Annotated in this window: 60 protein-coding genes, 1 tRNA gene and 1 other RNA gene; 34 read left to right on the top strand and 28 right to left on the bottom strand. The window is 66.8% G+C overall.

What is annotated here, in order from left to right; all coding sequences use genetic code 11:
* Nucleotides 1-272: 272 nt before the first annotated feature.
* Both RN629_RS06965 and RN629_RS06970 read left to right on the top strand, forming a co-directional pair.
* Entirely contained in the window at nt 273-596 is a 324-nt protein-coding gene (locus tag RN629_RS06965; protein ID WP_407034552.1) for a hypothetical protein, read from the top strand.
* Between the two features lie 72 nt (nt 597-668).
* Nucleotides 669-2,681, top strand: coding sequence for a TonB-dependent receptor (locus RN629_RS06970; RefSeq protein ID WP_407034553.1), 2,013 nt, complete (start codon nt 669-671; stop codon nt 2,679-2,681).
* 54 nt (nt 2,682-2,735) lie between these two features.
* Here the strand turns inward: RN629_RS06970 and RN629_RS06975 are convergent, their stop codons facing one another.
* On the bottom strand, nt 2,736-3,137 hold the full coding sequence (locus RN629_RS06975) for a DUF3597 domain-containing protein (protein WP_407034554.1): 402 nt from the start codon (nt 3,135-3,137) through the stop codon (nt 2,736-2,738).
* A 134-nt stretch (nt 3,138-3,271) separates the two neighbouring features.
* Here RN629_RS06975 and RN629_RS06980 point away from each other — a divergent pair, with 134 nt between their 5' ends.
* On the top strand, nt 3,272-3,838 hold the full coding sequence (locus tag RN629_RS06980) for a DUF4142 domain-containing protein (protein WP_407034555.1): 567 nt from the start codon (nt 3,272-3,274) through the stop codon (nt 3,836-3,838).
* Between the two features lie 57 nt (nt 3,839-3,895).
* Here RN629_RS06980 and RN629_RS06985 read toward each other — a convergent pair whose 3' ends face one another.
* The 6 genes from RN629_RS06985 to RN629_RS07010 form a co-directional block, all read right to left on the bottom strand.
* Nucleotides 3,896-4,318 carry a DUF2721 domain-containing protein gene (locus tag RN629_RS06985; RefSeq protein ID WP_407034556.1) on the bottom strand — a complete coding sequence of 141 codons (423 nt, stop codon included), beginning with the start codon at nt 4,316-4,318 and terminating at the stop codon, nt 3,896-3,898.
* On the bottom strand, nt 4,315-4,854 hold the full coding sequence (locus tag RN629_RS06990; protein WP_407034557.1) for a GNAT family N-acetyltransferase: 540 nt from the start codon (nt 4,852-4,854) through the stop codon (nt 4,315-4,317). The genes RN629_RS06985 and RN629_RS06990 overlap by 4 nt, the downstream gene beginning before the upstream one ends.
* Nucleotides 4,842-5,426 (bottom strand): 4'-phosphopantetheinyl transferase family protein, encoded by a 585-nt coding sequence (locus RN629_RS06995; protein ID WP_407034558.1) that lies wholly within the window; start codon nt 5,424-5,426, stop codon nt 4,842-4,844. Before RN629_RS06995 ends, RN629_RS06990 begins: the two co-directional genes overlap by 13 nt.
* Nucleotides 5,423-9,445 carry a Pls/PosA family non-ribosomal peptide synthetase gene (locus RN629_RS07000; protein WP_407034559.1) on the bottom strand — a complete coding sequence of 1,341 codons (4,023 nt, stop codon included), beginning with the start codon at nt 9,443-9,445 and terminating at the stop codon, nt 5,423-5,425. The genes RN629_RS06995 and RN629_RS07000 overlap by 4 nt, the downstream gene beginning before the upstream one ends.
* Before the next feature lie 171 nt (nt 9,446-9,616).
* Nucleotides 9,617-10,627 (bottom strand): pyridoxamine 5'-phosphate oxidase family protein, encoded by a 1,011-nt coding sequence (locus RN629_RS07005; RefSeq protein WP_407034560.1) that lies wholly within the window; start codon nt 10,625-10,627, stop codon nt 9,617-9,619.
* The gene (locus RN629_RS07010; RefSeq protein ID WP_407034561.1) at nt 10,624-11,019 is read right to left on the bottom strand and encodes a hypothetical protein; all 396 of its coding nucleotides are present in this window, start codon (nt 11,017-11,019) and stop codon (nt 10,624-10,626) included. Before RN629_RS07010 ends, RN629_RS07005 begins: the two co-directional genes overlap by 4 nt.
* A gap of 245 nt (nt 11,020-11,264) precedes the next feature.
* On the opposite strand from RN629_RS07010, the gene RN629_RS07015 reads away from it, so the two are divergent.
* The 6 genes from RN629_RS07015 to RN629_RS07040 all read left to right on the top strand — a co-directional run bounded on the left by RN629_RS07015 (nt 11,265) and on the right by RN629_RS07040 (nt 19,584).
* The gene (locus RN629_RS07015; RefSeq protein WP_407034562.1) at nt 11,265-14,030 is read left to right on the top strand and encodes a TonB-dependent receptor domain-containing protein; all 2,766 of its coding nucleotides are present in this window, start codon (nt 11,265-11,267) and stop codon (nt 14,028-14,030) included.
* Between the two features lie 25 nt (nt 14,031-14,055).
* A complete protein-coding gene (locus tag RN629_RS07020) occupies nt 14,056-16,137 on the top strand; it encodes a glycoside hydrolase domain-containing protein (protein ID WP_407034563.1) in 2,082 nt (693 codons plus the stop codon).
* Nucleotides 16,134-17,519: a metallophosphoesterase gene (locus RN629_RS07025; RefSeq protein WP_407034564.1), complete on the top strand. Its 1,386-nt coding sequence runs from the start codon at nt 16,134-16,136 to the stop codon at nt 17,517-17,519. Before RN629_RS07020 ends, RN629_RS07025 begins: the two co-directional genes overlap by 4 nt.
* Before the next feature lie 212 nt (nt 17,520-17,731).
* Nucleotides 17,732-18,211: an RNA polymerase sigma factor gene (locus RN629_RS07030; protein WP_407034565.1), complete on the top strand. Its 480-nt coding sequence runs from the start codon at nt 17,732-17,734 to the stop codon at nt 18,209-18,211.
* 35 nt (nt 18,212-18,246) lie between these two features.
* Nucleotides 18,247-19,206, top strand: coding sequence for a FecR family protein (locus tag RN629_RS07035; RefSeq protein WP_407034566.1), 960 nt, complete (start codon nt 18,247-18,249; stop codon nt 19,204-19,206).
* Nucleotides 19,207-19,239: 33 nt separating this feature from the next.
* Complete coding sequence (locus RN629_RS07040) at nt 19,240-19,584, top strand: hypothetical protein (protein ID WP_407034567.1); 345 nt, start codon at nt 19,240-19,242, stop codon at nt 19,582-19,584.
* Nucleotides 19,585-19,663: 79 nt separating this feature from the next.
* Here the strand turns inward: RN629_RS07040 and RN629_RS07045 are convergent.
* From RN629_RS07045 to RN629_RS07055, 3 genes are all read right to left on the bottom strand, one after another.
* A tRNA-Leu gene (locus RN629_RS07045) sits at nt 19,664-19,748 on the bottom strand.
* 59 nt (nt 19,749-19,807) lie between these two features.
* Complete coding sequence (locus RN629_RS07050; RefSeq protein WP_407034568.1) at nt 19,808-20,071, bottom strand: hypothetical protein; 264 nt, start codon at nt 20,069-20,071, stop codon at nt 19,808-19,810.
* Nucleotides 20,072-20,148: 77 nt separating this feature from the next.
* Nucleotides 20,149-21,657, bottom strand: a complete 1,509-nt coding sequence (locus RN629_RS07055) for a YifB family Mg chelatase-like AAA ATPase (protein WP_407034569.1) — start codon at nt 21,655-21,657, stop codon at nt 20,149-20,151.
* 202 nt (nt 21,658-21,859) lie between these two features.
* Between RN629_RS07055 and rpmH the strand changes: the two genes are divergently transcribed.
* The 7 genes from rpmH (at nt 21,860) to dapE (ending at nt 27,116) form a co-directional block, all read left to right on the top strand.
* Nucleotides 21,860-21,994: a 50S ribosomal protein L34 gene (gene rpmH / locus RN629_RS07060; protein ID WP_007404632.1), complete on the top strand. Its 135-nt coding sequence runs from the start codon at nt 21,860-21,862 to the stop codon at nt 21,992-21,994.
* Nucleotides 21,995-22,002: 8 nt separating this feature from the next.
* Nucleotides 22,003-22,458: a ribonuclease P protein component gene (rnpA, locus tag RN629_RS07065; RefSeq protein ID WP_407034659.1), complete on the top strand. Its 456-nt coding sequence runs from the start codon at nt 22,003-22,005 to the stop codon at nt 22,456-22,458.
* Complete coding sequence (yidD, locus tag RN629_RS07070) at nt 22,455-22,667, top strand: membrane protein insertion efficiency factor YidD (protein ID WP_407034570.1); 213 nt, start codon at nt 22,455-22,457, stop codon at nt 22,665-22,667. The genes rnpA and yidD overlap by 4 nt, the downstream gene beginning before the upstream one ends.
* A gap of 30 nt (nt 22,668-22,697) precedes the next feature.
* Entirely contained in the window at nt 22,698-24,395 is a 1,698-nt protein-coding gene (gene yidC / locus RN629_RS07075) for a membrane protein insertase YidC (RefSeq protein WP_407034571.1), read from the top strand.
* A gap of 77 nt (nt 24,396-24,472) precedes the next feature.
* The gene (yihA, locus tag RN629_RS07080) at nt 24,473-25,090 is read left to right on the top strand and encodes a ribosome biogenesis GTP-binding protein YihA/YsxC (RefSeq protein WP_407034660.1); all 618 of its coding nucleotides are present in this window, start codon (nt 24,473-24,475) and stop codon (nt 25,088-25,090) included.
* A 151-nt stretch (nt 25,091-25,241) separates the two neighbouring features.
* On the top strand, nt 25,242-25,904 hold the full coding sequence (locus RN629_RS07085) for a glutathione S-transferase family protein (protein WP_407034572.1): 663 nt from the start codon (nt 25,242-25,244) through the stop codon (nt 25,902-25,904).
* Nucleotides 25,905-25,997: 93 nt separating this feature from the next.
* Nucleotides 25,998-27,116, top strand: coding sequence for a succinyl-diaminopimelate desuccinylase (gene dapE, locus RN629_RS07090; RefSeq protein WP_407034573.1), 1,119 nt, complete (start codon nt 25,998-26,000; stop codon nt 27,114-27,116).
* Here dapE and RN629_RS07095 read toward each other — a convergent pair.
* From RN629_RS07095 to RN629_RS07105, 3 genes are read right to left on the bottom strand one after another with little or no spacing between them, the layout of a single operon-like run.
* A complete protein-coding gene (locus tag RN629_RS07095; RefSeq protein WP_407034661.1) occupies nt 27,094-27,621 on the bottom strand; it encodes a Smr/MutS family protein in 528 nt (175 codons plus the stop codon). The genes dapE and RN629_RS07095 overlap by 23 nt on opposite strands.
* A 25-nt stretch (nt 27,622-27,646) precedes the next feature.
* A complete protein-coding gene (gene mltA / locus RN629_RS07100; RefSeq protein WP_407034574.1) occupies nt 27,647-28,984 on the bottom strand; it encodes a murein transglycosylase A in 1,338 nt (445 codons plus the stop codon).
* 8 nt (nt 28,985-28,992) lie between these two features.
* A complete protein-coding gene (locus RN629_RS07105; protein WP_407034662.1) occupies nt 28,993-29,613 on the bottom strand; it encodes a Tim44/TimA family putative adaptor protein in 621 nt (206 codons plus the stop codon).
* A gap of 229 nt (nt 29,614-29,842) precedes the next feature.
* On the opposite strand from RN629_RS07105, the gene secB reads away from it, so the two are divergent.
* From secB to RN629_RS07125, 4 genes are read left to right on the top strand one after another with little or no spacing between them, the layout of a single operon-like run.
* Nucleotides 29,843-30,352: a protein-export chaperone SecB gene (gene secB / locus RN629_RS07110; RefSeq protein ID WP_407034575.1), complete on the top strand. Its 510-nt coding sequence runs from the start codon at nt 29,843-29,845 to the stop codon at nt 30,350-30,352.
* Between the two features lie 13 nt (nt 30,353-30,365).
* On the top strand, nt 30,366-31,952 hold the full coding sequence (murJ, locus tag RN629_RS07115; RefSeq protein ID WP_407034576.1) for a murein biosynthesis integral membrane protein MurJ: 1,587 nt from the start codon (nt 30,366-30,368) through the stop codon (nt 31,950-31,952).
* A gap of 8 nt (nt 31,953-31,960) precedes the next feature.
* Nucleotides 31,961-32,968, top strand: a complete 1,008-nt coding sequence (trpS, locus tag RN629_RS07120) for a tryptophan--tRNA ligase (protein ID WP_407034577.1) — start codon at nt 31,961-31,963, stop codon at nt 32,966-32,968.
* Entirely contained in the window at nt 32,968-33,543 is a 576-nt protein-coding gene (locus RN629_RS07125) for a P-loop NTPase family protein (protein ID WP_407034578.1), read from the top strand. The genes trpS and RN629_RS07125 overlap by 1 nt, the downstream gene beginning before the upstream one ends.
* A 112-nt stretch (nt 33,544-33,655) precedes the next feature.
* On the opposite strand, the gene RN629_RS07130 is transcribed toward RN629_RS07125, so the two are convergent.
* Together RN629_RS07130 and pspF are read right to left on the bottom strand one after the other, a co-directional pair.
* Entirely contained in the window at nt 33,656-34,267 is a 612-nt protein-coding gene (locus tag RN629_RS07130; protein WP_407034579.1) for a superoxide dismutase, read from the bottom strand.
* Nucleotides 34,268-34,333: 66 nt separating this feature from the next.
* On the bottom strand, nt 34,334-35,371 hold the full coding sequence (gene pspF / locus RN629_RS07135) for a phage shock protein operon transcriptional activator (protein ID WP_407034663.1): 1,038 nt from the start codon (nt 35,369-35,371) through the stop codon (nt 34,334-34,336).
* 174 nt (nt 35,372-35,545) lie between these two features.
* On the opposite strand from pspF, the gene RN629_RS07140 reads away from it, so the two are divergent.
* The 8 genes from RN629_RS07140 to RN629_RS07175 all read left to right on the top strand — a co-directional run bounded on the left by RN629_RS07140 (nt 35,546) and on the right by RN629_RS07175 (nt 38,486).
* Nucleotides 35,546-35,692: a hypothetical protein gene (locus tag RN629_RS07140; protein WP_407034580.1), complete on the top strand. Its 147-nt coding sequence runs from the start codon at nt 35,546-35,548 to the stop codon at nt 35,690-35,692.
* Nucleotides 35,693-35,723: 31 nt separating this feature from the next.
* Nucleotides 35,724-36,392 carry a phage shock protein PspA gene (gene pspA / locus RN629_RS07145; protein WP_407034581.1) on the top strand — a complete coding sequence of 223 codons (669 nt, stop codon included), beginning with the start codon at nt 35,724-35,726 and terminating at the stop codon, nt 36,390-36,392.
* Between the two features lies 1 nt (nt 36,393).
* The gene (gene pspB, locus RN629_RS07150; RefSeq protein WP_407034582.1) at nt 36,394-36,687 is read left to right on the top strand and encodes an envelope stress response membrane protein PspB; all 294 of its coding nucleotides are present in this window, start codon (nt 36,394-36,396) and stop codon (nt 36,685-36,687) included.
* A gap of 1 nt (nt 36,688) precedes the next feature.
* On the top strand, nt 36,689-37,072 hold the full coding sequence (gene pspC, locus RN629_RS07155; RefSeq protein ID WP_407034583.1) for an envelope stress response membrane protein PspC: 384 nt from the start codon (nt 36,689-36,691) through the stop codon (nt 37,070-37,072).
* 39 nt (nt 37,073-37,111) lie between these two features.
* Nucleotides 37,112-37,408 carry a hypothetical protein gene (locus tag RN629_RS07160; protein ID WP_407034584.1) on the top strand — a complete coding sequence of 99 codons (297 nt, stop codon included), beginning with the start codon at nt 37,112-37,114 and terminating at the stop codon, nt 37,406-37,408.
* Nucleotides 37,409-37,483: 75 nt separating this feature from the next.
* Entirely contained in the window at nt 37,484-37,723 is a 240-nt protein-coding gene (locus RN629_RS07165; protein WP_407034585.1) for a hypothetical protein, read from the top strand.
* A 21-nt stretch (nt 37,724-37,744) separates the two neighbouring features.
* Nucleotides 37,745-37,984: a hypothetical protein gene (locus RN629_RS07170; protein ID WP_407034586.1), complete on the top strand. Its 240-nt coding sequence runs from the start codon at nt 37,745-37,747 to the stop codon at nt 37,982-37,984.
* A 100-nt stretch (nt 37,985-38,084) separates the two neighbouring features.
* Nucleotides 38,085-38,486 carry a SufE family protein gene (locus RN629_RS07175; RefSeq protein WP_407034587.1) on the top strand — a complete coding sequence of 134 codons (402 nt, stop codon included), beginning with the start codon at nt 38,085-38,087 and terminating at the stop codon, nt 38,484-38,486.
* A 45-nt stretch (nt 38,487-38,531) separates the two neighbouring features.
* Here the strand turns inward: RN629_RS07175 and RN629_RS07180 are convergent, their stop codons facing one another.
* The 12 genes from RN629_RS07180 to RN629_RS07235 form a co-directional block, all read right to left on the bottom strand.
* A complete protein-coding gene (locus RN629_RS07180) occupies nt 38,532-38,840 on the bottom strand; it encodes a (2Fe-2S) ferredoxin domain-containing protein (RefSeq protein WP_407034588.1) in 309 nt (102 codons plus the stop codon).
* Nucleotides 38,837-39,415, bottom strand: coding sequence for a J domain-containing protein (locus RN629_RS07185; protein ID WP_407034589.1), 579 nt, complete (start codon nt 39,413-39,415; stop codon nt 38,837-38,839). The genes RN629_RS07180 and RN629_RS07185 overlap by 4 nt, the downstream gene beginning before the upstream one ends.
* A 224-nt stretch (nt 39,416-39,639) precedes the next feature.
* Nucleotides 39,640-41,619, bottom strand: coding sequence for an energy transducer TonB (locus tag RN629_RS07190; RefSeq protein WP_407034590.1), 1,980 nt, complete (start codon nt 41,617-41,619; stop codon nt 39,640-39,642).
* A gap of 58 nt (nt 41,620-41,677) precedes the next feature.
* Nucleotides 41,678-42,059, bottom strand: an RNA gene (gene rnpB / locus RN629_RS07195) — RNase P RNA component class A.
* 71 nt (nt 42,060-42,130) lie between these two features.
* Nucleotides 42,131-42,820: an N-acetylmuramoyl-L-alanine amidase gene (locus RN629_RS07200; protein WP_407034591.1), complete on the bottom strand. Its 690-nt coding sequence runs from the start codon at nt 42,818-42,820 to the stop codon at nt 42,131-42,133.
* A gap of 75 nt (nt 42,821-42,895) precedes the next feature.
* A complete protein-coding gene (locus RN629_RS07205) occupies nt 42,896-43,807 on the bottom strand; it encodes a CheR family methyltransferase (protein WP_407034592.1) in 912 nt (303 codons plus the stop codon).
* The gene (gene cheB / locus RN629_RS07210) at nt 43,804-44,877 is read right to left on the bottom strand and encodes a chemotaxis-specific protein-glutamate methyltransferase CheB (protein WP_407034593.1); all 1,074 of its coding nucleotides are present in this window, start codon (nt 44,875-44,877) and stop codon (nt 43,804-43,806) included. Before cheB ends, RN629_RS07205 begins: the two co-directional genes overlap by 4 nt.
* 32 nt (nt 44,878-44,909) lie before the next feature.
* The gene (locus tag RN629_RS07215) at nt 44,910-45,275 is read right to left on the bottom strand and encodes a response regulator (RefSeq protein WP_407034594.1); all 366 of its coding nucleotides are present in this window, start codon (nt 45,273-45,275) and stop codon (nt 44,910-44,912) included.
* Nucleotides 45,276-45,356: 81 nt separating this feature from the next.
* Nucleotides 45,357-45,785: a chemotaxis protein CheW gene (locus RN629_RS07220; protein ID WP_407034595.1), complete on the bottom strand. Its 429-nt coding sequence runs from the start codon at nt 45,783-45,785 to the stop codon at nt 45,357-45,359.
* On the bottom strand, nt 45,785-48,115 hold the full coding sequence (locus RN629_RS07225) for a chemotaxis protein CheA (RefSeq protein ID WP_407034596.1): 2,331 nt from the start codon (nt 48,113-48,115) through the stop codon (nt 45,785-45,787). The genes RN629_RS07220 and RN629_RS07225 overlap by 1 nt, the downstream gene beginning before the upstream one ends.
* 61 nt (nt 48,116-48,176) lie before the next feature.
* On the bottom strand, nt 48,177-48,821 hold the full coding sequence (locus RN629_RS07230) for a histidine phosphotransferase family protein (protein ID WP_407034597.1): 645 nt from the start codon (nt 48,819-48,821) through the stop codon (nt 48,177-48,179).
* Nucleotides 48,818-49,270 carry a M67 family metallopeptidase gene (locus RN629_RS07235; protein ID WP_407034598.1) on the bottom strand — a complete coding sequence of 151 codons (453 nt, stop codon included), beginning with the start codon at nt 49,268-49,270 and terminating at the stop codon, nt 48,818-48,820. Before RN629_RS07235 ends, RN629_RS07230 begins: the two co-directional genes overlap by 4 nt.
* Nucleotides 49,271-49,289: 19 nt before the next feature.
* Between RN629_RS07235 and RN629_RS07240 the strand changes: the two genes are divergently transcribed.
* From RN629_RS07240 to RN629_RS07250, 3 genes are all read left to right on the top strand, one after another.
* Nucleotides 49,290-50,237 (top strand): RluA family pseudouridine synthase, encoded by a 948-nt coding sequence (locus RN629_RS07240; RefSeq protein WP_407034599.1) that lies wholly within the window; start codon nt 49,290-49,292, stop codon nt 50,235-50,237.
* 67 nt (nt 50,238-50,304) lie between these two features.
* A complete protein-coding gene (gene rpoH, locus RN629_RS07245) occupies nt 50,305-51,210 on the top strand; it encodes an RNA polymerase sigma factor RpoH (protein ID WP_058717786.1) in 906 nt (301 codons plus the stop codon).
* A 90-nt stretch (nt 51,211-51,300) separates the two neighbouring features.
* Complete coding sequence (locus tag RN629_RS07250; RefSeq protein ID WP_407034600.1) at nt 51,301-51,996, top strand: aspartate/glutamate racemase family protein; 696 nt, start codon at nt 51,301-51,303, stop codon at nt 51,994-51,996.
* Between the two features lie 67 nt (nt 51,997-52,063).
* Here the strand turns inward: RN629_RS07250 and RN629_RS07255 are convergent, their stop codons facing one another.
* The gene (locus tag RN629_RS07255) at nt 52,064-52,720 is read right to left on the bottom strand and encodes an alpha/beta hydrolase (protein ID WP_407034601.1); all 657 of its coding nucleotides are present in this window, start codon (nt 52,718-52,720) and stop codon (nt 52,064-52,066) included.
* Between the two features lie 161 nt (nt 52,721-52,881).
* Between RN629_RS07255 and RN629_RS07260 the strand changes: the two genes are divergently transcribed.
* The 3 genes from RN629_RS07260 to RN629_RS07270 are packed head-to-tail and all read left to right on the top strand — an operon-like array spanning nt 52,882 to nt 55,279.
* The gene (locus RN629_RS07260; RefSeq protein ID WP_407034602.1) at nt 52,882-53,895 is read left to right on the top strand and encodes a cysteine desulfurase family protein; all 1,014 of its coding nucleotides are present in this window, start codon (nt 52,882-52,884) and stop codon (nt 53,893-53,895) included.
* Nucleotides 53,892-54,977: a cysteine desulfurase family protein gene (locus RN629_RS07265; protein WP_407034603.1), complete on the top strand. Its 1,086-nt coding sequence runs from the start codon at nt 53,892-53,894 to the stop codon at nt 54,975-54,977. Before RN629_RS07260 ends, RN629_RS07265 begins: the two co-directional genes overlap by 4 nt.
* Nucleotides 54,974-55,279 carry a 2Fe-2S iron-sulfur cluster-binding protein gene (locus RN629_RS07270; RefSeq protein ID WP_407034604.1) on the top strand — a complete coding sequence of 102 codons (306 nt, stop codon included), beginning with the start codon at nt 54,974-54,976 and terminating at the stop codon, nt 55,277-55,279. Before RN629_RS07265 ends, RN629_RS07270 begins: the two co-directional genes overlap by 4 nt.
* Nucleotides 55,280-55,426 lie beyond the last annotated feature (147 nt).

Raw genomic sequence — 55,426 nt, forward strand, 5'->3', positions numbered from 1 at the left:
CACATCGCGCAGCGATGTCGCCCACAGCTCCAGTGTCGTCTCGATCGATGCGCCCGCCATCCACGGCCTCCTTACCATGGAGACCTATTGATTCAGAATTCCGATCAATATGCAACTGTAATGCTAGAAGAATATTCTCGACACCGGACAACATGACTCGAAACTGCGATATGATAACATATCGTTCATTCAGCTTGGAGAAAGGCGCGAACGGGTTGGAAGGGGCCGTGGAAGGGGGATTTCACATAGCCTGTCGCCTACGACCCGGTCTGTTGCTCATGAGCCTGCTGGCGCTGTTCGCGCTCGTCTATGACGGCATCGTCGTGGGCGCGCATCGGCATGCCCTGCAAGGCCCCGCCATTCATGCGGGCGATCCCCCACGGTCCATGTCGGTGACCACGACCGACGAACCCTGCCTGTTGTGCCAGGCGGCAGCCGCGGCCGAGCCCTATCTGCCCACCACATGGGACAGCCTGGCAGAGCCGCTCCCCGTCGCCACGGCGATCGCGCTGGCGGCATTCATCGCCTCGGTCCTGCGGTCCCGCGCGCATATCTGGCGCAGCCGCGCCCCACCGGAACCCGTCTTGCTCCACTGAACGACACGCCCCGTTGTCATCGCCCAGAACCGGCGAAGCGGGCCTCTTTTGCAAGACCTTTCGGAGTATATCATGCGTCCCATCCTTCTGGCCGGCGCGGCGATCGCCGCCCTCCTCCCCGCCTGCGCCTTCGCCCAGCAGGCCAACCCTGCCCCTTCCGCGAACGATCCCGGCACGAATCGCGACATCGTCGTCACCGCTTCGCCCATCGCGCATGATCGCGACGACACGCCCGCCATCGTCGCCAAGGTCGATGCCGAGGACATCCGGATGCAAGGCGGTGCGAGCATCGCGGACGCACTGGCCAAGATTCCGGGCATCTCCACCACCGGCTTCGCCACCGGTGCCAGCCGCCCGATCATCCGCGGCATGGACGCCACCCGCGTCCGCATCCTGGAGGACGGTACCAGCGCGTCCGACGTGTCCGACATCGGCCCCGACCACGGCATTCCCGTCGATCCGCTCGCCGCGCGCAGCATCGAGGTGGTGCGCGGCGCGGGCACGCTGCGCTATGGCAGCCAGGCGATCGGCGGCGTCGTCAACGTGCTGAACAACCGCGTGCCGACCAGCCTGTCCGACAAGCCGCTATCGGCGGAACTGGACGGCACCTATGGCACTGTGTCCGACCTGTATCAGGGGGCCGGGCTGGTCGATGCCCGGATGGGCGATTTCGCGTTGCACGCCGATGCCTTTGGCCGCCATGAGGGGAATTACGACACGCCGCTGGGCACGCAGCAGAATTCCTTCTTCCGCGGCTATGGCGGGTCGGTCGGCGGCTCCTATTTCTTCGGCGCCAAGAATGGCAGCCATATCGGCGCCGCGGTCACCCAATATGACGCCAAATACGGCATCCCCAGCGACACGACCTATATCGACATGCGCCAGACCAAGATCATGACGCGGTCGTCCTTCGCGCTTGGCAGCGGCCTGCTCCAGCGGTTCAACCTGGACGGCAGCTACGCGCATTATTCGCATGACGAGAAGGAGCCGGACGGCACGATCGACACGACCTTCCGCAACAAGGAATACAATGCCCGCGCCGAACTGCTGTTCAACCGCATCGGCTTCATCGACAATTCGGCGCTCGGCTTCGAATATCAGCACCGCGATTTCTCGGCGGTCGGAGAGGACAGCAGCTATCTCTTCCCGGCGACCATGGAGAGCTTTGCGGGCTATCTGTTCACCGACACCCGCATCGGCGACCGCCTGCATCTGGAGGCGAGCGGCCGTGTCGAGCATGTCCGGCTTCAGGGCACGCCCGCCGCGGGCAATTTCGTCTCGCCCAGCTATACGCCGCTCAGCGGCGCGATCGGCGCGCTGTACGAGGTCACGCCGGGTCTGAAGTTCGGCGCGACCTTCTCCAGCACCGGCCGCGCGCCCGCTCTGACCGAGTTGTTCGCCCGTGGCGGGCATGACGGCCCCAATACGTTCGAGACCGGCGACCCCAACCTGAAAATCGAGCGCGCCAACTCGCTGGAGGGCACGATGCGCGTCCGTTCGGGCGGCTTCCGCTTCGACGGCAGCATCTACAGCAGCTGGTTCACCAACTATATCTATGGCGACCTGACCGGGCGGACCTGCGACGATGCCGGCATTTGTTCGGTCGGCGGAACGGGCGATCTGCGCGAGTTGAACTATCGCCAGCAAGGGGCGCATTTCCGCGGCGTCGAGGGCGAGGCCAGCTATGACCTGGTCCACACGCCCAGCGGAGTCTATCGTTTCAACGTCCTGGCCGATTATACCCGCGCCACGCTGGACAATGGCGGCAACGTGCCCCGCATCCCGCCCTATCGGCTGGGCGCGGGCCTGAACTGGATGGGCGACCGAATGGATGCCGGGTTCAACCTGATCTATGCAGGCAAGCAGGACAAATATGGCGCGTTCGACACGCCGACACCGTCCTATGTCTCGCTCGACGGCAAGCTGGCGATGCGGCCGTTCGCGAGCCATCCGAACATGGAACTGGCGCTGGTCGGGCAGAATCTGACGAACGACGTGCAGCGCCTGGCGACCGCGCTCAACAAGGATCAGGTGGTGATGCCGGGCCGCCGCCTGATGGTCACGTTGCGCATCGCGACCAACTGACGCAATTGGGGGGCGGGTCGGCCCCGCCCCCCTTCGATACGCGTACCGTTACGCTTACTGGCGCAGGCTGTCGGGCACGACCCCGCCATTTTCGGCCAGCTTGGCCATCACCGCCTTGTGCAGTGCGATATTCTGTTCGGCGGAGCCGTCTTCGCCAGCATGGACGTTCAGCTCATTGGCCAGTTCCTTGCGGGCGGCCAGGCTGGAATCCAGGTCGAGCAGCTTGAGCAGATCGACGATCGAGCTCTGATAATTGCCGCCGCCATTCTTCATCGACGCCATTTCGGACAGCACCGCGCCGACATCGACCGGCTGCGCGGGGGTGGGTGCGGCCACCAGCACCGGAGCCTCGGTCTCTGGCGCGGGCGTCGGCTCCGACTGGGTCGGCGCAGGCGTGGCCGGCGCCGCCTGCTTGTGGTGGAAGATCTTACCCATGATATTGCCGAAGATGCTCATCTCAACCTTCCTTCGTCGCGGTGGTTCGGGGGTTGAACGACGCCCGGCCCGATTGGCTCCGTCCGACTTGAGGGAACGTCCCGAAGGCTGATGCGCTTATGGCCGGAGGGACGCAATTTCAGGGAATTTCCGCCATGACCTTCCGAGCCACCATCCTCGCCGCCTCCGCGCTTCTGGCCCTTTCGGCCTGCGGGCGCAACAAGGACGCCGCGCAGACCAACATGACCAATGACACGGTCTCCGCCAGCCTGCCGGACGCCGTGGCGCCGACCCCGAGCGCGGCGCAGAGCTTCGCCGACACCGTGGCGGCCAGCGACGCGTTCGAAATCGAAACCTCGCGCCTCGCCCTGACGAACGGCGCATCGGCGCAGGTCAAGGCCTATGCGCGCAAGATGATCGAGGCGCATACCGCCTCGACCGCCAAGCTGAAGGCCACGACCGCCGGCATGGCCCCGGTCGTCACCCCCAGCGCGACGCTGAACGCCGAACAACAGCAGAAGCTCGACCATCTCAAGACGCTGAACGGCACCGCGTTCGACAAGGCCTATATCGCCGAGCAGACTGCGGGCCATCAGCAGATTCTCGACGTGCTGAAGGCCTATACCGCGACCGGCGATGCTCCGGCACTGAAGAGCTTTGCGACCGGCCTGACCCCGACGGTCGCCGCGCATCTGAACATGGCCAAGGGCCTCAAGGCCTGAGCCATCCCGATCCCGCCCGGTCCGATATGCGGGCCGGGCGGGACGCCCCCTCCCCTGTCACCCGGCTGGATCGCTCTCGTCATCGCGCAGGATGCGTCCGGCGAGGATGATTTCCGACACGAAACAGCTCAGCCCGCCGACCGCGCAGACCAGTCCGCCGCCGAAGAACAGAAACAGGATCGCGGAATGGCCGGAGTCGCGCAGCACCCCGAAAAACAGCGTGATCGCCGCGCAGCAGGTCATCACCCCGGCAGCGGCGGCCAGTGTCACCGCGACATCCAGGATGCGCGAGCGGACGCGTAGCCGCTGCATCTCCAGCGATGCGACACGCCCCTCTTTCTTCAGCAGATGAATGCGATCGCTGATCCGGCCCAGCCGCGTCGCGAAGACATTGAGCAGCGCCCCGACCGCGGTCAGCAGAAAAATCGGAGTGAGCGCCAGTTGGATGACATGCGCCGCCGCGCTTAAGGGTTCGTTCATCGGGTCTTTCTTTGCACAGCCGCCCGGGCAGTCGAGAGCGCCGCATCGCGCCGCGCCTCCAGTTCGGCCAGCGACACGCGCGACAGGTCGAAGCGCAGCTCATGCATGGTCATGCCCGAGCGATAGCCCTCCGGCCAGACCGCCGTCTGCTCGAACCCGCAGCGCCGGAAGAAGGGGGCGATCATCGGCGAGGTGTCGACGGTGACATAGCGCGTCGCGGGCCGCGCCGCCGACGCGACATGCAACAGCCTTTCCTCCAACAGCAGGCGACCGAGCCCCAGGCCATGACAATCGCGCGCGGCCATGCCCCAATAGAGCAAGGCCTTGTTATAATGCTCCCACAGCTCATAGCCGCCAAATGCCGCCGGCCGGCCGTCGATCGCGACGATAAACGCCGGGCCATCCGGCGCATCCAGCGTCTCCTCCAGCCATTCGCGATCGCCGCTGCCGAAGAATTCGGGCAGGTTGCTGTCGAGGATCGCCAGCACCGCCGCCCGGTCGGCCGGACCATAGGGACGGACGATCAGTTCGGGCATCGTGCACGCTCCCACCAGACCAGGGTTTCGATCGCGTCGCCACGATCCTCGCTCCATCCAAGCGCCTCGCCCTCGCCCCACGCCATCGCCCGATTCCGGTCGATCAACCGGGTATCGATCGCCTCGGGGGCGATCCGGCGCGGTTCGCCGACCAGCTTGGCATAGGCTTCCTTGATCGTCCAACGCCGGACCCATTCGCGCGGCCAGTCCAGCGCCGGCCGGGCACGGATCGCGCGCGCCTCGTCCCGCGTCACCATGTCCCAGAGCGGGGGATCGGCCTCGACCAGTTCCCGGTCCACGCCGACCGGCTGCCGCGCCGCCGCGATCAGGGCATGGCCGCCGCGCCCCGACAGCGAGACATGCCAGCCCGAGGGATACGCGACCCAGGGCTGTCCGGTGGCGTGGCGCGCCAGCCGGATATCGGCCTCCGCCATCCCGGCGAGATGCGCGATCAGCGCGACGACGGCCGGATGACGCCGCCCTGCCCCGGCATCCGCGACCCGCCATAGGACGGGCACCGCGCCGTCGGCATCCAGCCGCGCCAGCGGCCCGTGATGCCAGATCGGCCTCACGCCTCGACCACGATCCGCGCCGGGCTGCCTTCCCAACTGGTGCCGTCGGGCAGCGTCTCTCCCTTCATCACCACCGACAGGTCGCCCAACTGGGCATCGGCACCGATCTCCGCATCGTACAGCACGATCGCCAGCGACCCGATGGTCGCCCGGTCGCCGACCCGGATCGCGCCGACCTTCATCACCCGATCCTCGAACAAATGGGTCTGGAGCCCGGCATAGTCGTTGAGCGCGACATCGTCGCCGATCGTCACCAGATCATGCTCGGTCAGGTCGGTGGTATCGATGTAGCAGCGCTTGCCGACCTTTGCCCCCATCAGCCGCAGATACCAGCCGATCCACGGCGTCCCCCGCAGCGGTTCGAGCAGATTGGCGACCGCCAGATTCTCATAGGTCGCGGTGACCAGTTCGGTCCGCCAGACGAACGTGCTCCATAGCGGCGCGGTCATCACCCTGTAGCGCCCGACGACCGCCCATTTGAGCGCCAGCACGAACCCGCCACAGGCCAGGCAGAACGCGATATAGAGGAAGGGGAAACTCGTCGCGATGACCAGTCCGCCGCGCTCCAGATCGTCCAGGTCGCCGACAACCGACAGCAACAGGCTGAAGAACACCAGGAACATGGTCAGCGACAGGGTGGTGCGGATCGCCTCGATCGACAGGCGGGTGGCGATCAGGCCGCGCGACGGATTGAACCGCGCACCCTCGTCGAACATCGTCGCCACCTGCCGCACCGGCAGCTTGATCGCGGGCGACCCGAACCAGGTGCTGCCCGGCTCGGTCGCCAGCACCGGATCTTCGGGCGGCTTGGACAATACGCCGATCAACACCTCGTCGCCGATCTGCGCGCCGCTGGGCAGCAGCGCCGAGTTGCCGATGAAGCTGCGGCGACCGATCCGGGTATGCGCCAGCTCGATCGTGCCATGCCCGATCCGGGCCGCGCCGAAGATGACCGAGTCCGCGATGAAGCTTTCCTGCCCGATCTCCACCAGATCGGGGACGATCGCGCTGGCCGTCGAGATTTCCGCGCGCCGCCCGACCTTCACGCCGAGCGCCCGGTACCAGGGGATGACATAGAGCGTGGCGAAGATCGGGTGCAGCAGCCGCAGCGCCAGATCGTTGATCTGCTTGACCATCCAGTAACGGACATAGAACCAGCTGTTGAGCGCATAGGTGCCCGGCGCTACGCGTCCCATGATCAGCCGCTTGGCCAGCACGGTCAGGACGCACATCATGACGATATAGGTCGTCGCCAGCAGCGGGGAGACGAGGACATAGCTGTATCCCGTCGTCTCCCAATCGAGTTCGATCAGCGCGATCAGGCCCGGCGCGATCGGCAGGATGGCGATGATCGGCAGGAGCAGCGCGCCGAGCAGCAGGCCCAGCGCCGGGCCGAACGCACCATGCCGCGGCCGCGCCACGCCGCATTCGACCTTGCGATCAAAGGCGGCGGGCGATCCCGTCCACCGCTCGCCCGCCGGGATCGCCTTCCCGGTCTGCAGCGCCGACATGTCGTCAAGCACCGCATCCTCGCCCAGCGACGCGTCGCGCCCCACCACCGCCTGCGACCCGACAAAGGATCGCGCGCCCAGCGTCACGGGGCCCAGCCGCAACAGACCCCGCTCGACCGAACTGGTCGCGATCACCGCCAGATCGCTGACGATCGCGTCATCCCCGGCGGTGAACAGGTCGGCGGTGTCGATGATCCCGCTGCCCAGATAGGCACGCCGGCCGATCTTCGCCCCCAGCATCCGGTAATAGCCCCGGATCATCGGCGTGCCCGCGATATAGGGCGTCGCCGTGACCGCGATGATCCGCCGCACCAGCCACCAGCGGAAATAATAGCTGCCCCAGAGCGGATAGTCGCCCGCCTTGAACCGACCGACGACCACCCATTTGACCGCGATCGAGAACAGCATCGAGGCAACGGGAATGATGGTGAAGAACAACGCGCTGAGGATCAGCGCATCGATCCGGTTCATCCGCGCCGCCAGATGGGTATAGGCGATATAGGGCGAGAACCATTGCAGCCCTGCCAGGCCATAAATGGGAATCAGCGCCAGCGTCTGCGCCACGACACACATCCAGCGCTTCCAGGCGGGAACGCGGTGGAAATCGGCCTCCGTCGCGACCGCCACCGGTGCCTGCCCGCCAATGCGCAGCGCCAGCGCGCGGATGGTCGGCGCAGCGTACAGGTCTTCGAGCGAGAGCCCCTCAAGCCCGGGCACCTTGCGCGCCGCGGAGACCAGTCGCGCGGCCTTCAGCGAATGGCCGCCCAGATCCTCGAACAGATCGTCCAGCACCGATACCGGCTGCGGCGCGAAGGCCTCGGCCCAGATCGGATGGAGCTTTTCCTCCATCGGCGTCGTGGGCGGCTCTATCGCGCGGCCGGTGTCGACGACGATCTCCGGCTTTACCAGTGCCTTGCGATCGACTTTGCCCGACGCGGGCAAGGTCGGCAGCGCGGACAGAAGTTGATAGGCGGCCGGGCGCATATAATTGGGCAGCCGCTCGGCGACCCGCGCCCTCAACCCCGCCACGTCCACCGTCTCGCCGGTCCGCGCCACGATGAAGGCCGCCAGAAATTCGGCGCCATCGGCGTCGTTGAACAATTGCACCACGGCCTGGGCGACACCGGGCGCTTCGCCGATCACCGCCTCGATCTCCGCCAGTTCGACCCGGAAGCCGCGGATCTTCACCTGCGTGTCGATACGCCCGACAAAGTCGATGTCGCCGGCCGGATCGAGCCGCACCAGATCGCCTGACCGATAGATGCGCTCACGCCCGCCCGACACGGTATCGAACGGCGTCAGGGTGAATTTCTCGGCCGTCAAATCCGGTCGGTTGACATAGCCCGCGCCGACGCCGGGACCGCCGATCACCAGTTCGCCCTCCTGCCCGGCCTCGACCGGCTGCAACGCCTCATCGACGATCCATGCGGTATAGCCGGGCAAGGGCTTGCCGATCGTGATGCGCTTGCCCGGCTGCACCTCGGTCCAGGTGGCGGTGACCGTCGTTTCGGTCGGACCATAGGTGTTGAGCAACCGCAGGCCCGGCCGCGCCAGGCGACGCGGCAGGTCGGGCGGGCACGCCTCGCCCCCCATGTTGATGAGGCGCAAGCTGGGCACCGGATGCTCGACCAGCGCGATCAGCGAGGGCACGACATGCCAGACCGTCGTTCCCTGCTGCGCCAGCGCGATCGCGACATCGGGGCCGCTGCTCGCCAGGGCCTCGGTCGCGACCAGCAGCCGGGCGCCCGCGAAAAACGCGCTCCACATCGTCTCGACCGACATGTCGAAGGCCAGGCTGAACCCGCCGAACACGATATCGCTGGGCGCCAGTGCCAAGATCGCGCTTTCGCTGCGCACCAGATGACACGCATTGGCATGGGTGATCATGACGCCCTTGGGCCGCCCGGTCGTACCCGAGGTGTAGATGATATAGGCCAGGTCCTGCGGGTCCGCCCCCGTCACCGCGCGGTCCAGCGGCGCATCGGGCTCGGCCGCCAGATCGCCCAGCGCGGCATCGATCGCCAGCGTCCGGCCCGGTATCTCCCCCGCCCGGCTGCTGTTGGTCAGGGTCAGCGATGCGCCGCTATCCTCGACGATGAAGGCGATGCGGTCCTGCGGATAGCCCCAGTCGACCGGGACATAGGCCGCCCCGGTGCGCAGCACACCCAATATGGCCATATATTGGTCGAGCCCGCGCGGCAGGCACAGGACCACCCGGTCGCCCTTGCCGATACCGAGCGCGCGCAGGCGATGCGCCAGTGACAGGCTGCGCCGCGCCAGCATGGCATAGGTCCACGCGGTGACCCGTCCATATTCCTCATCGGCGCCGATCAGTTGGACCGCGACCGCACCGCCATGATCGCCCACCGTCGCATCGAACAGTTCGTGCAGCAACTCGTCGCGGGCATAGGGCTCGCCAGGGCGTAGCGCCGATGCCGGAGCGATCGATGCGTGGATGCTGAGCCCAATGGAATCCGAGTCACGGGGCGGCATCGATTCGACGGGCATGGACAAGCTTTCTCACGCAACAGCAACAACGAAAACGGCTCAAAGCCGCCCGACGATCCCCGGCCAAGACCCGGACTCTCACAGGAATGATAGATGGATATGGCGTGCCACGCCACTACCGCATCCTCGCGACCGTCGTGCCGCCCGTGCCGTCCTTTGACGCGGCCGACATCAATACAGATTGTCGCGATAGTCCTTGTCGAGGCCCTTTTTGAACAGCCCCTGTACCCCCGGAACCGCGAGCGCCGCGCTGGCGAGCCTGGCTCCGAGACCGGCATTGCGATTGAGCCTGATATGCTCGACGAACAGCTTGGACGGGTCGATGTCGGTCGCGCCGGGATGGACCGGCCAGAGCGCCGCGCGTCGCAGCGCGGGACTGGTCCGCAGGTCGATCCGCTCGATCCGGACCGCGATCGCCAGCAACGGCGTCTTGCCCTGCACCTCGAACCTGGCGCGCGCATCGGCGTCGGTGGTGAGACGCGCAGCCCCCCGCACGATCGCCACGGCGTCGGCACCGGGAACCAGCAAGGCAAGCGCGACACGCGGCTGGTCGAGGATGTTCCGGAAACTATCGACGCGGCGGTTGCCGGGGCGGTCGGCGAACCACAGCGTGCCCCCGTCCAGCCGGGCCATGCAACCGGCCGGGTCGCCCTTCGGACTGAGGTCCGCGCGCGCCGCCTCGCCAAAGGACGCCAAGGCCAGGAAACGGCTTGCAGCGACGAAGGTCGCGGGATCGTCCGGCGCATCGACCGGAGCGGCCGACCACAGGCCGGACCGGATAAGCGCCTTGGCGCAATGGCCGTAGCATTCCTCGACCGCGATCCGGATGCTATCGGGACCGATGGCGATCACCCGGCCGTTGACGCGCAGCGTTTCGCCGATCCCGGGAATGAGAAACAGGGACCCGAATGCGGCGCCGGGCCGCATCACGGCGGGATCGTCCAACGCCGCGATCGGCAGGTGCAACGCCCCCGTTTCGGCATCGACGAAGCCCGGTGCGCCGGTACCGAGCGTCACATCCATGCCCGTAGCGTCACCGACACCGGCGACCATGAACGGCGTGGCGCCGATCCAGCGTAGCGCGCCGGCGTCGAGATGGTCGATCACCTTGAGGTGCATCGCACCCGGGGTCCTGCCGATCACACCCTCCAGCGCCTCGACGGTGTCGATCACCCCGCTCATTGGACCGCCGTCGGAGATCCCAGCGTCATGGCCAGCATGATCCGCGTCGAGCACAACGCACAATCGAGCGTCCGCCCCGCATCGCGTCCACAATCGAGGCAGGCGCGGGGGCGTGAGCCGTCGACCAGCCCGACCAGCTGGTCCTCATCCTCGGATCGCGTCCGCGCGTTCCCCACCGCCATCCGCCGGCCAAGCGCGGACTCGTAGAACAGATAGAGACTATCGAGCACCGGCGCCAACATCGCGCAGCCATGGTCCGTCAGGATGCGCGCGAGGCGGGGCTGGATCGGCTCGCCCTCATCGCAAGCATCCCGCCAGCACCGCGCGGCCGCAACCAGGATCTCGGCCGGCGCGATCGTGTCGGTGGAGGGGGAAGGAAACTGGACGGTCATCGATACTACTCTCTGCTTGCCCCCTCATTTCGACGCTTATTGCGAGTCGTTCGTAACTGGATAGCCGGTGTCGGCCACGGGGACAAGGCATGTTCGTGCCGCCATTCCTCCATCGCGCCCGCAGCGCGTGGGAAGGCTGGCCGGTCGAAAGATTTTCGTCAGATTCATCGAACGCGAACGTTTCGCTCTCGGACCACGGACGCACCGGTTCTGCGTCCGCCACTGCACCCGGGGGGAAGCACATCATGAACGTTCGCGACCTGACGATTCTTGCGACCTGCACAGCCGTCGCTATCGGGGCGGTTGCTCCCGCATCCGCACAAAGCCTGACCCAGTTCTCGATCGGCGCGGGGCCGCTCGAACCGGCCTTGCGGGCATTCTCGCGTCAGACCGGGGTTCCGGTGCTGGCGGACTCAAAGCTGCTGCGCGGGCGCAACACCGCAGGCGTCGCGGGCAAACGCAGTGCGGAAAACGGTCTGCAACAATTGCTGCGGGGGACGGGACTGGCATTTCGCCGCGGCAGCGATGGCTTTATCGTAATGGCAGCCGCATCCCCACAGAATGTCAGGCCGCCCGCCGCCGCACCCGCGCCGCAGCGCATTGCGCGGAATACGCCCCGTCAGGCGCATCCTGAGACGACCGTCGACCTGAACGACATCATCGTGACCGGTTCGAACCGCGCGCAGGTGCAGTTCGACGCGTCCTATGCGATCACGTCGTTCGACTCTGACGCCATTCGCAAGCTGGCCCCGGTCAATCTGTCCGATCTGATGTCGCGTGCGCCCGGCATCTATTCCGAATCGAACGCCGGTGAAGTCCAGAATGTCTACCGCGTGCGGGGTATTCCGAACGAAGGCAGCTTCGTCGCCATCCTGGAAGATGGCATGCCGCTCTATCCCGACTCCGGCGGCATCGGCTTCTTCAAGGGCGACGCGATGACCCGCACCGACCTGATGACCCGCCGGGCGGAAATCGTCCGCGGCGGCCCCTCCGCCGTGTTCGGATCGAACGCCATCGCACTGATCGACGTCCAGACCCGACGCGGCACCGAAAAGCCCGAGGGCGCGGCCGAACTCACGCTCGGCGATGTCGGTCTCTATCGTCTGGACGGCTATTATTCCGGCCCGATCGCCCCCGGACTGACCGTCGCGGCGGGCGGCTTCTATCGATACAATGAAGGCTATCGCGACATGGGCTTCCGCGCGGACCAAGGGGGCCAGTTCCATGCCAACGTCACGAAGGCGATCGACGGCGGCCAGATCACGCTTGGGTTCAGGTATATGAACGACAAGAACGGTCTCTATATGCCGGTGCCGCTGGCCGATCCGCGCGACCCCTCGGTCTCGCTCGCAAAGCTGATCGATCCGTTCACCGGCATGCTCGGGTCGTCCGAGTTGAAGAACGTCAAGATGATCTCGCCCGAGCAAGGCGTCATCATCGACCGTCGTCGCGACCTGTCGGACGGGCGCTATAATCAGACATACAGCTTCGATCTTCTCCTGGACAAGGAGTTCGGGGACGGATGGCTCTTCGTCAACAAGTTCCGCTATACCGATATGACCGTCGCATTCGATGCGCTGTATTCGACCCGCAATCCGCAAGATGCCGTGAAGTACCGAAACGGATTCCTCGCCGCCGCGCAAAAGGCGTTCGGATCGGATGTCAGCCTGGCCTATCAATATAGCGGCAATGGCCAACCATTCGATCCCGCCACAACCATGGGACTGGTGGTCGAGGCGCAATATCGCCTGGCCGAGGTGAAAGCGCATGCGTTCATGGACGATATCCGCATCAGCCGGCAGTTCGAGTGGATCGGCAAGCATGACGCGACAATCGGCGTGTTCGCGTCGAAATATTTCCAGGACTATTCCGAACTTTACCAGGATCATCTCTTCGAGATGCGCGCGAACGGGCGCCAGATCGATATGGTCGCCATGTCCGCTGGCGGCAAAATGGTGGGCTCGGTCACCGACAAGGGCGTGCTGCGCTATGCGACCGCCAACAAGCGGACCAACACCTCGTCCAGCCTCATCGCGATCTACGCTTCGGACAATTGGGATATTACCGACAAACTCCGGCTGGAAGGCGGAATTCGCTACGAATTCTATGATTATGATGGCAGCGCCACGCTGTCCAACCGCATCAACGGCGGACGGTCTGAAACGCTGGCCGACGACAATATCGTCAATCTGACCGGAAAGCGCAAAAAACGCCACGAGAATTTCAGCTCGATGAACTGGACGATCGCTGCCAACTACGAATTCTCCCGTCTGGTCGGAATGTACGCCCGCGCCGCGCGCGCATCGCGCGTCGCCGCGGACAATGTCGCTACCGGCGACAATGAATTGTCGAAGAACGACGCCGAACAATATGAACTGGGCTTGAAGCTGAACCTGAAAAAGCTTCAGGTGTTCGCCACCGGCTTTTACACGATCTACTCGCCGTTCATGGCGGCCGACGGCGGTATCAATCCCAATACCGGGTTGGTCGAACAGAATCTGACCTATATCGGCACGTCGAAGAGCCCCGGCGTCGAAGTCGCAGCGTCATGGGGCCCGACACGCTTTTTCCGGCTCGATATGAGCATGACGTACAACGACGCCACCTTGTCCAACCTGACCAACCGGTATGGCGGCGCGTTGCTCAGCGTCAACGGCAACACGCCGATCCGCCAGCCGAAGATCTACGGCTATGTCATGCCGACGCTCAGTTTCGATGTCGGCGGTGTCGGAGCCAATCTCTTTTCGCGGGTCAATCTGGTCGGGCGGCGCTGGACCGACGTGAAGAACACCACCGCGCTTCCCGGCTACCAGAGCGTCACGCTCGGCTTTTCGCTTAACCGCGATGCCTGGAACCTCCAGGTCGTCGGCGACAATATCTTCAATGCCTATGGCATGAACGAAGGGAATCCACGCTCCGACCAGATCAATGGTCAGGGGACGCCGACCCCCATTTATGGCCGCCCGATCTACAGCCGCAATTTCCGCCTGACACTGACCCGCAAGTTCTGACGCACGCGGCGGGAGGAAGAGGAGAATGCGCAGCTCGCGCTTGTGGCCGCTTGCCTTGCCGTTGATGGCGAGCACGCTGGCCATGGCGCGGGAGCCATGGCCACCGGTCAACCCCTTCGTGGGAACGGCCGGCGACCATGGGCAACTCGCGCCGGCAGCCACCGGTCCCTATGGGATGGTGCAGCTTTCGCCGGACACCGTTCCGGCCGGCCACGCCGGCTATGACTATCGCGCCAGCGAATTGCGCGGCTTTTCGCACACCCGCGCGCAGGGCGTGGGATGCGGCGGCGCCGGTGGCGATCTGCTCGTCGCCGCCGGATATGACGGGGACGGCGATCGCTGGCCGATCGACAAGGCGAGCGAGGCCGCCGGCGCCGGTTGGTATCGGGTGCGCTATGGACGGATCCCGATCGAGGCGCAGTTGGTCGCTCGCGATCGCACGGGCGTGTCGCGCTTCATCTTCTCCAAGGCGGGAATCGCGGAGATCGTGATCGATCCGCGCCATGGATATACCACGCGTCTCGGCGCGTCGTGGGATCATCGCGTCGCGTCGCAGCTGGCCGGGACGATGTCGACAACGTCCGTGTGCGACCGGGGCGCCTATCGGCTCGCGTTCGCGGCGACCCTCGCGCGAAATGGCATCGCGCTGCCCGATATCGGCCATGAAACATCCGGGAACCGGCTTCGCTTTCGCATCCCGGTCCACCCGCGGGATGCGATCGAGTTGCGCGTGGCTTTCTCGGTGACGGACATTGCGTCCGCCCGCCGGGCGCTGGCTGTGGGCGTGGGAAATCAGCCATTCGCGTCCCTGCGACGGACGGTTGCGGAGGATTGGCAGCGCGAGCTCGGTCGCGTGCGCGTCAGCGGGGGCACCGCCAAGCAGCGCCGCCTGTTCTACACCCATCTGTTCCGCGTGATGCAAAGTCCGACGCGCATCGATGACGATGATGGCCGCTATCGGCTGTCGAACGGAGACATGGCTCGCGCTCCGGACGGGCATCACCGCTATACCGGCTGGTCGATCTGGGACAATTACCGCACGCAGCTGCCGCTGATCGCGCTGCTCGACCCACGCCGCGCGCAGGATGTCGCGGCGTCGATCGCCGAACTCTACCGCGCTGGCAAGACCGAGCGCGCAACCGACCGGGAACCATTCATCACCATCCGTACCGAGCATGCCGGCATCATCCTGCTCGATTACTGGCGCAAGGGCTTGCGCGGGTTCGCGCCGGACCAGATCCTGCCATTGATGGCCGGTGAGATCGCCCATGGGGCGGTCCAATCGCCCGATCGCCGGATCGAGGCCGCCTATGACGCCTGGGCGGTCAGCGAACTGGCGCACGATATCGGCGACGGCGCGACAGCAGACCGCTTCCGCCAGCTTGCGACGGCCTATCGGCCCGAGTGGAACAGCGTGTTCCGCGATCCCACCGCCCGCGATGGCGATGTCGTGAAGGCGCGCGGCCTGTATCAGGGCACGATCTGGCAATATCGCTGGGCTCCCGTCTTCGACCTGCTCTGGCTGATCGAGACGGCATTGGGGCGCGAGCGCTTCGGTCGCGAACTCACGAGGTTCTTCGACCGCAAGCTCTTCAACATGACGAACCAGCCCGACATTCACACTCCCTATCTGTTCACGCTGATCGGTAGAGCGGATCGGACCCAGGCGATCGTCGATCGAATCCTGAACCAGCCGATGGAGCATTGGTACACCAATCGCGCCAAGCGAATCCGGCCATGGATCGGGCGCAGCTTTGCCGATGATCCGGCGGGTTTCGCCGAGGGTATGGACGATGACGTCGGCACGATGGCCGGCTGGTATGTCTGGGCCTCATTGGGCCTCTATCCCCTGGTCATCGGCGAGCCGTGGTATCTGATTTCCGCCCCCACCTTCCTCCGCGCGGTCATTGCCCTGCCGGACGGGCGGACATTGGAGATCGAACGCCACGGTCACGGCCGGATCGTGGCAAGCGCGCGCTTCGCCGGCAGGCCCCTCCCCGCGCTGCGGATCGCCCATGCAACGCTGATGCGCGGCGGCAAGCTGGTGATTGCAATGACCGATCGGCCTCATGCCACGGCGACCGATCGCCATGAGAGGCAGAAATGAACGCCATGGTCCATATGCTACCAGCCCTGCTCCTGCTACCGATCGCAGCCGCCGGCACATCGGCGATCGCCCCGCAGATGGTCGAAAATGCGCTCGCCGGCGAAGACCGGCCGGGTGGGCTGCCCGACCGGATCGTGCTGACACCGGGCGCCGACGCCTCGACCGGCATGGCCGTCACCTGGCGTACCGACCTGCGAGAGACCGACGCCGCCGCGCAAATCGCACCATCGATCGGCAGTTCCGCGATCGAGATGAGGGCACGCGACGTCCATGGTACCACCAAGCCGGTGGCGGATCACGGCGGCGCGGGCCTCTATCACGCGGTGCGTTTCACCGGGCTGATGCCGGGCAAACCCTATGTTTACCGGCTGCGCGGTGCAGAGGGGTGGAGCGAATGGCTGCAGTTCCGCACCGCCGACCGCGGCGCGACCGGATCGGTACGGTTGCTCTATCTCGGCGATGTCCAGAACCACATCCTGGCCAAGGCGTCCCGCACGATCCGCAGCGCGCTGCTGCGCGCCGCGCCTGACCTGGTGCTGCACGCGGGCGATATGACGGAGACGGCCAGCGACCGGGAATGGGGCGAATGGGTTGCCGCCGGCGGCTTCGCCTATGCGATGGTGCCGCAACTGCCGGCGGCGGGCAATCACGAATATCTGCGCGATGCCGATGGTCAGCGGCGACGGCTGGGCCCCCTATGGTCGGCCCAGTTCGCGCTTCCCGAAAATGGCGTGGCGGCGGGGGCTGCCCATGGCACCAGCTACTATGTCGACTATCACGGGGCGCGCATCGTCGCGCTCGACGGAACGGCAGCGCTCGGACTCGATGCGCTCGCGGCGCAGGCGGAATGGCTTGATCGGGTGCTTGCGGACAGTCCCGCCCGGTGGAAGATCGTGTTGCAGCACCAGCCAGTCTATAGCTGTTCGCGCAAGACCGACGCCGAACCGCTGCTGTCGGCCTGGGTGCCGATCTTTCGCAAGCGCCGGGTCGATTTGGTCCTGCAGGGCCACGATCACTGTTACAGCCGGATCAGCGAAAGCCGTGGCAAGACCCGGCGCAAGGCCGGACGGATGACCAAGATCACGGCCGGCCCGGTCTATCTCGTCTCGGTCGCCGGCCCGAAGATGTATGCGCTGACCGGCCGAAAGGCACCCACCCCGGACCAGATTGCCGCCGATACGCAACTCTACCAAACCATCGACCTCACCGCCGATCGTCTCTCCTACCGCGCCTATACGGCGACCGGAGATCTCTATGATTCGTTCGATCTCGATCGGGCGGCGGACGGGACAACGCAGCTTTCGCAGCCGAGGGCGTTGCCGACTGCGCGAACGTGTCGCGAAGGGACCGGACCCGACGGAGGGAGGTGCCTCGGCTCCTGAATGGGCATATCTGCCTCGCGCCTCGGCCCGCCGCCGTTGGCCGCATCAGCCTTCTGCGGACAATCGCACGCGGGAGCCCGTCCCGGCGCGCCCTTACCCCAATACATCACATTGAAATAAATCATGAAAATTCAGAATTACGCATTTCTCTCTCACGGAATTGTCATCAACGCCGCTTAGGTGCGTCCGAGCGTCCAAGACGGGTATGCAGAGTGACCGACGACACAACCCACCTTTATCGCGACTTCGCCTATCAGGTGATATATCGTCGGACGCAGGATCATGCGCTGAGCGAGGATCTCTCGCAGGACACGTTCATCCGCCTGCTCCGCTATCGCGGCCGGGCGATCGCGAACCTGCGCGGGCTTGCGCGAACCATTGCGGAGAATTTGATACGCGACCATTTCCGAAGCGACAATCGACGCGCCGAGGAAGCACTGACCCCGGCCAATGATCAGGCGGCGGAACAGCCATCGCAATTCGATCAGTTGCGGCACCGACAACGCCTGGAAAAAGCAGAGCGCGTACTCGCCTCGCTCCCGCCGTTGCGGCGGGAAGTTCTGATCCGGCGTCGGCTGCATGGCCAACCCTCACGACAGGTGGGCGAGGAACTGGATATCAGCCCTGCGGCGGTGGATCAGCATGTTGCCCGGGCCCTGCTGTCGCTCCATGACAAGCTGCGCGACTTCTGAACGCCGTGCGCAATATAGCATTGAAAAAGAGTGGCATGACAATTTCCACCGAAAAAGCTGATCGGGAAAGCGCCGCCATCTGGGTTGCGCGGCACGTTTCCGGCGGAGAATTTGATCGATCGGCCTTCGAAGCCTGGCTTGGTGGTCACACGCGGCGCCAGGCCTATTTCGACGAACTATATGCCACCTGCATGGACCCGGTCGTCGGACAAGCCTTGGCCAATGTCAGCAGCAGGGCCCGGCGTGTGTCCGTCCGGCTCCCCTCCGCGTTTCGCGTCGCGCTGCCGGTCGCGGCTGCGGCCGCGATCACGCTCGTCGTCGTCCAGTCGGTGCGACAGCAGAACCAGCCTGCAACGATCCAGGAATTCGCCGCCGCGACCGGAGAGGTGAAAATGGTTCCTCTCAAGGACGGGTCGACCGTCATGCTTGGCAGCAACACTCGAATCACGGTCCGATTCTCTGACAGCGGTCGACAAGTGACGTTGACGGACGGCAACGCTTATTTCGATGTCGCCCATGATGCGGCACGGCCATTCACAGTCTCGGCGGGACAGGCGCGGACAGTTGTCCTGGGGACCAAATTCGACCTGGCGCTTTCACACGGGGACGTGGATCTAGCGGTGGAACGTGGACTGGTGCGCTTCGAAGCGCAAAATCAGGCAAAGGCCGCTGTCCTGGTCAAGGCCGGTTATCATAGCCAGTTTCACGATGGACGACCGGACACGCCCAGTCATATCCGTCCGGATAGGGTCGGGGCGTGGCGCGAAGGCTGGATCGAGGCCGAGGACATGCCCGTCTCCCGGCTCGTCGCCGAATTCCAGCGCTGGAGCGGGCGGACGATCGATATCGAAAGCCCGTCGATCGCCAGGCAACGCGTGGCCGGTCGCTTCCGACTAACAGGCGACCCTCGCGGTCAGCTGGAGAGTCTCGCATATCTGTCCGGCTCTCACTTGATTGAAAGAAACGAACATTATGTTCTTGTAAAAAATAAGTAATACAGGACAATGCAAACTTAAGCCCCCCGGAGAATGGGGATCATTGGCGGCAAGCCGTATGCGCCTGATGTGAGTGATGGGGACTGGCTGTTGGTCTTGCTGTGGCGACATGAAGAAGCGATGGTCGCCCGTGACGGTATCGAAGCCGTGGACGCGGGCCGGTTCGCCAGGCTGCTGGCCATGACCATCACAGACGACCAAGGCAGTCGTTTCGGAGCGCGGCACAGTGCAATCACGACTACTCCCCAGCTCGATGCGGAGCATCGCGCGATCCCGCCGTTACCCAGGACGCGGCGGGAGCACCAATCTGCGCTGAGCCTGTCTGAAGATAATTGTGGACGCAGCGCGTGTGAAAATAAGCGGGATCAGCATCCCTGATCCGATCTCTGCGCTGGACAGCAACCTCGCCGTTGGACGTCGCGTCAAAGACGGCGCGGTGCCCGGTTTCGACCGGAAGTGGTGCCCCTGGCCGGACTCGAACCAGCATGCCTTGCGGCGTTCGATTTTGAGTCGAATGCGTCTACCAATTTCGCCACAGGGGCAGCGAAGACGTGGCTGCTAGACGAGGGCGATCGACCGCGCAAGAGGCGATCGTCGCGGGTCATGGACAATCATGCATCGCCACGCAGACAAAGCCGACGAGCGTGGCCGACAGCAGCACCGCCATCGCGATGAGATAGAATGGCAGGATCAGCCACTTGGTCCTTGTCCGCAAAGGCAAGAGCGAAAGGCCGATCGCCCCCGGTACCACGGCTATCGCGGCCAGACCATAAGCAAAGGCCGGATGGGGCAGGCCGGAGGCCGCCGGGTCCGACCACAGGATCGCCAGCCAGGTCAGCGGTGGCCCGAACAGGAGCAGCGCCATGCCCCCCGCCGCCCGTGCGAATGTCTTTCGCCTTTGCGGTGTCATCTGGCTAAGCGTCCCATGATCGCGCCGTTCCGTCAATTCACCGGCGACCGATGGCGATAGCTGAGCGCCTCGGCGATATGCGCGCGCGCCACCCGCTCGGCCCCCGCCAGATCCGCGATGGTGCGGGCGACGCGCAGGACGCGGGTATAGCCCCGCGCGGTCAGGCGCATCCGCTCGGCCGCCTCGATCAGCAGGGCGCGTCCCGCATCGTCGGGCATCGCCCATCGTTCGAGCAGCGCACCGTCCGCCTCGGCATTGGTGCGCACGGGCGTGTCGCGATAGCGATCGCCTTGCAGCGCGCGCGCCGCCGCGACGCGCGCGGCGACCGTCGCCGAGGCTTCAGCGGCGGCGGGCGCGAACAGGTCGAGCGCGCGCACCGGCTGCACCTCCACCGACAGATCGATCCGGTCCAGCAGCGGCCCGGAAATCTTCGCCTGATAATCGGCGGCGCAACGCGGCGCGCGGGCACAGGCCAGCGCGGCATCGCCCAGATGACCGCAACGACAGGGGTTCATCGCAGCGACCAATTGCACCCGCGCCGGAAAGGTCACATGCGCATTGGCGCGCGCGATGCTGACCGTGCCGGTTTCGAGCGGCTGGCGCAGCGAATCGAGGACCGCACGCTGAAATTCGGGCAACTCGTCGAGGAACAGCACGCCCATATGCGCCAGGCTGACCTCACCGGGCCGGGCGCGCAGGCCACCGCCGGTCAGCGCCGCCATCGACGCCGAATGATGCGGCGCGCGAAACGGCCGGGTGCGGGTCAGCCGCCCCCCGGCCAGCGTTCCGGCCACCGACTGGACCATCGAGACCTCCAGTGCCTCGGCGGCATCCAGCGGCGGGAGAATCCCGGGCAGGCACGCCGCCATCAACGACTTGCCCGAACCGGGCGGTCCGCTCATCAGCAGATTGTGCGATCCCGCCGCCGCGATCTCCAGCGCGCGGCGGGCATTTTCCTGTCCCTTGACCTGCGACAGGTCGGGACCGGGTACCGCATCCTCCACGACGCCGCTTTCGGGCGGCGGCAGCAGCGAATGCCCCTTCAGATGGTTGATCAGCGACAACAGGTCGGGCGCGGCGACCACCGCCCCGCCCCCGGCCCAACCGGCCTCGCCCCCTTGCGCCGCCGGGCAGATCAGTCCCTTGTCCAGCGACGCCGCATGGATCGCGGCCAGCAGCACGCCGGGCGACGGACCGATCCGCCCGTCCAGCGCGAGCTCGCCCACCACGATATGATCAGCCAGCAGTTCGGCATCGACCACCCCCATCGCGCCCAGCAGCGCGAGCGCGATGGGCAGGTCGAAATGCGATCCCTCCTTGGGCAGGTCGGCGGGCGACAGGTTCACCGCGATGCGCTTGGGCGGGAGCGCGAGGCCCATGGCGGCGATCGCGGCGCGCACCCGTTCGCGGCTCTCGCCCACCGCCTTGTCGGCCAGCCCGACGAGGTTGAAGGCGGGCAGCCCCGCGATCAACTGTACCTGCACCTCGACGGCGCGCGCCTCCAGTCCCAGATAGGCCACGGTGGACACGATCGTCGCCATATGCTTTGCCCCGTTTGCGCGAGCGCTCCCCCTGCCCGCCCGCTCTCCCTGCAAAGGAAGGGCGGCCCCTGCAAGAGGCAGATGCGCGTACGCGCCATCGGCACGGCGGATTGACTTGCCCGGTCACTTTGCCTATGCGGCTTGCCACCAAGGCCGTCCTCGTGGCGGCCGTTTTTATTCAGACGTATCCAAGGAATGAACGATGAAGCGGACCTTTCAGCCGAGCAATCTGGTGCGCGCTCGCCGTCACGGCTTCCGTGCGCGGATGGCGACGCCCGGCGGCCGTGCGGTGATCCGGGCGCGTCGCGCGCGCGGTCGCAAGAAGCTGTCGGCGTAATCACGACGCTGACCCGCCGCCGCGACTTCCTCGCGGCCAATGGCGGGCGACGCGTGGCGATGCCCGGCTTCGTGCTGCAGGTACGCCCGCGTGATGACGGTGACGCCGCCATGCGAGTCGGCTTCACCGTCACCAAGAAGATCGGTAACGCGGTCGTCCGCAACCGGATGAAACGCCGGCTGCGGGCGCTCGCGCGTGATCTGTTGCCGGGCAAGGGCATTGCGGGTGCGGATCACGTGCTGATCGGACGGCAGGGCGGAATCGAACGCGACTATCAAGCGCTCACCGCCGAGCTGCTCAAGGCCCTGATTCGTGCCGCATCGCCGGAAAGCCCCGCCGACCAGCGTCCTGGAAACGGCCGGGGCGAACCCCGCACGCCGCATGGCCGGGGCAAGGGGCGCGGTCCGCGCGGCGGCGCGCATCGACACGCGGCCGAATCATCCCGGGAGCCCGCGCGGTCATGATCGCGCGGCTCCTGATTCTCATCGCGCGGGGCTGGCAACTCGGCCCTTCGCTGATTTTACCGCCCAGCTGTCGCTACCAACCATCCTGTTCGGCCTATGCAATAGAGGCCATTGGCCGCTATGGCGCGGTCAAAGGGGGCTGGTTGGCGCTCAAGCGCATTGCGCGGTGCCATCCCTGGGGCGGGCACGGGCCCGACCCAGTGCCCTGACGTAACTGGCGTCACAACTGGGGTTTCGACGTGAACGAAGACCGCAAGAATTTTGTCGTGTTCGCGGTGATCGCGGCGCTGATCCTGTTCGGATGGCCGCTCATTCAGAGCAAGTTCTTCCCGAGCAATCCGCCCACGACCAAGATCGAGGGCGGCAAGCAGGTTCCGCTGACCAACTCGACCGCGAATCCGACCGCGACGACTCCTTCCGCGATCCGCGACCGCAAGATCGTGCTGGCCGAGACCCCGCGCGTGGCGATCGAAACCCCGCGTCTGAGGGGTTCGATCAATCTGAAGGGCGCACGGATCGATGACCTCGTGCTGCTCGACTATAAGGAAACGGTGGCGAAGGATTCGGCGCCGATCCGCCTGTTGTCGCCGGCGGGCGCGCAGGGTGCCTATTTCGCGGGCTTCGGCTGGCGTACCGACGGGCTGAACCCGCCCGCCGCCGACGCCGTCTGGACCGCCAGCGCACCCGTGCTGCGCCCCGGCCAGCCGGTCACGCTGTCGTCCGCCAACGCGCAGGGCCAGCAGTTCCGGATCACCCTTTCGGTCGACAAGGATTACATGTTCACCGTCCAGCAGACGGTGGCCAATGGCGGCACCGCGCCCGTGCCGGTGGCAGCCTATGGCTATGTCAATCGCGGCATCTCGGCCGATCCGGATAGCTGGACGATCCATGTCGGCCCGATGTCGGTCAACAATGGTTCGGCGCAATATGGCCCGAACTGGAAGGATCTGGACAAGGCTCCGACCCGCTTCACGACCACGGGGGGCTGGCTGGGCTTTACCGACAAATATTGGCTGGCCACGCTGATCCCCGACCAGTCGAAGAATTTCGACGGCCAGTTCCGCGCCGGCGCGGGCCAGACCTATCAGGCCGACTATACTCTCCAGCCGCAGTTGCTGGCCCCCGGCCGCCAGGTGACCCAGACCACCCGCTTCTTCGCGGGTGCCAAGGAGGTCGCGCTGCTCGACCGCTATACCGACAAGGAAGGCGCGACGAAGCTCGATTACGCGCTCGACTGGGGATATCTGCGGGTCCTTGAAAAGCCGATCTTCTATTATCTCGACTGGCTGTTCCGCCTGATCGGCAATTTCGGCGTCGCGATCATCCTGCTGACCGTCACCATCCGCGCGCTGATGTTCCCGATCGCGCAGCGCCAGTTCGCCTCGATGGCGGCGATGCGCGCCGTCCAGCCGAAGATGAAGGCGATCCAGGAGCGGTTCAAGGACGACAAGGTCCGGATGCAGCAGGAGGTCATGGCCCTTTACAAGCAGGAGAAGGTCAATCCGCTGGCGGGCTGCCTGCCCGCGGTGATCCAGATCCCGATCTTCTACGCGCTCTACAAGGTGCTGATGCTCACGATCGAAATGCGGCACCAGCCGTTCGTCGCGTGGATCAAGGATCTGTCCGCGCCCGATCCGCTGACCCCGGTCAACCTGTTCGGCCTGCTGCCCTTCGTCCCGCCGCACTTCATCGCGATCGGCGTGGTACCGATCCTGCTGGGCATCTCGATGTACTTCCAGTTCAAGATGAACCCGCAACCGATGGATGACGCGCAGAGGCAGGTCTTTGCGATCCTGCCCTGGGTGCTGATGTTCGTGATGGCGCCGTTCGCGGTCGGGCTTCAGGTCTACTGGATCACGACCAACTGCATCTCGATCCTGCAGCAGCGCCTGCTCTATGCCCGCCATCCGGGCCTGAAGCAGCCCGCCGTCAAGTGAGCGAGCATCCCACGCCCCATCCGGCCGATTCCACCTCCGAAGAGCAAGCCGGCGAGCCCGCCGGCTTTTCGGAGGAACTGGTCGAGGCCGCGCGCAAGCTGTTCGCCGGACCGGTCGGCTTCCTGAAATCGGCCCCCGCGCTGAAATTCCTGCCCGATCCGATCGTGCCGGAAGTCGCGGTGGCCGGGCGCTCCAATGTCGGCAAGTCGTCGCTGCTCAACGCGCTGACCAACCGCAACGGGCTCGCGCGCACCTCCAACACGCCGGGGCGGACGCAGGAGTTGAACTTCTTCGACGTCGGCACCCCACCGGTGCTGCGCCTCGTCGACATGCCGGGCTATGGCTTCGCCAAGGCGCCCAAGGACATGGTCAAGCAGTGGCGGTTCCTGGTGAACGACTTCCTGCGCGGGCGGCAGGCGCTGAAGCGCGCGCTGGTGCTGATCGATTCGCGCCACGGCATCAAGGATGTCGATCGTGAAATCCTGGAGATGCTCGACCGCGCGGCAGTCAGCTATCGCATCGTCCTGACCAAGGCGGACAAGGTGAAGGCGACCGAACTCGCCGACGTCGTCGCCCGCACCGAGATCGAGGCACGCAAGCGCCCCGCGGCGCATCCCGGCATCCTCGCCACCTCCAGCGAAGGCGGCATGGGGATCGCCGACCTGCGCGCCGCGGTGCTGGAGGCGATCGGCTAAGCGAAGCGGTATGGAGCGCCGGTCCAGTCGGTGGTCGTACGCCTGAGCCGCGCCGAACATGGATAGGTATTCGCCCATCCGGCATCCTGTCGGATGGGCCTTTCTTTTGCCCGGTGGACGCGGGCCTTCGGGGGCGTTACCCCGTCCCGCCATGAAGCTCATCATCGGCAACAAGGCCTATTCCTCTTGGTCGCTGCGCGGCTGGCTCGCCTGTCGGCAGTCGGGACTCCCGTTCGAGGAGGTCGTGGTGCCGCTTTATGACGCGGACTGGGATCGCCGTCGCGAAGGGGCGGAATTCGCGCCCTCCTCCGGCAAGGTGCCGATCCTGTGGGATGGCGAGGCGGTCGTCTGGGACAGCCTGGCGATCGTCGACTATCTGGCGGACAAGGTCGGTCGTGAGCGCTTCTGGCCGGGCGACGACGCCGCGCGCGCCATGGCGCGGTCGATGGCCGCCGAGATGCATTCCAGCTTCGTCGCGCTGCGTCGCAAGCACAGCATGAACATCCGCCAGATCTTTCCCGCCCAGACACCCGACGACGATGTGATCGTCGATCTGAACCGGATCATGGAACTCTGGGCCCAGGCGCGCGCGCGGTTTGGCGGCGAGGGAGACTTCCTGTTCGGCGCGTTCGGCGCGGCGGACATCATGTTCGCGCCGGTGGTGACGCGGATCGTGACCTATCAACTGCCCGTCGCACGCTTTGCCCTGCCCTATATGGATGCGGTGCTGCATCACCCCTTCATGCAGGACTGGATCGCCGGCGCGCAGGAGGAAGAGTGGGTGATCGAGCGCTTTGAACAGCCGGTGGGGTAAGTCGCCCTGCCGCCGTACCGTGCCGGACGGGCAACGGCCTGACGGACGACGCGCCCATTGCCGACCCGGCGCGTGCTGCCTATGCCGCGCGGTATGACCGACGCCCTTTCCCTGGCCCAAGCCCTGATCCGCGCCGACAGCGTCACCCCCGCGCGCGGCCCTGTGTTCAACGTTCTGGACCATGCGCTGACCCCACTGGGTTTTGCGGTCGATCGCTTCGTGGCGGGCGAGGCGCCGGATGGGCCGGTCGAGAATCTGCTCGCGACGCGGCCGGGCCGGGGGACGCATCTGGCCTTTGCGGGCCATGTCGATGTGGTGCCAGCCGGCGAAGGCTGGGACGGATCGCCCTTTTCCGGCACGGTGCGCGAGGGCCTGTTGTTCGGGCGGGGCGCGGTCGACATGAAGGGCGCGGTCGCCGCCTTCGTCGCGGCCATCGCTTCGACCCCCTCGACCATCCCGCTCACCCTCATCATCACAGGCGACGAGGAAGGGCCCGCCGTCCATGGCACCCGCGCGCTGATCGATCGCATGGCCGCGCGAGGCATCGCCCCCGATCTGTGCCTGGTCGGCGAGCCGACCTGCACCCGGCATCTGGGCGACATGATGAAGATCGGGCGGCGCGGATCGGTCAATATCTGGATCACCGTGCCCGGACGGCAGGGTCATGTCGCCTATCCGCATCTGGCCGACAATCCGATTCCCCCCCTCATCGCGATCCTGGCCGAGATCGAGGGAGTGACGCTGGACCAGGGCAATGCCTGGTTCCAGCCATCGAATATCGAGATCACCGATCTGCATGTCGGCAACGCGGCGCACAATGTCATTCCCGGATCGGCGCAGGCGCGCCTGTCGATCCGCTTCAACGACGAACAGAGCGGCGCGGCGCTGATCGATCGAATCCGGTCGATCGCGCTGGCCCATGCCCCCGCCGCGCAGGTGACCGGCCGGATTTCGGGCGAAGCCTTCCTGACCGAGCCCGGCGCCTTTTCCACGATGATCGCCGAGGCGATCCGCGCCGAAACCGGGATCGAACCCGAATTGTCGACCACCGGCGGCACGTCGGACGCGCGGTTCCTGTCGAAACTATGCCCCACGGTCGAGTTCGGTTTGCTGAACGCGACGATGCACAAGGTGGACGAGGCGGTGGCGGTCGATGATCTCTCCGCCCTGACCCGCATCTATGCGGCCATCATCGCTCGCGCGGGCGCCTGAACACGATATAGAGCGCCCCCTGCCCGCCATGGCGCGGATGGGCGTTGCGGATCGCGGCGATCGCATCGGCATGGCGCGATGCGCCGAGCCAGTCGCTGATCGCCGCGCGGATCGCCCCGCGCGCATGGGGGCGCTCGCTCTCGGGACGCGGCGGCTTGCCCGTCACCAGCAGCAGCACGCGGTCGCCCCGCGAAATCGCGCGCGCCAGCCCCTGATCGAGCATCGCATGGGCGGAGGCCAGCGTATGCCCGTGCAGGTCCAGCGAACTGTCGGGCAGCACGCTGCCCCGCGAGAGCCTTTTGTCCCAGCCGCCGTCCAGCGTCTCACCCGGTCCCTTGCGCGGGGCGGGCGGTGGCGGCGCGGGCTGGCGCAGGGGCGGCACGCGCCCCTTGACCCGCACCTTGGGCGCGCCGGGGGTTTCGTGGAACACTGTCTCCATCGTCGGAGGCGGCGGCGCCGGGCGAGCGGGAACGACCGCGGCGCGCAAGGGCCGCACCGTCTCCATCACCCGCGCCCAGAGCTGCGCTTCGTCAGGGTTGAGGGACCGCACCGGCCGCCCCGCTGGTCGTCGCCAGGCCCGCCCGCGCCAGCGTGCCGATCGGCAATAGCAGGAAGGCCGTGCCCCGCGCCGACATGCCGCCCGCCACGGTGCGCGCCGTATCGCCAGCGCCCCAGAAGGTATCGAACCGGTTGGAACCCTTGATCGCGCCCCCCGTATCCTGGACTACCCACAGGCCGGTCGCGTCCTGCCGGTCCATCGACAGGAAGACGGGCGCACCCAGCGGCACGAATTTGGGATCGGCCGCCGCGCTGACCTGACCGGTCACGGCATAGCCCATCGCGCCCTGCGGCGCGCCGGTCAGTTCGCGGAAGAACACGAAGCTCTTATTCTCGCGCATGATCGCCCGACCCTGCTCGGGATGCTCGTGCAGCCAAGCGACGATCCCCTGCATCGAGCTCTGGTCCGGCCCGAGCAACCCACGCGCCTTCATCAGCGCGCCGATGCCGGTATAGTCGCGGCCATTCTGGCTGTCATAGCCGATCCGCATGATCGTGCCATCGGGCTGGCGCAGACGGCCGGACCCCTGGATCTGGAGGAAGAAGACCTCCACCGGGTCCGCGCCCCAGGCAAGGACGGGCGCCCGCCCTTCCAGCGAACCCAGTTCGATCGCAGTGCGGTCGTCATAGGGGACCAGGGTGCTGCCCTGCACCTTGCCGCGCACCTTCCTGCCCTTCAGGTCGGTGGAGAAGGCGCCCAGATCGACATCGATAAGGTCGCGCGGCCGGGCATAGATCGGCACGTCATAGCCCGAGCGCCGCTCGCGTGAGCCCGCAATCTCGGGTTCGTAATAGCCCGTTGCCAGCGAGCGGCCGTCACCGACCTGCACGGCCTCGAAATACCGGGCGAAGAAATCCCGGGCGCGCCCCGGCGCGACGCTGGCGGCGGCCTGGCAGGCGGGCTGCCAATCGGCGCCCTGGGTCAGGCCGCTGCTGTCGGTCCGGCGCATCAGTCCGGGACAGGACAAGGCAAAGGCGGCGCGCGCCGCGTCCGCCTGTCCCTCGGTCATCGGCAGCGAGGCGACCGGCGGCCCTGCCAGAATGCCAGCCTGCGCCGCGGTGGCCGCGCCGGGCGTCGTGGTGACAGGCGTCGCCGGCAGCGGCGTGGCGGGCACGATGCGAATCGGCCCCGGCGGTATCCGCGATGCCGAGGCTCCGTTCGGCAGCCGGGACGAAGGGCCGGGGCGCGGTTCGCGCACAGGCCGTGAGGGATAGCCCCCCGCCTCGCCCGGCGGAACGATCCGTCCCGCGCAGGCCGCCAACGTCATCGACAGCGCGACCGTGGCCGCGAATCCCGCCCCCCTCGTCATGCCGTCGGTCAGGCTTCGTCGGTGTCGACGAGCTTCCAGTTCGGATCGCCGCTCTTCAGCGTCCGGGCGAAGGTCCAGACGTCGTGCGTCTCGACCGCGTCGCTCAGCGAACCGGCGATCACCTGCCCCTCGGCGTCGCGGGTCACGGCGGCGATATCCGCATCGAACCGCACGGTGATCCGGGCATCGCGCCCCTGCACCTGCGCATCGACGATCCGGGCGCTCTCGATTCGAATCAGGCGATTGTCGAGCGTCTCGCCCGCCTCGCGCCGCTGCGCGATCGCCTCGGCAAAGGCGCTCAGCACATCGCGTTCGACCAGATCGGCGAGTGCCGCTTCGTCATTCTGCCAAAAGGCTTCGAGCGTCATGCGATAGGCGGCCTGGGCCCCGCCCAGAAACTGGGTCACGTCGAAGCCGGGTTCGCCCGCGATCACCGCCCGCAGCCCCTGTTCGGCACGCGGTTCGATGTTGCGATCGGCGACCCGCGCGGCCTGTTGCCCCGTGTCGGCCACGCGCGGCAAGATCACCGGCATCGCGCGATCCTCCGCGCTGCGCGGCGACGGCTGTTCATGGCCGGTCCGCTTGCCCAGCACGCTGTAGAGCCGCAGGGCCAGGAAGAGCGCGACCATCGCGAGAAGAACGACGTAGAATAACAACGCGACAAGCCTTTCGATAACCCGACCGATATAGGCGTACCGACCGATAATGAAAACCCGGCCATGAAAGGAGGACTTCCCCGGCGGCCAAGGTTGAATCCCTATCGACCCGCTGCTACGCGCAACGGCCATTAGGCCGAACGCGCGAACCTGCCCTTTCGGTTCCCTAGCCCCCTTGATAGTACGCAAGAAGGTATTGACGATGGACGAACAGGGTTTGCCGCAGGGCTTCGAAGCGCCGACCGCAGAGGGCGAGACCGGCCCCGCCGCCGGTCTGATCTCGCAATATGTGAAGGATCTGTCGTTCGAGAACCCGAACGCGCCGGGCATCTACCAGGCGCAGAACGCGCCGGGCATCGACGTGCAGTTCAACATCTCCGCCGCGCAGGTCGGCGAGGAAGTCCATGAACTGGTCCTCAAGATCGAGGTCCGCGCCGAGTCCGAGGGCAAGACCGCCTTCATCGTCGACCTGAGCTATGCGGGCCTGTTCGGCTTCCGCAACGTGGCCGTCGACCAGATCCAGCCCTTCATGCTGGGCGAAGCGCCCCGCCTGCTCTTCCCGTTCGCCCGCCGCGTGCTGGCCGATGCGGTGCGCGACGGCGGATTTCCGCCGCTGATGCTGGAGCCGATCGATTTCGCCCAGCTGTATCTCCAGCAGGCCGAGGCCCAGGGCACCGCGCAGCCCAACACCCCGGAAACCGGCCACGCCTGATCCGGACTGAACCATGAACCTGACCAAGGCGCTGGGCTCGGTCGGCGGGCTGACTCTGGCCAGCCGCGTGCTTGGTCTGGTTCGCGACTCGCTGTTCTTTCGCTTCGTCGGCGCGAACTTCGCCTCCGACGCGTTCCAGATCGCGTTTCGCCTGCCCAACCTCTTCCGCGCCCTCTTCGCCGAGGGCGCCTTCTCCGCCGCCTTCATCCCGATGTTCAACCGCAAGGTGGCGGAGGGCGACAAGGCGGAGGGGGCGGCGGAAGGGGCCGGCCTGAAGCAGGGCCTGGCCTTTGCCGAAGACGCGCTGTCGATGCTGCTGCCGGTACTGCTGGCGATGACCGCGCTGGTCGAGCTGGCGGCATGGCCCGTCACCTGGGTCCAGACCTTCGGCTATGGCAAGGGCACGGCGGCGCAGTTCGATTATATCGTCCTGCTCAACCGGCTGACCTTTCCCTATCTGCTGTTCATCAGCCTGGTCTCGCTGCTGGGCGGCATCCTCAATTCGCTCCAGCGCTTCTGGGTCAACGCAGCCGCGCCGATCCTGCTCAACCTGACGCTGATCGTCGCGCTGCTGCTGTTCCACGACCATGATCCTTTGCCCACCGCGCGCAACCAGGCGATGGCGGTGTCGGTGGCGGGCGCACTCCAGCTGGTCTGGCTATGGTGGGCGTGCCGCCGCGCGGGCGTCCGGCTGCGGCTCAAGCGGCCGACGATCAATGACGATGTGAAGCGGCTGCTGAAACTGATCCTGCCCGCCGCGGCGGGTGCGGGCGCGGTGCAGATCAACCTCGTCATCTCGACCGCGCTCGCCGCGCGCTTCCTGCCCGCCGGTTCGGTCTCGTACATCTATGCCGCCGACCGGCTCAACCAATTGCCGTTGGGGTTGATCGGGATCGGCCTGGGCACCGTGCTCCTGCCCACCGTTTCGCGCCTGCTGGGCGCGGGCAAGGAAGCCGAGGCGATGGAGACGCAGAACAGGGGCATGGAACTGGCCCTGCTCCTCACCCTGCCCGCCACGGTCGCCCTGATTGTCTGCGGCCAGCCGATCGCCGCCGCGCTGTTCCAGCATGGCAAGTTCACCGCGACCAACAGCTTCTACACCGCGCAGGCGCTGGCCGCCTTCTCGATCGGCCTGCCCAGCTATATCCTGGTCAAGGTGCTGACGCCCGGCTTCTATGCCCGTGCCGACACGCGCACGCCGGTGCGCTTCGCCACCTGGTCGATGCTGGTCAATCTGGGACTGAACCTGGCCTTCATCCTGCCCCTCAGGCATATGGGGCCGCCGCTCGCGACCGCGATCGCCTCGACCGTCAATGTCGCGCTGCTCTATCACACGCTATCGCGTCGCGGCCATTTCGTCGCCGACGCGCAGCTTCGCCGCCGCGCATGGCGGATCGCGCTCGCCGCCCTGCTGATGGGGGGCGCGATGGCGATGCTCAACACCCGGTTCCAGCCCTATGTGACGGGCAGCAACCTGGAGCGCTGGGGCGCGCTCATCCTACTGGTCGCGACCGGCATGCTGGTCTATGCGCTGGCCACCTTCGCGACGGGCGCGTTCCGTATCGGAGACATCAAGCGGCTCGTTCGCCGCAGCAACTGAGGACCATCATGCGCGTCGTTTCCGGCATCAAGCCCACGGGCAACCTTCATCTCGGCAATTATCTGGGCGCCGTGAAACAGTGGGTGGCGATGCAGGACGACATCCAGGCCAAGGGCGGCGAGACGATGTATTTCATCGCGGACCTGCACGGCCTGACCGAATGGATCACCCCCGCCGCCATGGCCGCCAACACGATCGAGATGACCGCGACGCTGATCGCGGCCGGCATCGATCCTGATCGCTCGATCCTGTTCAACCAGACGCGGGTTTCGGCGCATAGCGAACTCGGCTGGCTGCTGAACAATGTCGCGCGCGTCGGCTGGCTGAACCGCATGACCCAGTTCAAGGACAAGGCGGGCAAGAATCGCGAGGGCGCGAGCGTCGGGCTGTACGACTATCCCGTGCTGATGGCCGCCGATGTGCTGCTCTACAACGCCACCCATGTGCCGGTGGGCGAGGACCAGAAGCAGCATCTGGAACTGGCGCGCGATATCGCGACCAAGTTCAACAACGACTATGAGCGCGAACTGTTCACCCTGCCCGAACCGCTCATCAGCGGCGCCGCGCCGCGCATCATGTCGTTGCGCGACGGCAGCGCGAAAATGTCCAAGTCGAACCCGTCGGAGATGTCGCTGGTCAAGCTGATCGACAGCGACGAGATGATCGCCGAGAAGTTCCGCAAGGCCAAGACCGATCCCGACGTCCTGCCCGAAACGATGGAGGGGCTGGAAGGCCGGGCCGAGGCGCGCAACCTCATCACCATCTATGCCGCGCTGTCGGACCGTGCGCCCGACGATGTGCTGGCGCAGTTCGCGGGCAAGGGCTTTGGCGCGTTCAAGCCCGAACTGGCCGATCTGGCGGTCGCCACGCTGGGTCCGATCCGCGAACGGCTGACCCGCCTGCTCGACGATCGCGGCGAAGTGGGACGGATCCTGGAACGCGGGGCGGAGAAGGCCCGTGATCTCGCCGCGCCGCTGCTGCTCGACGTACAGCGGACCATGGGCTTGCAGATCTGATGATCCCCGGCCCCATCACCGCGATCCCCCGCCGGATCATGGTGATGGGGCCTCCGGGCAGCGGCAAATCGACGCTGGCGCGACAGATCGGCACGGCGCTGGCATTGCCGGTCTGGCATGGCGACGCGCTGTTTCACGGCCCCGGCTGGGTTCCGAGACAGCGAGAGGATTTCATCGCCGACATGACGGCGCTGGCCGCACGCGCCGAATGGGTGATCGACGGCAATTATTCCAGCGCGCATTACGGTACCGCGATCCGGGACCGGCTGGCCCGCGCGGAGCGGATCATCTGGCTCGACCTTCCCCGCCACGTCACGATCCCTCGCATCCTGCGGCGAATCGCGCGCCATCATGGCCGGATCCGGCCCGACAGCGCACCCGGCTGTCCCGAAAGGCTGGACCTCGCCTTTCTGCACTATTGCTGGCGCTGGCGAAGCAGGGTGCAACCATCGATCCTTCGGGTGCTGGCCACCGTCGAGGAGCGGGTGCTCTGTTATGATCGCTCCCCGGCCCTGGCGCAGTTGCTGGCCGATCTCCGGACATCGCCCCACAGGCTTCGACACGGCCCGGGCTGAGTGCGATCCGCCGGGTGCGAGGCCAAAGGCACCGCGCCGCCCTCCCCTGCAACGAAAAAGGGCGGCCCCATCGGGACCGCCCTTTCGCTTGTCCGAAGCGATCGGCGCGTGCTTACGCGACCGCCGCCTCATACCGGCGGCCGGCCTCGTCCCAGTTCACCACGTCCCACCAGGCCTTCAGATAGCCGGGGCGGTCGTTCATATAGGTGAGGTAATAGGCGTGTTCCCACACGTCATTGCCCAGGATCGGCGTGCCCTTTTCGGCGACGACGTCCATCAGGGGATTGTCCTGGTTCGGCGTCGACGCGACCTTCAGCTTGCCGTCGGCGTCCGCGATGACCCAGGCCCAGCCCGAACCGAACTGGCCCGCACCCTTGGTGTTGAATTCATCCTTCAGCTTGTCGAGACCGCCAAACGCCTCGATCGCGTCGGCCAGCTTGCCCGAGGGCTTGGTCGAACCGGGCTTGGTCATGATCTTCCAGAAGAAGTCATGGTTCCAGAAGCCGCCGCCATTGTTGCGGACGACCGCCGGGGCCGACGAGATATTGGCGAGGATGTCCTCGATCGACTTGCCCTGAAGCGACGCATCGGCCTCGACCGCTTCGTTCAGCTTGTTGGTATAGGCGGCATGATGCTTGTCATGGTGGAAGGTCATCGTCTCCTTGGAGATGACCGGCTCGAGCGCATCATAGCCGTACGGGAGGGGCGGCAGTTCGAAAGCCATCGTAATTGCTCCTTTTGGGTTTGCCTGTGGCAACGCCGGACCCGTCAAATGGCTCCCAAAAGCCGGTTACGCAACCGTTCCGATCAGATCATGGCGCCGAAGCGCATGCCGCAACTGGTCGTAGCTCAGCCCGAGCGCCTCGGCGGTGGTCCGCTGGTTGAAGCGGTTTTCCGCCAGCGCCTTGGTGAGCAACTCACGCTCGAAACGCGCGACGCGGGATTTGAAATCGGACGGCCCGACGTCGCACGCTGCCACCTCATCGCCGTCGCTCATCGGAGCGGGCACCGCGCCCTGCTCGCTTTTCGCGGCGGCGGGGGACTGGCCCTGCGGCCGATAGGGCGAGCGGAACGGATCGATCTCGATCGCATCCACCGGCCCCTCGCGGTCCCAGCGATAGACGGCGCGCTCGACCACGTTGCGCAACTCACGGACATTGCCCGGCCAGCGATGCTCCATCAACGCGTCGGTCGCCTGCGCACCAAAGCCCGGCCAATTCTCCCAGCCGATCTCGGCCGCCATGCGACGCCCGAAATGATTGGCAAGCAGCATGATATCGCTCTTGCGGGCCCGCAAGGGGGGCAGCGTCACCACCTCGAAACACAGCCTGTCGAGCAGGTCGGCGCGAAACTGATGCGCGGCGACCTTGTCGGGCAGATGCTCGTTGGTCGCCGCGACGATGCGGACATCGACGCGCAAGGGCCGCGACGCGCCGATCCGCGTCACCTCGCCATATTCGACCGCCCGCAGCAACCGTTCCTGCGCCGCCATCGACAGCGTGCCCAGTTCGTCGAGGAACAAGGTGCCACCATTGGCCTCCTCGAACCGGCCCGACCGTGCCTTGGTCGCGCCGGTGAATGCGCCCGCCTCATGCCCGAACAATTCCGCCTCGATCAGCGTCTCGGGCAAGGCGGCGCAGTTCATCACGACCAGCGGCTGGTCCCAACGCCCGCTCAGGCGATGGAGGCGCTCGGCGACCAGTTCCTTGCCGGTGCCGCGCTCGCCGATGACCAGCACCGGGCGGTCCAGCGCCGCCGCGCGGCTCGCCAGTTCCAGCGCGTCCAGAAAGGCCCCCGACTGGCCGATGACCTGACTTGTCCGCTCCATTGCCAACAGGTGGCGGATTTTGCCAAGCCTTGGCAAGAGGACAATCGTTGAACCAGCGCAACTATTTCACAACCCATTGAATTCAATTATTTTTTAAAACTGGCACGCCCCCTGCAATGCTATCGGCATACCGCCACGATGCGGACCGAAACAGACAATCAGGGAGTTTTTGCCATGTTCGCCACCAGCCTGACCCGCCAGATCGCCGCCATCGCCTGCACCATCGTCATGAGCGCCACCTGCCTGCTGGGCGCGCTCGCCCCCGCACATGTCGCCACCCCGCAGGCGCCGGTTGCCACGATCGAGGTGCCGGTCGCATAATCCCCGAACAGCCGCCATCAAGGAGTATCCGATGGGCATTTTCTCCCGCACCCGCGATATCGTCGCCGCCAATTTCGCCGACCTGCTGGACAAGGCGGAGGACCCCGCGAAGATGATCCGCATGATCATCCTCGAAATGGAGGAAACGCTTGTCGAGGTGCGCGCGTCCGCCGCCCGCACGATCGCCGACCAGAAGGAAATCCGCCGCCACATCACCAAGCTGGACCAGTTGCAGGATAGCTGGACGGAAAAGGCCGAGCTGGCGCTGTCGAAGGACCGCGAGGATCTGGCCAAGGCCGCGCTGCTCGAACGCCAGAAGGCCGCCGACATGGCCGACCAGCTCAAGGCGGAGGTGCAGGTGCTCGACGATGCGCTGCGCGCGTCGGAAGACGACATCGCCAAGCTGCAGAACAAGCTGCGCGAGGCGCGGACCAAGCAGAATGCGGTCCAGACCCGTCTGGAAAGCGCCAACAACCGCTATCGCCTGCGCGAGATGTGGAACGGCGCGAAGACGCATGACGCGTTCAGCCGCTTCGACATCCTAGAGCGCAAGGTCGACGAGGCCGAGGGCCGCGCCGAGGCGCTGGGCCTGGGCGCATCGCCCAAGACGCTGGAGGAGGAGATCGCCGAGCTGCATACCTCCGACCGGGTCGATGCCGAGCTCGCCGCGCTGAAGGCGCGCCTCAGCAAGGGGGAATGAGATGGAGGATTTCTTCAACATCGCCGTCCCCATCGTCACGATCTTCGTCGCGCTGCCCTGGCTGTTCCTCCATTATATGACCAAGTGGAAACAGGCGCCGAAGATCACCCATGAGGACGAGCAGTTGCTAGACGAGCTTCATCTGCTTGCACGGCGGCTGGAGGATCGGTTGCACACGATCGAACGGATCGTCGCCGCCGACCATCCCGATTTCAAGCCCGGCCTGTCGCAGTCCGAATGGCGTCCCGAAAACCGCCTCGGCCAGCACGACTACAGCCTCGATCGGAGGAACTGACATGAGCGCCAGCCGCACCCAATTCTATCTCGACAAGCAGAATGCCAGGTTCAAGGGCGTGTGCGCCGGGATCGCAGACTATACCGGCGTGGACGTGATGTGGGTCCGCATCGCCGCGGTCCTGCTGACCCTCTCCGGCGTCGGCATGCCATGGCTTCCGCTGGCCTATATCATGGTCGCTTGGATGGCGACGGCGAAGCCGATCGGGCTCTACCAGTCTGACGAGGACGCCAAATTCTGGCAGGGCGTGCGCAGCAATCCGCGCCGCTCGACCGCCGAGGTCCGCTCGAAATTCCGCGATCTCGACCGTCGGCTCGCCGATATCGAACTGCACTATACCAGCCGCAACCGCCAACTGGCCGACGAGATCGACAGCCTGCGCTGATCGTCCGGCCGCAATCCAATCTGAATGGGAGCAAGGATCATGATGTGGGGAGGACCGGGTTTCGTCCTGACGATTATCGCAATGTCGATGATCGGCTGGGTAATGACCACCTGGATCCGTGCGCGGCACGGCTACAGCCTGGACAATGAATGGGGCGTCACCGTCGCCAAGCCGGGCATGGCCGACGAACGCAAGGTCGAGCTGCTGACCGCCGAGAACCAGAAGCTGGTCGGCCAGCTCTCCCGGCTGGAAGAGCGGATCGCGGTGCTGGAGCGCATAGCCACGGACCCCGCCGAGCGGACCGCGCGCGAAATCGACGCGCTGCGCGATCGCTGAGCCGCGCCGCCCGTCCACACCGAATACCGACACGATAATCCAAAGGGAGGTACCGCTATGTCCGGCGGACAGTTCATGGCCGTTCTGATCGTCGCGATCGTGATGATCGCCAGCATCTTCAAGGCAAGGCAACGTCGCTCGATCGGCATGGATATGATCGAGCATCTGCGCGGCGAACAGGGGCGCGATGCCCAGACGCTGCGCTCCGAGGTGCAGCAGTTGAGGGAGCGCGTCCAGGTGCTGGAGCGCGTCATCACCGACCAGCACAAGAGCATCGACCTCGACCGCGAGATCGAACGCCTGCGCGACCGCTAATCCAGTCAGGGAACAGGGATGATGACCGATACCAATCTCTACATCGTTCTGGCGACCGCCGGGCTGGCGGGCCTGGCGATGATCCTGACCGCGGGTCTGGCCGGATGGCGCGGCTGGTTGCAGCTCAAGAGCCGCGAGTTCGACCGTGCGCACGAGATGCCCTATCCGGCCGCCAGTTCCGCCGCATCGCGGATCGAGATGGCCGACCTGAAGGAACGCATCCGCAAGCTCGAGGCGATCGCCGCCGGCGTCGATCTTTGAACCGGGCAACGGGATGGCCGGGGGAATGGCCCTCCCCTTCCCGCCTTTCCCGGCAGGTCCGGCTTGTCGCGGACGGACACAATCGGTAGCGGACGATGCCATGCCCGACCTTGCCGAAATCCGCGACGAATATGAATTTCTCGACGCCGACGATCGCTACCGCCTGTTGATCGATCTGGGTCGCGCGCTGGAGCCGATGCCCGAGGCGTTGAAGACCGAGGCGACGCTGGTGCGGGGTTGTTCGGCCTCGGTCTGGGTCTACCCGACCAAGGGGGATGGCGAGGGCCTGCATTTCCTGGCCGACTCCAACGCGGCGATCACCAAGGGGATCATCGCGCTGGTCCTGGCGACGGTGCAGGACAAGAGTCCCGCGGCCATCCTGGCGACCGATATCGAGGGCCAATTGGCACCGTTCGATCTGAAGAACCAGTTGAGCTCCAACCGGACCCAGGGGATTCCCAACATGATCGCGCTGATCCGCGAGACGGCGGGACGCTATTGAGGCGGCGCGCCCCGGCCTCCGGGGGCACGCGGGCCCGGGGCAGGGTCAGGGCTTTGGATCGCCGCCCTGCCTCAACCGCGCGGCGATCGCCTCGACATCCTCGTCGGGCGTGACGACCAGCCACTCGCCCGGTCGCCGCCCGTCCACCAGCGTCACCGCGTTCTTCGGGCACAGACCCAGGCATTTGGTCTCGACCACGCCGACCGGCGCCTTGCGCCCCTTGCCAAAGATCCGCTTGAGCGCCTTGGCCAGCGGCGTCTTGCCCTTGGGGCCAAAGCCGCCACCGACCTTTTTCGAACATTTTCCGCAGACCAGCACCGTCGCCTGCCACTCGGCCTTGGCGCGGCGGATCATTCGGGTTTCCAGCTACGGCGCTCCTCGGCGGCGCGCAGGACCTCATAGGCCGCCTGAACCTGCTGGAACCGGGCCGCCGCCTCGGGGTCGTTGGGGCAGATATCGGGGTGATTGGCCTTGGCCAGTCCGCGCCAGGTCGCGCGGATCAGGTCGAACTCGGCATCGGGCTCCAGCCCCAACGCATCGAGCGCCCGCATTTCATCCCGCGACCGGCTGCCATCGCCCGGCCCCGCCCAGGCCTGATGCTTCGACTGGGCATAGCCGGCGCTGGTCCGCCGCTCGGAGGCTTCGCGCGCGGCGGCCTCCTCGTCGCTCAGGCCCTGAAAATAATCCCAGCCGCGATTATACTCGGCGGCGTGCGCTTCGCAGAAATACCAGCGGTCGGGGCTGTTCGGCGATTTGGGGGCGGGACAATTGCCCGGCTGGTCGCAGCCATGCCGGTCACAGATACGCACCGGCTTGGCCTCCCGCGCCGCGCCATAGCTGCGCCAGCGGGGAAAGCCCCAGTCATTGGATCGGGAAGAGGAACGCGCCACGCGGGCCGATTTAGGCGAGTTGCGCGACGGTGCAAGCATCCAAAGTTCTGATCGGACACGACCTTATATAATTGCCCGATTCAAACGCCTTTCCATTCGGACCATACCCGCTGGTGAAATATATGGCGCCTTGGCGGGATGGCCGGATGTCCATGGCGGGTGCGACGTCGCCTGTCCGAAACCGGCAGGACGGCGATACGATGCCCCTTCCCGGCGGATGGGAGCGGCCGGACCGCGGCGACGCGGCCCGGCCACAAGCGGGCTTACGGCAATTGGAACACGATGCCGTTCACGCTGGCACCGCATCCGACCCCGCCATCGGGGCGATAGGTCTTCTGGAATCGCATCGACGTGAACGCCTTCTCCGCCGCCTGCGAGAAGATGAAGGGCGGATAGCTGACGAGCGTGCGCGTGTTCGTCACATGGCCGTCGGCACCGACGTCGAACTGATTGCGCACCCACCCCTCAAAGCCCCAACGCCGGGCCTCTTGCGGGAAGACGTCTGGCCCGGGCATCACCACCGGCTTGGGCTTGGCATCCAGGGTCGCGCACTGCGAGGCCGCCAGCCCGCTTTTCTCAAAGGTCTGTCGCGCCAGCGCCAGATCGCCCTCGCGCTTCGCCGCCGAGGCCAGACGGATCAGCGCGCCGACGCGCAAGGGATCGCGCGGGTCCAGCCCCGGATCGTCGGCCACCTGTTGCAGATAGGGCGCGCCATATTTCTCGTTGCTGTGATCCGCGATCCGCAGGCGCAGCGCGGCGCGGGCCTGCGGATCGTCGGCATAGGGCTTCTGGGTCAGGAGCGGGGCCATGACCGCGGCATAGCGGCCTCCCCCGCGCCAGTCGCGATCGCGCCCCTCCTGCGCAGGGATGGCGAAGAGCAGTCGCGCCATGGCGGGCATGTCCGATGCGGCCGCCAGCGGTTCGACCCGCGCGATCAGGGCGGCGCGCTCGTCGCTGCCAAGCGTCGGGTTGTCGAACATCTGCGCCGCGGCGGCGAGGATCGCGGGGGCCTGCCCCCTGGCCTCGGCGGCGGCCAGCGCGGCACGCTGCCGGCCGAGCGCGACACCGCCCACCTGGTGCCCCTGCGCCGGGGCCGCCACGCCCTTCTTGTCCACCCATTCGGCAAAGCGCGCCGTGATCGCCTCATTGACCGAGGGACGGCTATAGGCGGTCGAGCAGCGCATCTCGAGCCGGACGCTGTACCGGAAGAAGGGCGGCAACGTCTTCAACTCCTCGGGCGACCAGGCCCAGCCCTGCACGGCGCGGGCAAAGGCCAGCCCCTTTTCGCCGCCACCCGACGAATAGACCGGCTCGACGCCGAAGACCGAGCCGTCATCACCGACGCCGAACTGGACGACCGCGACATCCTCGGGCTTCAGATCGGCCTCGCCACCGCATTCGGGGGGCGTCATCAGGCTGGCGGGCCGGAACATCCCCTTCCGCGATCGCCCCGCGCCCGTATAGGCCATATATTCGCGCGCCGTGTCGTCGCGATGGGCCAGCAGCGCAGCGATCGCGGCATCGGATCGCGCGGCGACATCGCGCAGGTCCACCCGGCTCAGCGTCATCCCGCCGAGCAGCGAAACCACCTTGGGCGCGATCCGGTTCGCCTCGTCCAGATGGCCAATATTCATCGCTAGCCGCATCCGCGCCTGTAGCAGGCTGGCCTGGTCGACCTTGCCAAGCGTCATCCGGGACGCGATCGCGTCGGCCCGGTCGAGCGTGGCCAGCGCATCCGCCGGATCGGTGAAGATGCGAACCCGTGCGCCCGCCAGCATCGCCGCCAGCCGCCCGACATCGGTCGGGGCCTCGGCCTCCGCCTTGGCATATTCGGCCGAGGCATCGGCATAATCGAGCGAGTCGGCCGCGATCCGGCCCAGCATGATATGCGCATTCTGCCGATCCTCGGCGAGCGAGGCATCGGCGGTCGGCAGCACCGCCAGGCCGGCGCGGATCGTGGCCGCCGCCTCGTCCAGCTGGCCCAGCCGGAATTGCGCTCCGCCCTTGCGCACCATGGCGATCGCCCAGGTCCGGTTCCCGGATTTCACCCGTGCCGCCAGCGCGACCCACGCGGCCAGCGCCGCCGCCGCATCAGCGCCCTGGTCCAGCGCGGTCGCGGCATCATAATCCTGCTGCACCGTCGTCCCAGGGGCGGGCGGCGACGCCTGTTGCGCGGCCGCGGCCACGCTGATGGCCGCGGCCGCCCCTATCAGCGCGGCGCGCGCGAATCGTCCTGGTACCATGGTGATCAAAGCCCTCCCAAGCCTTGTGAAGGCGGCAGGCTGCCCCAGATCGGGGACGAAAGCCAGAGGGCCTGTAAGCCGGGTTCTGTCCACCGGCGCGAGGCCGGATGGGCGACCATTCTTCTAGGACGATGCTTGCACATCGCCTCAAGCAACCAACCCGGACGGCGGGCGGGAACACGCCCCGACGCTTTCGCGCCATGCCATCCCTATTCGGTCTTGCTCCCGGTGGGGTTTGCCATGCCGTTCCCGTTACCGGGACCGCGGTGCGCTTTTACCGCACCCTTTCACCCTGACCTGGCCGAAGCCGTGGCCGTCTGCTCTCTGTGGCACTGTCCCTGGGGTCGCCCCCGCCGGGCGTTACCCGGCACCGTCGTTCCATGGAGCCCGGACTTTCCTCGCCCCCGGTTCCCCGGGGCCGCGGCCGCCCGGCCCTCTGACTGGGCGCGGCTGTAGACGGATTGTGGCGCAGGGCAAGGGCTTTGTGGCGGGACAGCCGCGCGGCCCCGCCTCAATCATCGCCCTGCGGACGCGGCAACAAGAGCGCGAGCAGGATCATGCGGCATTCCGCGTCGATCTCGCCATCGATCAGTTCGGGGCGGAACCGCCGCTGGAACGCCATGATCGCGGCCATCCGGTCGGTCACGTCATAGCCGAAGCGCTCGAGCGCGAGGCAGAAGCCCGCCTCGGTCCACATCGGGTCCATCAGATTCCTGGTCGGGCGCGGCAGCGCCAGCCGCCGCCGGGCCAGCGCCCCCCAGGGAAACAGCTCGCCCGGATCGCGCTTGCGGGCAGGTGCGATATCGGAATGGCCGACGATATTGCCGCGCGTGATGCCATGCCGCTTCTGGATATCGGCGACCAGTTCGATCACCGACACCATCTGCGTCTCGGGAAAGGGACGATAGCCCCAGTCATGGCCGGGATTGACGATCTCGATCCCGATGCTCGCCGAATTGACGTCCTCGATCCTGCGCCAGTGCGAGCGGCCCGCATGCCAGGCGCGATCCGCCTCATCGACCATGCGCAGCACCGTGCCGTCCTCTTCGACCAGATAGTGGCACGACACCTTCGCCTCGGGATCGCGCAGCCGCGCAATGGCGGAGGCCCCGTCCTGCATCCCGGTATAGTGTAAGACGATCATCGTGATGGGTAGGGTACGCGCGTCGTAATTGGGCGACGGCGTGTCGACGATCGTCATGCAACCTCCTGAACGGCCCCGGGTCCGCCGCCCGTGTCTAGCGCCATCGAAGAGCCAGCGATACGCCCTCGTGCATCACGCCGTGGTCCGTGCGGGATCCTCGGACTTGCCATAGACGCCGCGCAGGTCGGACCGGATCTGGAACAGGCTGGTCTGGCCGATCACCGTCTCCCCCGCGCCCAGCAGCAACCCGCCCGTGTCACGCAACGCGCTGGCCAGTGTGCGGAACGCCCGCGCCTTGGGACCGGGCGCGAGATAGAGCATCACGTTGCGGCACAGGATCGCATCGAACGCGCCGCCCGGCGGGGCGTCGCCGATCAGGTTCATCTGGCGAAAGCTGACATGGCGCAGCAATTCGGGCCGCGCGGTCCATTCGCCGTTCGGCTGCCCCTCGAACCAATGGACCAGACGACGGATCGGCAGGCCGCGCTGCACCTCGAACTGGGTGAAGCAACCCGACTTGGCCCGCTGGATCGCCGCTTCGGAAACATCGGTGGCGACGATCTCGGGCATGGGCGCGCCGCTCATCTCATGCCGTTCGGCGAACAGCATCGCCAGTGACAGCGGTTCCTGCCCCGTCGAACATCCCGCGCTCCAGATCCGCGCGCGCCGCCCGTCGCGTTCCGCCGCGGCGGCCAGCGCGACGACCTGGTCGAACACCATCTGGTCGCGAAAGAAGGAGGTCTCGCCATTGACCAGCGCATCGATCACGCGGTTCGCCAGCGGCGGGTCCCGTCCGTCGAGCAACGCCAACACCAGTTGGTCGAGCGTGTCGAAGCGTCGCTCGCGCATCAGCGGCAACAGGACGGTATCGACCCGGCTCGAACGGTGACTGGCGATCTGCTGGCCCGTGCGCGCCTCGAGCAGCGCGGCCAGCACGGCGATCGCGTTGTTCGACGCCGGAATGACCGGCGCCGATGCCGGGAGCGCGGCGGACGGCACCGACGGTGCCTGCGGCATGGTCTGGCGCAGCCCCGGCGTCATCATTGCCCCATCGCCCCCAGCATCGCGCCGATCGCGTCGGGCGGCAGGACGGCATCGGCCAGCCGCTCGCCGACGACCGCGCCGGGCATCCCCCAGACGACCGAACTGGAGCGGTCCTGCGCGATCACCGTGCCGCCACAGCGCTTGAGCATCCGCGCCCCCTCCAGCCCGTCACGGCCCATGCCGGTCAGGACGACGCCCAGCGCGTCCGCTCCCCATATATCGGCCATCGAGGCGAACATCGGATCGACCGACGGCAGATAGCCGCTGGGCACCGGATCGCGCAGCAGCCGGATCGACGTGCCGCCGGCGGCCAACCGGACAAAGGTGACATGCGCATCGCCCGGCGCGACGATGATCCGCCCGGCCCGCAATCGCAGCCGGTCCTCGGCCACGTCACAGGGACGCCCCGCCATATTGGCCAACTGCGCGGCAAAGAAGGGCGTGAAACTGGCGGGCAGATGCTGGGTCACCACGATGGGCACGGCCATGTCCGCCCCCAATCGGCTGAGCAGTTGCGCGAGCGCATGGATGCCGCCGGTAGAGGCGCCGATGCCGATGACCTTGGGCGACGGGCGAAGCGGCGCGGCGGTCGCGCCGGTGCGCGGCGGTGGCGGGGCGATGGACGATGGCGCGCCGCCACGGCGTGCGCCCAGCCCCGTCAACGCCTCCAGCTTGCCGAGCAAGGCCGTACCGAAGGCGTCGAGGCCCTGGGGCTGCGGCTTGACCAGCGTATCGGCCGCGCCGTGCGCCAGCGCCTGCACCGCCGCCGCGCCGCCCGAGGGCGTGGAACCGGAAACGATCAGGATCGGCGCATCCCCGCCCGCCGCGAGCAGCCGGGGCAGCGCGGTGATGCCGTCCATGCCGGGCATGGCGACGTCGAGCAGGATGATGTCGACCGAATCCGCCGCCAGAAAGGCGAGCGCGGCCTCGACATGCGCGACCGCCCCCGCGACCCGGAAGCGGGTATCGGGCTCGATCGCCCTGGCGATGACCGCGCGCGCGACCGCCGAATCATCGACGATCAGGATGCGTGCCGCCGCCTGAAGGGCCAAGGAAGGGGATGATGCCATGCCGACGCGCTCCGACGTCCGCCTGCCGGGTGTCAGATGATGCCGACGATCTGAAGCTTGCTCTCCAGCGTCTCCCGGTCGAACGGCTTCATGATATATTCGTCTGCCCCCGCGTCGATCGCGGCGCGGATATGCGCCATGCCATTCTCGGTGGTGCAGAACACGATACGCGGCCGCCGTTCCAGATTGGCGTCCTTGAGCGCGCGCAGAAAATCCATCCCGCTCATCACCGGCATGTTCCAGTCGAGCAGGACGACATCGGGCACCTGCGCCTGGCACATTTCCAGCGCCTCGCGCCCGTCCCCGGCCTCGCGCACCTCGAGATCGAGCGTCTCGAGAATATGCCGTGCGACCTTGCGGATCACCTTTGAGTCATCGACGACGAGACAGGTCTTCATGCGGCACGCCTTGTTTACGGCGACACCGGCGGCATCGCAGGTTCAGCATAAGGCCATGAAAGTAAGGGAGAGGTTAAGCGATCATGAGGCCAGTGCGGCCGGGTGCGGGATCAATCGATGCAGATCGAGGACCAGCAGCGGTTCGCCGTCGCGCACCACGATCCCGTCGGTCGCCTGCGCCCAGCGCCCGTCGCGCGGCGGCGCGTGCGGAACGGCGCTGCTCTCGAAGGTCTCGATATCCTCCAGTTCCTCGATCAGCATCGCGTAATAATGGCCATCGCGGCCGGTGATGACCGCGCGCCGGACTTCGCCCGTGCTAGGCTCCAGCCCCAGCGCCAGCCGCGTGTCGATCACGGTCACGACCCGGCTGCGCAGCGCGGTCAACCCGCGCACGCAAGGATCGGCGCGCGGCACGGCGACGATGTCGCCGATATCGACCACCGAATCGACCTGATCGGCGTCGAACACCACGCCCTGGCCCGCGATCCGGGCGATGAGATAGAGCGCCATCAGCGCCCTCCCCGCCGGACATGGCCCGCCAGCGCGGCGATCACCGCCGACCGGTCATAACGATAGACGCTGTCGGCGTTCGGTGGAGCCTCCCGGTCGCGACGCAGGCGCACCACCGGCGTATCGGATGGCGCGACGGCGATCGCCTCGTCCTCCAGCACCAGGCGGACCGCCGCGGCCCCGTCGCTCGGCGCGGTCAGCACGCAGCGATAGCCATGCGCTTCCAGCACGGGGCGCAGGAAGCGGTCCATCCAACCGGCTCCCGCTCCCTCCAGCACGCAGAGCGGCGATGCGGGCGCGTCGATCGTTACCGGCGCGTCCCGGAAGAAGAACAGTGGATCGCAGATCTCGATCACCTCACCATGCAACACCGCGACGCCCAGGATCGTCCCGCCATCCTCCGCCGCGGCGATTTCGGCGGGAAGCTGGACGATCTCCAGCGCGCCCGCGACGGCATAGGCGCATTCGCTGTCGCCATCGGTCAGGCGCAACACCTCGACCGGCGGTCCGTCGCCGGCCAACAGCCGGAGATCGTCGCCGATATGATGCAGCGGCACGGTGCCCTCGCCCACCATGAGGCGGGTCTGGCCGTTCGAGCGATGGATCGCGCTGCGCTCCACCTTGTCCACCCGGTCGATCGCGCCCAGCGGCATGGCGCGGCGTGCGCCGTCCAGATCCTCGAACAAAAGCGCCGGATTGGCGATTTCCGCCGCCTCGGCGTCCGACAGCGCGATCGGTTCGCGCTGGAACCGCAACCCCGCCGCCTGCGCCAGGCCGCCACCGTCGAGCAGCAGCATGGGCAGCCCGCTGTCGGGCAGCGTCTGCCCCGCATACAGGCCCGTGGTCATCACGACCGGCACGGCGGGCTTGACCACGACCTCCTCGGTGTCCAGCACATCGTCGACGCCCAGCGCATAATGGCCATCGCGCGTCGCGACGATCACCAGCGTGGCCGGCCGCGTCTCCCCCAGCCCAAGAAACGGGCCGAGCGGCAGCATCGGCAGGCGACGGCCGCGCACCGTGGCGATCTCGATCGAACCGACCGGGTCGATCCGCACCTGATCGCCGCGCACCTTGACGATCTCCTCGATCGCCTGACGCGCCAGGGCGAAACGCTGCCCCCCGACCGCGAGGACGATCGTCGACATGATCGACAGCGTGAGCGGCACCCGGATGCTGATCATCAGCCCCCGACCCGGGCGGTTGTCCAGCGCGACGCGGCCGCCGACATGCTCGATATTGGCGCGCACCACATCCATGCCGACACCCCGCCCCGACACCGCCGACACCTCGTCGCGGCTGCTCAGGCCGGGCGCGAAGATCAGCGCCTGTTTCTGTGCCAGCGTCATTGCCGCGACTTCGGCGGCACTGTGCAACCCGCTTGCCACCGCCTTGGCCGCGACGCGGGCAATATCGATGCCCGCCCCGTCATCCTCAACCTCGATGACGATCTGGTTGCCCGACTGGCGCGCGCCGACCCGGATCTGCCCGGTGGGCGACTTGCCCTTGCGACGGCGCTCGGCCGGCGTTTCGATGCCATGGTCGATCGCGTTGCGGATGATGTGGATCAGCGGATCGCGCATCATCTCGACCATTTCGCGGTCGAGGTCGACGTCGCTTCCCTCGATCGTCAGGTTGATCGCCTTGCCCAGGCCGGCGGCGGTGTCGCGGACCATGCGCGGCAAGGCGGAGAAGAGCGCCTCCACCTTCTGCATCCGGGTGCGCGTCACCGTGTCACGCATGTCCGCGACCGTGAGCGACAGCCGTTCCAGCGCGGCTTCGACACGGGGATCGATCCCCTCTTCGCGCAGGCGCCGGGCAAGTTCGTTGCGCGCCAGCACCATGTCGGACATGCCGTTCATCATCTGGTCGAGCAGATCGACGCTCAGGCGAATGCTGCGCGGTGCACTGCGCGCCGTCGTCGCGGCGGCGGGGGCGACGGGCGCGGCCGTCGCATCGCCGGGCCTGACGGTCAGGGCGGCGATCAGCGCCTCGTCATCCGAATCGGCGGGCGGCACACCGGCCGCGATGGCTTCCACGATCGCCTCGATCCGGTCGACGACGGCCAGCACCGCACTGACCAGCGCGGTATCCGGTACCCGCGCATCGTCGCGCACCGCCGCCAGCACATCCTCGGCCGCATGGCTCAACCGGGCCAGCCGCGGCAGATCGAGAAAGCCGCAACTTCCCTTCACCGTATGGACGAAGCGAAAGATCGAATCGAGCCGCGCCCGGTCGCCTGGGTCCGCTTCCCACGCCACGATCTCACCGGACAGCGCGTCCAGCGTCTCGCGTGTCTCGGCAATGAATTCCTGCAGCAGATCGTCCATATATCCCCAAGGGACGGAGAAATCTCCGCCCCTCTCATGCCGCCACAAGATTAAGGGAAGTTTACCCTGCGCGGATCGCGGCGCCCAGAATCATGGTATTGGGCGCCGGCTCGGTCACCAGCGTCATGCCGCCATGCTCGGTGGTCAGCGTGTGGACCAGGAAGGCCGGGGCGGTGCGCGATCCCAGCGGCTCGGCCCCCTGCCCCTCCATCAGCGTCCGGCGGATCTCTGGATCGAGCAGGATGCGCGGCCCCTCAATCCGGATCGCGATCTCGATCGCCTCGCGCCCGGCCTCGGCCCCGATGTCGATCGTTCCACCGCGCGACAGCGCCTCGATCGCGATCAGCGCCAGATTGACCAGAATCCGGACGGCGGGCTTGGGCAGCGCCGGCGCCTCGACCAGCCAGCCCAGGGCCGTGCGGCGATTGTCGACCAGCAACCCCTCGACCGCCGCCTTGGCCTCGCTCATGTCGACCCGGTCGGCAAAGCCGCCACCCGCGCCGAACGCCAGGCGGAAGAATTTCAGCTTGTTGGCCGACGCGCGCGCGCTGTCCGCCAGCAATTCCATGCACCGCGCGCGCATGGCCGGATCGGTCTCGTCGGCGAGCAGTTCCAGCCCGTTGTTAAGCGCGCCTACCGGCGACAAAAGATCGTGGCACAGTCGCGAACACAACAGGCTCGCGAAATCCACCGGGCTTACCGTCATGCAAAATCCCTTGATGAAGCGTCTCTTTCTGGCGCGACTGGCGGTTCGGCGCAAGCGAGCGTGACCGGATCGAACCGGCCATGGCGTCGGCCCATCGCGACCGCGCGCCAGCCGGTGACCCGTCCGCCGCCCGCGATCAGCCATATCGCGCCATCGGGCGCGGCGTCCGCGGCATCGCGCGCCGAGGGTTCGGCCAGCCCCGTGGGGTGCGAATGATAATGGCCAAGGACCGCCGGGCCGCCGCCCCGCGCGGCGCGATGCGCGGCGATCAGCGCGACCGGATCGATCTCGAACCGATGCCAGGGCTCAGACGAAATATTGGCGCATGGGCGCGCCGCGACCACCCTGTTCCCTTCGCCCAGCAACAACCCGCATATCTCGGCACCCCGCGACGCGGCGGCCGCGGCGCGAATGAAGTCCAGCACATCGCTTGAAATCGTTACGGTCATGCCCAAATAGCGCTAGCCTATGGTTCGGGGGGTTTCCATCATCGATGCGCGGATCGCGCCCACAGCGGATGGCTGGCGGCTGGATCGCGCGCTGGCCGATGCGGTGCCGACCCTGTCGCGCGAACGGCTCAAGGTCCTGATCGCCAGCGGCGCGGTGACGCGCGAAGGGGCGATGGCACGCGACCCCGCCAAGCGCGCGGCGGCAGGCGATATCTTTCAGGTGTCCGTCCCCGCCCCGACCCCGGCGCATAACGAGCCGCAGGATATTCCGCTGGTCATTGCTTACGAGGACGAGCATCTGATCGTCATCGACAAGCCCGCCGGGCTGGTCGTGCATCCGGCGGCGGGCAATCTGGACGGGACGCTGGTCAACGCGCTGCTGCATCATTGCGGCGGCTCGCTGTCGGGGATCGGCGGCGTCGCGCGGCCCGGCATCGTCCACCGGATCGACAAGGATACGTCGGGCCTGATGGTCGCGGCCAAGACCGACCGCACGCATGAGGGGCTGGCCAAACAGTTCGCCGCGCATTCAATCGACCGCCGCTACCGCGCGATCACCGGGGGCATCCCGCGCCCGGCCGACGGCACGGTCGACGCCCCGCTGGCGCGCAGTCCGCAGAATCGGAAGAAGGTGGCGATCGTGCAGGGCGGCAAACGCGCCGTCACCCACTATCGCACCATCGAGAAGCTGCGCGACGCCGCGCTGGTCGAATGCCGGCTGGAGACGGGGCGCACGCATCAGGTGCGGGTGCATATGCAATCGCTGGGTCACGCCTTGCTGGGCGACCCGGTCTATGGTAGAACAAAGGGTGCTCAAAAAGCCCTGCTCGACCAGCTCGATTTCCGGCGACAGGCGCTGCATGCGGCGCATCTGGGCTTTATTCATCCCATAAGCGGTAACGCTTTGGCGTTTGAGAGCGCGATGCCCGCCGATATGCAGGAACTGTTCAGTCGGCTTCACGTATAGCAGAGGACCGCCTCGCGCCCGGCGACGGGGCAGACGGAATGACGCTCCAGAAAGGGAGATAAGGATCATGGCAAAAGGCAGCAACGTCCCGGCGACGATTCCTGCACTCGGCGGGGAGCAGTCGCTCAACCGCTATCTGGCCGAGATCAAGAAATTCCCGATCCTTGCCCCGGAGCAGGAATATATGCTCGCCAAGCGCTTTCAGGAGCATGGCGACCCGGAGGCGGCGGCGCAGCTCGTCACCTCGCACCTGCGTCTCGTGGCCAAGATCGCGATGGGCTATCGCGGCTATGGCCTGCCCACCTCCGAGCTGATCTCCGAGGGCAATATCGGCCTGATGCAGGGCGTGAAGAAGTTCGAGCCGGATCGCGGCTTCCGCCTGGCGACCTATGCGATGTGGTGGATCCGCGCCTCGATCCAGGAATATATCCTGCGCTCGTGGAGCCTGGTGAAGATGGGCACCACGGCGGCGCAGAAGAAGCTGTTCTTCAACCTGCGCCGGATGAAGTCGAAGCTCGACGCGTTCGAGGACGGCGACCTGCGGCCCGAGGATGTGACCAAGATCGCCACCGATCTGGGCGTCAACGAGGATGAGGTCATCAGCATGAACCGCCGCATGGCGATGGGGGGCGACACCTCGCTCAACGTCTCGATGCGCGAGGATGGCGAGGGCCAGTGGCAGGACTGGCTGGCCGATGACGCGCCGCTCCAGGACACGGTGGTCGCCGAACAGCAGGAGGCGGATGTCCGCCACGACATGCTGGTCAGCGCGATGGACGACCTGAACGACCGCGAGAAGCACATCCTGACCGAGCGTCGCCTGACCGACGACCCCAAGACACTGGAAGAGCTGAGCCAGGTGTATGGCGTCAGCCGCGAGCGTGTCCGCCAGATCGAGGTCCGCGCGTTCGAAAAGCTGCAAAAGGCGATGATGCGCATCGCCGGTGAAAAGCGGCTGCTGGCGGCGGCGTGAGCCAGCCCGGGCCGCCGCCCCGTCCGGTGGCGGCCCGCGGAATCCCGCCTCGGCCACCCCGTGCCGAGGCGGAAGCATAAGGGCAGACCGATGCGCACGATTGGCTTGATCGGCGGCATGAGCTGGGAAAGCTCGGCCGAATATTACCGGCTTATCAATCAAGGCGTTCGCGAGAGGATGGGCGCCACCGCATCGGCATCCTGCCTGCTATGGTCGTTCAATTTCGCGGAGATCGAAGCGCTCCAGCACAAGGGCGACTGGAACGGCCTGACCGCGCGCATGACCGACGCGGCGCAGCGGCTGGAGGCGGCCGGTGCCGATTTCCTGATGATCTGCACTAACACCATGCATCGGACCGCTCCCGCCGTCCAGGCCGCCGTGACCGTTCCGCTGCTGCACATCGCCGATCCCACGGCGGAGCGGATCAAGGCCAGCGCTCTGCATAGCGTCGGCCTGCTCGGCACCGCATTCACAATGGAACAGGAATTCTACAAGGGACGGTTGTCCGAGCGTCACGGTCTCGACGTCATCATTCCCGATGCAGCCGACCGGGCGACGGTGCACCGGGTCATTTACGACGAACTGGTCGCGGGCAAGATCCTCGCGCCATCCCGCGAAGCCTATCGCGCGATCATCCGCCGTCTGGTCGAGCGGGGCGCGCAAGCGATCATCCTGGGTTGCACCGAAATCATGCTGCTGGTGGGGCCCGATGACAGCCCCGTACCCATTTTCGATACGACGGCGGTGCATGCCGAGGCGGCCGTCGCCATGGCGCTTGCCGACTGACCATCCGCCCAGCGAAAAAGGCCCCGGCTTTCGCCAAGGGCCTTTCGATCCTGCCGATGCTCCTTCCTCACCGGATCGGCGAGTTGGGATCCAGCCGCATGTCCAGATAACGGTCCACCGACCCCATCAGCTCGGGCATCTCATGCTCGAAGAAGTGGTTCGCCTTGGGAATGGTGTCGTGATGGATGGTGATGTGCTTCTGGGTGCGCAGCTTGTCGACCAGCTTCTGCGTCGCCGCCGGGGTCGCGACCTCGTCGCCCTCGCCCTGGATGATGATGCCCGAGGAAGGGCACGGCGCCAGGAAGGTGAAGTCGTACATGTTGGCGGGCGGCGCGACCGAGATGAAACCGCGGATTTCCGGGCGACGCATCAGCAGCTGCATCCCGATCCACGCGCCGAAGCTGACGCCCGCGATCCAGGTGGTCGACGCCTCCGGGTGGAAGCTCTGCACCCAGTCGAGCGCCGAGGCGGCGTCGGACAGTTCGCCGATCCCGTTGTCGAACGCGCCCTGGCTCTTGCCCACGCCGCGGAAGTTGAAGCGCAGCGTGGCGAAGCCGCGCCGCTGGAACGTCTTGTAGAGTTCCTGGACGATGCGGTTGTTCATCGTGCCGCCCGCATTGGGGTGCGGGTGAAGGATCATCGCGACGGGCGCGCGGGGACGGGGTGCGGGGGCGAAACGGCCTTCGAGGCGGCCTTCGGGGCCGGGGAAAATGACTTCAGGCATCAAAACTCGCCGATCTGGAAGGGCGCTGGTGGAGCGCCCGGAACGTTGCGCTATATAGGCCGGGACGCCATTTTCGCAATTGTTCGATCATTTCAGCGACGGAACATCCCCTGTCTTCTCCTCCCCCACGCCTGTATCTGGACCATGCCGCGACGAGCCCGATGACCGAGGCGGCGCTCGCCGCTTTGGCGCAAGGATGCGCGCTCTGGGCCAATCCCTCATCCCCCCATGCCGAAGGGCGTGTCGCGAGACGCGCGCTGGAGGAGGCCCGCGCTGGCATCGCCCGCGCGCTGGGATGGGAACACGACATCCTGTTCACCAGCGGCGCAAGCGAGTCGCTGGCCATCGCGCTGACCCGCTCGATGGCGGGCCGGCATTTTGTCGGTGCGATCGACCATGACGCGGTGCTGCGCGCGGCACCCGACGCGATGGTGATGCCGGCCGGGCCCGACGGCCTGCTCCGGCTGCCCGATCTGGAGGGCCCCCGCGCGGTCGTGACGGTCCAATGGGCCAATAGCGAAACCGGCGTGCGCCAGCCCGTTGCCGAACTGGCCGACACGATCCACGCCGCCGGGCATATCCTGCTGGTCGACGCCGCGCAGATGCCCGCGGGCGCCGACCCGGAGGTGATCGCCCATGCCGATCTGGTCGCGCTGTCGGCGCACAAGCGCGGCGGCCCGGCAGGGGTCGGCGCGCTGCTGGTCCGCGACCTGGCGCTGCTGGCCCCGACCGGCGGGCAGGAGCGCGGCTATCGCCCGGGCACCGAAAATATGCCCGGCGTGCTGGCCTATGCCGCCGCGCTCGCCGAGCCGGAGCCCGACCACAGCGAACTCCGCGCCTATTGCGACGATGCGATCCGCCGCTCGGGCGGGATCGTGGTCGCGGATGACAGCCGGCGCCACCCGGCCATCGCCAGCTATCACATGCCCGGCAAGCCATCCGCCGCGCAACTGATCCAGTTCGACCTGGCGCAAATCTCGGTCTCGGCGGGCAGCGCCTGCGCCAGTGGCAGCCTGAAGCCCAGCCATGTGCTGGCCGCGCTCGGCTGGTCGGTGGAGGCAGGGCGCGAGGTGGTGCGGGTCAGCTTCGGCCGGACGACGACGCGCGCGGATGTCGACCGCTTCGTCGCCGCCTGGCGCGCGATCGCACGCGGCAAGCGGGTGGAGGCTGCATGATCTATCTCGATTACCAGGCGACCACGCCGCTCGCCCCCGAGGCCCTGCGCGCGATGCTCCCCTGGCTGGAACAGGGGCACGCCAATCCCCATTCCGCGCACCGGGCCGGACGACAGGCGCGCGCAGCGGTCGAGGTGGCGCGCGATCAGGTCGCCGCGCTGCTGCCGCCCGGCGGACGGGTGGTGTTCACCAGTGGCGCGACCGAGGCGCTGAACTGGGCCATCAAAGGCGTGGGCATGGACGCGGGCAAGAGCGCGGGCGGCGGGATCGTCACGACCGCGATCGAACATGCCGCCGTGCTCGACACCGCACATGCGACCGGCCGTCCGCTGACCATCCTGCCGGTCGACAGCGATGGACTGATCGCGCCCGAGACCGTCAGGGAAGGCACCGGGCTGGTCGCGGCGATGCTGGTCAACAACGAGATCGGTACGGTCCAGCCCGTCGCGGCGCTGGCCCGCGCAGCCCACCTGGCGGGAGCATGGATGCTGTGCGATGCCGTACAGGGCTATGGCCGGATCGCGATCCCCGACGACGTGGATCTGGTTGCGCTGTCTGCGCACAAGATCCATGGCCCCAAGGGGATCGGCGCGCTTTGGATCCGCGACGGCATCACCCTGCCCCCGCTGCTCCATGGTGGCGACCAGGAAGGCGGACGGTCCGGCACGCTCAGCCCCGCGCTCTGTGCCGGGTTCGGCGCGGCGGCCAAATTGATGGCGGCGCGGCAGGACGCGGACAGCGCGCACGTGGCACACCTCTGGGCGCTGGCGATCGAACGGCTTGGCCCCGGCTGGACGATCAACGGTTCGACCGAGCGGCGCTATCACGGCAATCTCAATATCCGGCGCGACGGGCTGGATGTCGCGCGCCTGATGTCCGACTGCCGCGACATCGCCTTTTCCGCCGGAAGCGCCTGCGCCAGCGGGTCGGGACGCCCAAGCCATGTGCTGACCGCGCTGGGCCTGACCGACGCCCAGGTGAAATCCTCGATCCGGCTGGGCTTTGGCCGCTGCACGACCGAGGCGGAGCTGACGCAGGGCATCGACCAGCTCGTCGATGCCGCCGGGGCGCAACGGCGATGATCGCACTGACCTTCCTGGCCCGCGACGGCTCCCCCATGGTCGTCCGCGCCGCGCCGGGCGAGACTCTGCTGCAAGCGGGGCAGCGCGCGGGGCAGCCGCTGGAGGGCACATGCGGCGGACACATGGCCTGCGCGACCTGCCACCTCCTGATCGATCCGGCTTTTGCGGACCGCCTCGTCCCGCCATCGGCGGAAGAGGAGGACATGCTCGACCTCGTTCCCAGTGCGACGCGGCATAGTCGCCTGGCCTGTCAGGTCCGGCTGAGCGAGGCACTCGACGGAATGACCGCCCGCCTTCCCTGAACCGGCGATAACCGACCGGTTCAGTACGCGATCATCGGCCGTCCGCCATGGTCCTCCCATGCTCGCTGCAAGGCGGGTCTACCGGGAGTAAAGCATATGAAATTCATGTCTGTTCTGGGAGCGGGACTGATCGCCGTTGCCGGTCTT

The sequence above is a fragment of the Facivitalis istanbulensis genome, from assembly GCF_040560405.1.
Classification (GTDB): Bacteria; Pseudomonadota; Alphaproteobacteria; order Sphingomonadales; family Sphingomonadaceae; genus Sphingomonas; species Sphingomonas istanbulensis.

Coding starts and splice junctions, on each gene's coding strand:
- RN629_RS06970 (WP_407034553.1), top strand. CDS start 669: ATGCGTCCCATCCTTCTGGCCGGCGCGGCGATCGCCGCCCTCCTCCCC.
- RN629_RS06975 (WP_407034554.1), bottom strand. CDS start 3,137: ATGAGCATCTTCGGCAATATCATGGGTAAGATCTTCCACCACAAGCAG.
- RN629_RS06980 (WP_407034555.1), top strand. CDS start 3,272: ATGACCTTCCGAGCCACCATCCTCGCCGCCTCCGCGCTTCTGGCCCTT.
- RN629_RS06985 (WP_407034556.1), bottom strand. CDS start 4,318: ATGAACGAACCCTTAAGCGCGGCGGCGCATGTCATCCAACTGGCGCTC.
- RN629_RS06990 (WP_407034557.1), bottom strand. CDS start 4,854: ATGCCCGAACTGATCGTCCGTCCCTATGGTCCGGCCGACCGGGCGGCG.
- RN629_RS07000 (WP_407034559.1), bottom strand. CDS start 9,445: ATGCCCGTCGAATCGATGCCGCCCCGTGACTCGGATTCCATTGGGCTC.
- RN629_RS07005 (WP_407034560.1), bottom strand. CDS start 10,627: ATGAGCGGGGTGATCGACACCGTCGAGGCGCTGGAGGGTGTGATCGGC.
- RN629_RS07010 (WP_407034561.1), bottom strand. CDS start 11,019: ATGACCGTCCAGTTTCCTTCCCCCTCCACCGACACGATCGCGCCGGCC.
- RN629_RS07015 (WP_407034562.1), top strand. CDS start 11,265: ATGAACGTTCGCGACCTGACGATTCTTGCGACCTGCACAGCCGTCGCT.
- RN629_RS07020 (WP_407034563.1), top strand. CDS start 14,056: ATGCGCAGCTCGCGCTTGTGGCCGCTTGCCTTGCCGTTGATGGCGAGC.
- RN629_RS07025 (WP_407034564.1), top strand. CDS start 16,134: ATGAACGCCATGGTCCATATGCTACCAGCCCTGCTCCTGCTACCGATC.
- RN629_RS07035 (WP_407034566.1), top strand. CDS start 18,247: ATGACAATTTCCACCGAAAAAGCTGATCGGGAAAGCGCCGCCATCTGG.
- RN629_RS07040 (WP_407034567.1), top strand. CDS start 19,240: ATGGGGATCATTGGCGGCAAGCCGTATGCGCCTGATGTGAGTGATGGG.
- RN629_RS07050 (WP_407034568.1), bottom strand. CDS start 20,071: ATGGCGCTGCTCCTGTTCGGGCCACCGCTGACCTGGCTGGCGATCCTG.
- RN629_RS07055 (WP_407034569.1), bottom strand. CDS start 21,657: ATGGCGACGATCGTGTCCACCGTGGCCTATCTGGGACTGGAGGCGCGC.
- rpmH (WP_007404632.1), top strand. CDS start 21,860: ATGAAGCGGACCTTTCAGCCGAGCAATCTGGTGCGCGCTCGCCGTCAC.
- yidD (WP_407034570.1), top strand. CDS start 22,455: ATGATCGCGCGGCTCCTGATTCTCATCGCGCGGGGCTGGCAACTCGGC.
- RN629_RS07085 (WP_407034572.1), top strand. CDS start 25,242: ATGAAGCTCATCATCGGCAACAAGGCCTATTCCTCTTGGTCGCTGCGC.
- dapE (WP_407034573.1), top strand. CDS start 25,998: ATGACCGACGCCCTTTCCCTGGCCCAAGCCCTGATCCGCGCCGACAGC.
- RN629_RS07095 (WP_407034661.1), bottom strand. CDS start 27,621: ATGGAGACGGTGCGGCCCTTGCGCGCCGCGGTCGTTCCCGCTCGCCCG.
- mltA (WP_407034574.1), bottom strand. CDS start 28,984: ATGACGAGGGGGGCGGGATTCGCGGCCACGGTCGCGCTGTCGATGACG.
- RN629_RS07105 (WP_407034662.1), bottom strand. CDS start 29,613: ATGGTCGCGCTCTTCCTGGCCCTGCGGCTCTACAGCGTGCTGGGCAAG.
- secB (WP_407034575.1), top strand. CDS start 29,843: ATGGACGAACAGGGTTTGCCGCAGGGCTTCGAAGCGCCGACCGCAGAG.
- murJ (WP_407034576.1), top strand. CDS start 30,366: ATGAACCTGACCAAGGCGCTGGGCTCGGTCGGCGGGCTGACTCTGGCC.
- trpS (WP_407034577.1), top strand. CDS start 31,961: ATGCGCGTCGTTTCCGGCATCAAGCCCACGGGCAACCTTCATCTCGGC.
- RN629_RS07125 (WP_407034578.1), top strand. CDS start 32,968: ATGATCCCCGGCCCCATCACCGCGATCCCCCGCCGGATCATGGTGATG.
- RN629_RS07130 (WP_407034579.1), bottom strand. CDS start 34,267: ATGGCTTTCGAACTGCCGCCCCTCCCGTACGGCTATGATGCGCTCGAG.
- pspF (WP_407034663.1), bottom strand. CDS start 35,371: ATGGAGCGGACAAGTCAGGTCATCGGCCAGTCGGGGGCCTTTCTGGAC.
- RN629_RS07140 (WP_407034580.1), top strand. CDS start 35,546: ATGTTCGCCACCAGCCTGACCCGCCAGATCGCCGCCATCGCCTGCACC.
- pspA (WP_407034581.1), top strand. CDS start 35,724: ATGGGCATTTTCTCCCGCACCCGCGATATCGTCGCCGCCAATTTCGCC.
- pspB (WP_407034582.1), top strand. CDS start 36,394: ATGGAGGATTTCTTCAACATCGCCGTCCCCATCGTCACGATCTTCGTC.
- pspC (WP_407034583.1), top strand. CDS start 36,689: ATGAGCGCCAGCCGCACCCAATTCTATCTCGACAAGCAGAATGCCAGG.
- RN629_RS07160 (WP_407034584.1), top strand. CDS start 37,112: ATGATGTGGGGAGGACCGGGTTTCGTCCTGACGATTATCGCAATGTCG.
- RN629_RS07165 (WP_407034585.1), top strand. CDS start 37,484: ATGGCCGTTCTGATCGTCGCGATCGTGATGATCGCCAGCATCTTCAAG.
- RN629_RS07170 (WP_407034586.1), top strand. CDS start 37,745: ATGACCGATACCAATCTCTACATCGTTCTGGCGACCGCCGGGCTGGCG.
- RN629_RS07175 (WP_407034587.1), top strand. CDS start 38,085: ATGCCCGACCTTGCCGAAATCCGCGACGAATATGAATTTCTCGACGCC.
- RN629_RS07180 (WP_407034588.1), bottom strand. CDS start 38,840: ATGATCCGCCGCGCCAAGGCCGAGTGGCAGGCGACGGTGCTGGTCTGC.
- RN629_RS07185 (WP_407034589.1), bottom strand. CDS start 39,415: ATGCTTGCACCGTCGCGCAACTCGCCTAAATCGGCCCGCGTGGCGCGT.
- RN629_RS07190 (WP_407034590.1), bottom strand. CDS start 41,619: ATGGTACCAGGACGATTCGCGCGCGCCGCGCTGATAGGGGCGGCCGCG.
- RN629_RS07200 (WP_407034591.1), bottom strand. CDS start 42,820: ATGACGATCGTCGACACGCCGTCGCCCAATTACGACGCGCGTACCCTA.
- RN629_RS07205 (WP_407034592.1), bottom strand. CDS start 43,807: ATGATGACGCCGGGGCTGCGCCAGACCATGCCGCAGGCACCGTCGGTG.
- cheB (WP_407034593.1), bottom strand. CDS start 44,877: ATGGCATCATCCCCTTCCTTGGCCCTTCAGGCGGCGGCACGCATCCTG.
- RN629_RS07215 (WP_407034594.1), bottom strand. CDS start 45,275: ATGAAGACCTGTCTCGTCGTCGATGACTCAAAGGTGATCCGCAAGGTC.
- RN629_RS07220 (WP_407034595.1), bottom strand. CDS start 45,785: ATGGCGCTCTATCTCATCGCCCGGATCGCGGGCCAGGGCGTGGTGTTC.
- RN629_RS07225 (WP_407034596.1), bottom strand. CDS start 48,115: ATGGACGATCTGCTGCAGGAATTCATTGCCGAGACACGCGAGACGCTG.
- RN629_RS07230 (WP_407034597.1), bottom strand. CDS start 48,821: ATGACGGTAAGCCCGGTGGATTTCGCGAGCCTGTTGTGTTCGCGACTG.
- RN629_RS07235 (WP_407034598.1), bottom strand. CDS start 49,270: ATGACCGTAACGATTTCAAGCGATGTGCTGGACTTCATTCGCGCCGCG.
- RN629_RS07240 (WP_407034599.1), top strand. CDS start 49,290: ATGGTTCGGGGGGTTTCCATCATCGATGCGCGGATCGCGCCCACAGCG.
- rpoH (WP_058717786.1), top strand. CDS start 50,305: ATGGCAAAAGGCAGCAACGTCCCGGCGACGATTCCTGCACTCGGCGGG.
- RN629_RS07250 (WP_407034600.1), top strand. CDS start 51,301: ATGCGCACGATTGGCTTGATCGGCGGCATGAGCTGGGAAAGCTCGGCC.
- RN629_RS07255 (WP_407034601.1), bottom strand. CDS start 52,720: ATGCCTGAAGTCATTTTCCCCGGCCCCGAAGGCCGCCTCGAAGGCCGT.
- RN629_RS07260 (WP_407034602.1), top strand. CDS start 52,882: ATGACCGAGGCGGCGCTCGCCGCTTTGGCGCAAGGATGCGCGCTCTGG.
- RN629_RS07265 (WP_407034603.1), top strand. CDS start 53,892: ATGATCTATCTCGATTACCAGGCGACCACGCCGCTCGCCCCCGAGGCC.
- RN629_RS07270 (WP_407034604.1), top strand. CDS start 54,974: ATGATCGCACTGACCTTCCTGGCCCGCGACGGCTCCCCCATGGTCGTC.